Origin of the sequence: Vibrio splendidus 12E03, from assembly GCF_000272105.2 — a bacterium.
In the GTDB taxonomy this organism is placed as follows: Bacteria; Pseudomonadota; Gammaproteobacteria; order Enterobacterales; family Vibrionaceae; genus Vibrio; species Vibrio splendidus_I.
Genome location: NZ_AJZD02000300.1, coordinates 1 through 49585, shown reverse-complemented (window position 1 = coordinate 49585; position 49585 = coordinate 1). Strand labels below are relative to the sequence as shown.

Annotated in this window: 43 protein-coding genes and 1 pseudogene; 19 read left to right on the top strand and 25 right to left on the bottom strand. The window is 45.2% G+C overall.

The features are described from left to right. Window positions 1–333, bottom strand: a 333-nt coding sequence (locus A142_RS19005; protein WP_198928609.1) for a cation:proton antiporter, incomplete at its 3' end; no start/stop codon positions are given. Window positions 334–746: 413 nt separating this feature from the next. Here A142_RS19005 and A142_RS19000 point away from each other — a divergent pair. The 4 genes from A142_RS19000 (at window position 747) to A142_RS18985 (ending at window position 4723) form a co-directional block, all read left to right on the top strand. After that, entirely contained in the window at window positions 747–1013 is a 267-nt protein-coding gene (locus tag A142_RS19000; RefSeq protein WP_010435433.1) for a DUF4212 domain-containing protein, read from the top strand. Between the two features lie 10 nt (window positions 1014–1023). After that, window positions 1024–2727, top strand: a complete 1704-nt coding sequence (locus A142_RS18995) for a sodium:solute symporter family protein (protein ID WP_019820784.1) — start codon at window positions 1024–1026, stop codon at window positions 2725–2727. Window positions 2728–2938: 211 nt separating this feature from the next. Next, window positions 2939–3325: a hypothetical protein gene (locus A142_RS18990; RefSeq protein ID WP_019820783.1), complete on the top strand. Its 387-nt coding sequence runs from the start codon at window positions 2939–2941 to the stop codon at window positions 3323–3325. Window positions 3326–3337: 12 nt separating this feature from the next. Further along, complete coding sequence (locus A142_RS18985) at window positions 3338–4723, top strand: class II fumarate hydratase (RefSeq protein WP_019820782.1); 1386 nt, start codon at window positions 3338–3340, stop codon at window positions 4721–4723. An 83-nt stretch (window positions 4724–4806) separates the two neighbouring features. On the opposite strand, the gene A142_RS18980 is transcribed toward A142_RS18985, so the two are convergent. Then, on the bottom strand, window positions 4807–8238 hold the full coding sequence (locus tag A142_RS18980; RefSeq protein ID WP_032545340.1) for a hybrid sensor histidine kinase/response regulator: 3432 nt from the start codon (window positions 8236–8238) through the stop codon (window positions 4807–4809). Between the two features lie 118 nt (window positions 8239–8356). Beyond that, window positions 8357–9553, bottom strand: coding sequence for a 3-phenylpropionate MFS transporter (locus A142_RS18975; protein WP_019820780.1), 1197 nt, complete (start codon window positions 9551–9553; stop codon window positions 8357–8359). A 232-nt stretch (window positions 9554–9785) separates the two neighbouring features. On the opposite strand from A142_RS18975, the gene A142_RS18970 reads away from it, so the two are divergent. The 9 genes from A142_RS18970 to fis all read left to right on the top strand — a co-directional run bounded on the left by A142_RS18970 (window position 9786) and on the right by fis (window position 19574). Next, window positions 9786–11618, top strand: a complete 1833-nt coding sequence (locus A142_RS18970) for a DUF294 nucleotidyltransferase-like domain-containing protein (RefSeq protein ID WP_019820779.1) — start codon at window positions 9786–9788, stop codon at window positions 11616–11618. 10 nt (window positions 11619–11628) lie between these two features. After that, window positions 11629–12261 carry a 3'-5' exonuclease gene (locus A142_RS18965; RefSeq protein ID WP_017062708.1) on the top strand — a complete coding sequence of 211 codons (633 nt, stop codon included), beginning with the start codon at window positions 11629–11631 and terminating at the stop codon, window positions 12259–12261. Window positions 12262–12479: 218 nt separating this feature from the next. Continuing rightward, window positions 12480–14429 (top strand): acetate--CoA ligase, encoded by a 1950-nt coding sequence (gene acs, locus A142_RS18960; RefSeq protein WP_009844693.1) that lies wholly within the window; start codon window positions 12480–12482, stop codon window positions 14427–14429. 322 nt (window positions 14430–14751) lie between these two features. Continuing rightward, the gene (aroQ, locus tag A142_RS18955) at window positions 14752–15201 is read left to right on the top strand and encodes a type II 3-dehydroquinate dehydratase (protein ID WP_010435475.1); all 450 of its coding nucleotides are present in this window, start codon (window positions 14752–14754) and stop codon (window positions 15199–15201) included. 74 nt (window positions 15202–15275) lie between these two features. Beyond that, window positions 15276–15728, top strand: a complete 453-nt coding sequence (gene accB / locus A142_RS18950; protein ID WP_017062707.1) for an acetyl-CoA carboxylase biotin carboxyl carrier protein — start codon at window positions 15276–15278, stop codon at window positions 15726–15728. A 15-nt stretch (window positions 15729–15743) separates the two neighbouring features. Then, a complete protein-coding gene (gene accC, locus A142_RS18945) occupies window positions 15744–17087 on the top strand; it encodes an acetyl-CoA carboxylase biotin carboxylase subunit (protein WP_017062706.1) in 1344 nt (447 codons plus the stop codon). 170 nt (window positions 17088–17257) lie between these two features. Continuing rightward, window positions 17258–18145, top strand: a complete 888-nt coding sequence (gene prmA / locus A142_RS18940) for a 50S ribosomal protein L11 methyltransferase (protein ID WP_019820777.1) — start codon at window positions 17258–17260, stop codon at window positions 18143–18145. A 140-nt stretch (window positions 18146–18285) separates the two neighbouring features. After that, entirely contained in the window at window positions 18286–19254 is a 969-nt protein-coding gene (gene dusB, locus A142_RS18935) for a tRNA dihydrouridine synthase DusB (protein ID WP_032545339.1), read from the top strand. A 23-nt stretch (window positions 19255–19277) separates the two neighbouring features. Further along, window positions 19278–19574: a DNA-binding transcriptional regulator Fis gene (fis, locus tag A142_RS18930; protein WP_004729744.1), complete on the top strand. Its 297-nt coding sequence runs from the start codon at window positions 19278–19280 to the stop codon at window positions 19572–19574. 337 nt (window positions 19575–19911) lie between these two features. Here fis and A142_RS25005 read toward each other — a convergent pair whose 3' ends face one another. The 9 genes and pseudogenes from A142_RS25005 to zntR all read right to left on the bottom strand — a co-directional run bounded on the left by A142_RS25005 (window position 19912) and on the right by zntR (window position 25730). Further along, entirely contained in the window at window positions 19912–20049 is a 138-nt protein-coding gene (locus A142_RS25005; protein ID WP_019820775.1) for a hypothetical protein, read from the bottom strand. A 37-nt stretch (window positions 20050–20086) separates the two neighbouring features. Then, complete coding sequence (locus tag A142_RS18925) at window positions 20087–20347, bottom strand: hypothetical protein (protein WP_019820774.1); 261 nt, start codon at window positions 20345–20347, stop codon at window positions 20087–20089. Continuing rightward, window positions 20344–20664, bottom strand: coding sequence for a hypothetical protein (locus A142_RS18920; protein ID WP_019820773.1), 321 nt, complete (start codon window positions 20662–20664; stop codon window positions 20344–20346). Before A142_RS18920 ends, A142_RS18925 begins: the two co-directional genes overlap by 4 nt. 236 nt (window positions 20665–20900) lie before the next feature. Further along, window positions 20901–21188: a hypothetical protein gene (locus A142_RS18915; RefSeq protein WP_139137193.1), complete on the bottom strand. Its 288-nt coding sequence runs from the start codon at window positions 21186–21188 to the stop codon at window positions 20901–20903. An 84-nt stretch (window positions 21189–21272) separates the two neighbouring features. Continuing rightward, window positions 21273–23045 carry a DUF5906 domain-containing protein gene (locus tag A142_RS18910; protein ID WP_019820771.1) on the bottom strand — a complete coding sequence of 591 codons (1773 nt, stop codon included), beginning with the start codon at window positions 23043–23045 and terminating at the stop codon, window positions 21273–21275. A gap of 263 nt (window positions 23046–23308) precedes the next feature. Then, complete coding sequence (locus A142_RS18905; RefSeq protein WP_241813147.1) at window positions 23309–23449, bottom strand: helix-turn-helix transcriptional regulator; 141 nt, start codon at window positions 23447–23449, stop codon at window positions 23309–23311. A 235-nt stretch (window positions 23450–23684) separates the two neighbouring features. Then, window positions 23685–24599, bottom strand: a complete 915-nt coding sequence (locus tag A142_RS18900) for a tyrosine-type recombinase/integrase (RefSeq protein WP_241813145.1) — start codon at window positions 24597–24599, stop codon at window positions 23685–23687. A 30-nt stretch (window positions 24600–24629) separates the two neighbouring features. Then, window positions 24630–24887, bottom strand: a pseudogene (locus A142_RS25475) (Arm DNA-binding domain-containing protein); the annotation flags it as partial. Between the two features lie 402 nt (window positions 24888–25289). After that, on the bottom strand, window positions 25290–25730 hold the full coding sequence (gene zntR, locus A142_RS18895; RefSeq protein WP_029405324.1) for a Zn(2+)-responsive transcriptional regulator: 441 nt from the start codon (window positions 25728–25730) through the stop codon (window positions 25290–25292). A gap of 325 nt (window positions 25731–26055) precedes the next feature. Between zntR and purH the strand changes: the two genes are divergently transcribed. Both purH and purD read left to right on the top strand, forming a co-directional pair. After that, complete coding sequence (purH, locus tag A142_RS18890) at window positions 26056–27666, top strand: bifunctional phosphoribosylaminoimidazolecarboxamide formyltransferase/IMP cyclohydrolase (RefSeq protein ID WP_019820767.1); 1611 nt, start codon at window positions 26056–26058, stop codon at window positions 27664–27666. A 181-nt stretch (window positions 27667–27847) separates the two neighbouring features. Continuing rightward, on the top strand, window positions 27848–29137 hold the full coding sequence (gene purD / locus A142_RS18885) for a phosphoribosylamine--glycine ligase (RefSeq protein WP_019820766.1): 1290 nt from the start codon (window positions 27848–27850) through the stop codon (window positions 29135–29137). Between the two features lie 182 nt (window positions 29138–29319). On the opposite strand, the gene A142_RS18880 is transcribed toward purD, so the two are convergent. Both A142_RS18880 and hupA read right to left on the bottom strand, forming a co-directional pair. Next, complete coding sequence (locus A142_RS18880) at window positions 29320–30018, bottom strand: DUF1481 domain-containing protein (RefSeq protein WP_019820765.1); 699 nt, start codon at window positions 30016–30018, stop codon at window positions 29320–29322. Window positions 30019–30065: 47 nt separating this feature from the next. After that, a complete protein-coding gene (hupA, locus tag A142_RS18875; protein WP_004729753.1) occupies window positions 30066–30338 on the bottom strand; it encodes a nucleoid-associated protein HU-alpha in 273 nt (90 codons plus the stop codon). 270 nt (window positions 30339–30608) lie between these two features. Here hupA and A142_RS18870 point away from each other — a divergent pair, with 270 nt between their 5' ends. Continuing rightward, window positions 30609–31775, top strand: coding sequence for a CNNM domain-containing protein (locus A142_RS18870; RefSeq protein WP_019820764.1), 1167 nt, complete (start codon window positions 30609–30611; stop codon window positions 31773–31775). Between the two features lie 81 nt (window positions 31776–31856). On the opposite strand, the gene A142_RS18865 is transcribed toward A142_RS18870, so the two are convergent. After that, window positions 31857–32444, bottom strand: coding sequence for a YjaG family protein (locus A142_RS18865; RefSeq protein WP_017062699.1), 588 nt, complete (start codon window positions 32442–32444; stop codon window positions 31857–31859). 71 nt (window positions 32445–32515) lie between these two features. Between A142_RS18865 and A142_RS18860 the strand changes: the two genes are divergently transcribed. Together A142_RS18860 and A142_RS18855 are read left to right on the top strand one after the other, a co-directional pair. Then, window positions 32516–33442, top strand: a complete 927-nt coding sequence (locus A142_RS18860; RefSeq protein WP_019820762.1) for a D-2-hydroxyacid dehydrogenase — start codon at window positions 32516–32518, stop codon at window positions 33440–33442. Next, the gene (locus A142_RS18855; protein WP_019820761.1) at window positions 33442–34035 is read left to right on the top strand and encodes a uracil-DNA glycosylase family protein; all 594 of its coding nucleotides are present in this window, start codon (window positions 33442–33444) and stop codon (window positions 34033–34035) included. Before A142_RS18860 ends, A142_RS18855 begins: the two co-directional genes overlap by 1 nt. A gap of 102 nt (window positions 34036–34137) precedes the next feature. Here the strand turns inward: A142_RS18855 and hemE are convergent, their stop codons facing one another. Beyond that, the gene (gene hemE / locus A142_RS18850; RefSeq protein ID WP_017060530.1) at window positions 34138–35205 is read right to left on the bottom strand and encodes a uroporphyrinogen decarboxylase; all 1068 of its coding nucleotides are present in this window, start codon (window positions 35203–35205) and stop codon (window positions 34138–34140) included. A 298-nt stretch (window positions 35206–35503) separates the two neighbouring features. After that, window positions 35504–36313: an NAD(+) diphosphatase gene (gene nudC, locus A142_RS18845; protein WP_019820759.1), complete on the bottom strand. Its 810-nt coding sequence runs from the start codon at window positions 36311–36313 to the stop codon at window positions 35504–35506. 165 nt (window positions 36314–36478) lie between these two features. Between nudC and A142_RS18840 the strand changes: the two genes are divergently transcribed. Further along, window positions 36479–36976, top strand: a complete 498-nt coding sequence (locus A142_RS18840; RefSeq protein WP_017096512.1) for an Rsd/AlgQ family anti-sigma factor — start codon at window positions 36479–36481, stop codon at window positions 36974–36976. Between the two features lie 329 nt (window positions 36977–37305). Here the strand turns inward: A142_RS18840 and rpoC are convergent, their stop codons facing one another. The 8 genes from rpoC to secE all read right to left on the bottom strand — a co-directional run bounded on the left by rpoC (window position 37306) and on the right by secE (window position 49325). Then, window positions 37306–41508 carry a DNA-directed RNA polymerase subunit beta' gene (gene rpoC, locus A142_RS18835; RefSeq protein ID WP_029405323.1) on the bottom strand — a complete coding sequence of 1401 codons (4203 nt, stop codon included), beginning with the start codon at window positions 41506–41508 and terminating at the stop codon, window positions 37306–37308. Window positions 41509–41599: 91 nt separating this feature from the next. Next, entirely contained in the window at window positions 41600–45628 is a 4029-nt protein-coding gene (gene rpoB / locus A142_RS18830; protein WP_017060526.1) for a DNA-directed RNA polymerase subunit beta, read from the bottom strand. 235 nt (window positions 45629–45863) lie between these two features. Beyond that, a complete protein-coding gene (gene rplL, locus A142_RS18825; protein WP_017631516.1) occupies window positions 45864–46232 on the bottom strand; it encodes a 50S ribosomal protein L7/L12 in 369 nt (122 codons plus the stop codon). 57 nt (window positions 46233–46289) lie between these two features. After that, on the bottom strand, window positions 46290–46784 hold the full coding sequence (gene rplJ / locus A142_RS18820; protein ID WP_010435550.1) for a 50S ribosomal protein L10: 495 nt from the start codon (window positions 46782–46784) through the stop codon (window positions 46290–46292). A gap of 250 nt (window positions 46785–47034) precedes the next feature. Then, entirely contained in the window at window positions 47035–47739 is a 705-nt protein-coding gene (rplA, locus tag A142_RS18815) for a 50S ribosomal protein L1 (RefSeq protein WP_017060523.1), read from the bottom strand. A 4-nt stretch (window positions 47740–47743) separates the two neighbouring features. Next, window positions 47744–48172 (bottom strand): 50S ribosomal protein L11, encoded by a 429-nt coding sequence (gene rplK, locus A142_RS18810; RefSeq protein WP_010435555.1) that lies wholly within the window; start codon window positions 48170–48172, stop codon window positions 47744–47746. 213 nt (window positions 48173–48385) lie between these two features. Beyond that, the gene (nusG, locus tag A142_RS18805; protein ID WP_010435556.1) at window positions 48386–48934 is read right to left on the bottom strand and encodes a transcription termination/antitermination protein NusG; all 549 of its coding nucleotides are present in this window, start codon (window positions 48932–48934) and stop codon (window positions 48386–48388) included. Window positions 48935–48947: 13 nt separating this feature from the next. After that, window positions 48948–49325, bottom strand: coding sequence for a preprotein translocase subunit SecE (gene secE, locus A142_RS18800; RefSeq protein ID WP_010435558.1), 378 nt, complete (start codon window positions 49323–49325; stop codon window positions 48948–48950). Window positions 49326–49585: the final 260 nt, after the last annotated feature.

Below are 49585 nucleotides of genomic sequence, written 5' to 3'. Positions count from 1 at the left end.
CGCCATTAAACCGGTTAGAGTCGCGGTACAGGCTACGCCTATTGTCGCTAATGAGAGCGACGGCCAAAACGCGACCTTGAAGCTTGCGACCTTGGTTCGCATACCGCCATCAAGCAAGATCACGGCAAGCGCGAGGTTACTCACCAAATAAGTCAGTGAGTAGTCATCAAAATTAATACCACCCGGACCATCTTCACCCGCCAACATACCAACGAACAAAAAGATCAAAAGAATCGGAACGCCCAATCGTGAGGACACTTGTGAGAAAAGCACACTGATGGTGATGAGCACCGCACCAGTTAAAAATAAGTGGTTGATAGTTATTGCGTCCAATTCGTTCCCCCAAAGAATAAAACTCAAGATATAGGCATGTTGATCTTCTGCCGCTAAGCATGGCACGGTCGATGAAAGTGCTTTAGTTACTATAACAAACTTATGTTTCCCTTCGTGTCATACGCAGGACTAAATACCGTTTCTCGGTCATTTAGTTGTTAAATTTTATGACTCGCACTCTAATTCATCCACTTTTGTTAGACCTTTGGCTAATTTAACAACCTTGTAACATCACATTTTTCTATGGTTCTGTCTCCTAACTCCCATATTTCAGTACATTAGCGCCAATACCATCCCGACTAAAGTTGCACAGATCCCTTGACTCATCCTTGCTACATTCTAAATCGTAACATTACGTTAACACGCTATTTTACAAAAACGGTTTCTACGAAAACGGAATAAAGGAGAAGGCAATGGCGTTCGAATCTACGGAACATGCTCAAGCCTACTGGAAGGAAAACTTGGGAATTATGGGAACACTGCTCGCGGTCTGGTTTGCAGTGTCTTACGGCGCTGGCATCTTATTTGTGGATGCCCTCAATACCGTTCAGTTTGGCGGGTTCAAGCTAGGATTTTGGTTCGCTCAGCAAGGTTCGATATACACCTTCGTGGCGCTGATATTTATTTACGTTGTTCGCATGAATGCGCTCGACAAAAAATACAACGTACAGGAAGACTAGAGGCTAGAACATGGATATTCAAACTTGGACGTTTATTCTCGTCGGTATTACTTTCGCGGTATATATCGGCATCGCAATCTGGGCTCGTGCAGGGTCTACGAGTGAGTTCTACGTTGCTGGCGGTGGTGTACACCCAGTAGCAAACGGCATGGCGACTGCAGCTGACTGGATGTCGGCAGCATCATTCATCTCAATGGCAGGTATCATCTCATTCGTTGGTTACGACGGTGCGGTTTACCTAATGGGTTGGACAGGTGGTTACGTACTACTTGCGCTATGTTTAGCACCTTACCTACGTAAGTTCGGTCAGTTTACGGTTCCTGATTTCATCGGTGAGCGTTACTACTCGAAAACAGCACGTATGGTAGCGGTATTCTGTGCAATCTTCGTATCATTCACGTACGTTGCAGGTCAGATGCGTGGTGTAGGCGTTGTATTCTCTCGTTTCCTAGAAGTCGACATTAACCTAGGTATCATCATTGGTATGGGTATTGTGTTCTTCTACGCAGTACTTGGTGGCATGAAAGGCATCACTTATACGCAGGTAGCTCAATTCTGTGTCCTCATTTTCGCCTTCCTTGTTCCAGCAATCTTTACATCAATCATGATGACAGGTAACCCACTTCCACAAATTGGTATGGGCTCTACGCTATCAGGCACAGATGTTTACTTACTTGATAAACTGGATGGACTTACCGAAGAACTCGGATTTACCGCCTATACCGAAGGTAACAAGAGCATGGTGGATGTATTCTTCATCTGTGCGGCTCTAATGGTAGGTACTGCGGGTCTTCCACACGTAATCATTCGTTTCTTCACTGTACCAAAAGTACGTGATGCTCGTATCTCAGCGGGTTGGGCTCTACTGTTCATCTCATTGCTATACACAACAGCACCAGGCGTTGCAGCATTCGCTCGTGTAAACATGATCGAAACAATCAACGGCCCTGACATGCAAGGTGTCGCAGCAGCAGACGCACCAAGCTGGTACAAAAACTGGGAAAGCACTGGCCTAGTAGGTTGGGAAGATAAGAATGGCGATGGCAAAATGTTCTACTCGGGCGATGAGCGCAACGAGATGAAGATCAACCGTGACATCATCGTACTGGCTTCTCCAGAGCTGGCGAAACTACCAAACTGGGTTGTAGCACTGCTTGCAGCCGGTGGCCTAGCAGCCGCACTATCAACAGCCGCGGGTCTACTATTGGTAATCTCAACGTCGATTTCACATGACTTGTTGAAGAAAGGCTTCAGACCAAACATGACCGACAAGCAGGAGCTGTTAGCCGCTCGTTTGGCCGCCATGGTCGCGATTGTCGGTGCAGGTTACTTGGGGATTAATCCACCAGGCTTTGTAGCACAGGTAGTAGCGTTTGCCTTCGGCTTAGCCGCAGCATCCTTCTTCCCAGCGATCATCCTAGGTATCTTCTACAAGAAGATGAACAAGGAAGGCGCGATTGCAGGTATGTTGTCAGGTATTGCCTTCACAGCAAGCTACATCATCTACTTCAAGTTCATTAACCCAGCAGCAAGCACACCTGAAAACTGGTGGTTTGGTATCAGCCCAGAAGGCATCGGTACGCTAGGTATGTGTCTAAACTTCGTAGTATCGATTGCTGTAAACAAAGTAACTGCTGAAGTGCCACAAGATGTACAAGATATGGTTGAGAACATCCGTTACCCGAAAGGTGCTGGTGAAGCTCACGACCACTAAGAAGCTCGCTACTTAGTGACTAGGATAAGAAGCACTTAGAAAATGAATCAGTACTTACATTGTAGGGATTAGGTACTGACTCAAGAAAGCCGATACTTTATGTATCGGCTTTTTCTTTTTTCCTGCCATTTTATAAAAAGACTAAAGAAAGGGTTGTTTTTAAATTCTCATTTGATAATAATTATCATTAACATCCATTAAAGAGATGCAAATGATGATGAAAGAGCAGCAGGTTCTCTATTCGAAATTTTACAAAGCACAGGATCGCTTTGCTTCATTAGAGCAAGTTCAAGGTAACGAACCGTTTGTGATTCGAGACTATATCGAATGCGCACTCACGCTTTCGGCTTACTATGAAAAGCATGCCGCTCAAGAAAATATCCTGTTGTGTGAACTGTACCTACGCCAAGTTTTCTTTCATTTAATTGAAGCGATTGAGTCTCCTAAGCGCAGTTTCGCCTTTCGTCATATCTGCCTAGACTCTATTCACTCACCACTATTTTATTTGAAGCGCCACTACTGCCAGCAACCTCAAGGCCAAGCGCGTTTTTTGAATCTCAGCCAAACACTCCAACAAGTCCAAGCCCCACTTGGCTAACAAGGATAGAACATGACCCTACAATTTCGGATTGAAAAAGACAGCATGGGCGAAGTTAAAGTCCCTGCCGATGCGCTTTACCAAGCACAAACTCAACGTGCAGCAGATAACTTCGCGTTTAGCTCGCACAAGATGCCGACCAGTTTTATTCAAGCACTGGCGTTCATTAAGCAGGCGGCCGCTGACACCAATGCTCAGTTGGGTTTATTGGAAGGTGATATTGCCAACGCGATAGCCGAAGCCAGCCAAGAGATCATTGAGGGCAAACATCTCGATCAATTCCCGATCGATGTTTACCAAACCGGTTCAGGTACCAGTTCCAACATGAATACCAACGAAGTGATTGCTACGCTTGCTTCAAGAAGCTTGCAAGGCGACGTGAATCCCAATGATCACGTCAACATGGGGCAAAGCAGTAACGATGTCGTGCCAACGGCGATCCAAGTGAGCGTTGCTTTGATGGCTGAAAATAAGCTGTTACCTGCACTAACTCACCTTGCGGAAGCACTCACTATCAAACAGCAAGAGCTTGCTGAGGTAGTAAAAACAGGTCGTACTCACCTAATGGATGCGATGCCCATTACCTTTGCTCAAGAGCTTGGTGGTTGGAAGTTCCAGATTGAACACGCCAAGCAAGCCATTCAAAGCAGTTTGCCAGCAATCAAGGCGCTTGCTCAAGGTGGCACAGCGGTAGGTACGGGCATCAATGCTGACCCACGCTTTGCCGATAAATTTGCGAGTAACCTGTCTCAATCGACAAAGATCAGTTTTAGCTCGAGTGAAAACTTCTTTTTTAACCTCAGCAGTCAAGACGCGATCGTTGCGCTCTCTGGTCAGCTCAAAACTGCAGCAGTTGCGATCATGAAGATCTCAAACGATCTTCGCTGGATGAACTCTGGTCCGTTGGCTGGCTTAGGGGAAATTGAATTACAGGCGCTACAACCAGGCTCATCTATCATGCCTGGAAAAGTAAACCCTGTAATTCCAGAAGCAGCGGCTATGGCGGCGGCGCAAGTCATTGGCAACGACACCACCATTACCGTAGCTGGACAATCAGGTAACTTCCAACTCAATGTGATGCTGCCAGTGATTGCTCATAACGTTCTAGAAAGCATTGAGCTGTTGGCAAATAGCTCAGTCGCTTTAGCGGACAAAGCCATCGCGACCTTCACGGTACGCCAAGACAATCTTGATTTGGCACTGTCAAAGAACCCAATTCTAGTGACCGCACTTAACCCTGTGATTGGCTACTTAAAGGCGGCTGATATTGCCAAGAAAGCTTATAAAGAAGGCCTACCAATTCTGGATGTGGCAGAAAGAGAGACCGATCTTAGCCGAGAAGAGCTCAGCAAGTTGCTTGATCCAACCACACTCACTCAAGGCGGTATCGCGGGTTAAAGTAAATCGGTCATCCATAACCGAGCGAACAGATCGAAAAAGGCCTCACCTGAGGCCTTTTTAATATCTAAGAGTTAATTAAACTAACTCACGCGATTCAAGACCGCTCTTAACTTAAGTGGCTTCACTGGCTTGGCAATAAAACTAAAGCTGTTGGCCTTTATCGCTGCCAACATGTCATCGGTTCTATCGGCACTGATGATGACACCTTCAAAAGAATCACCAAGGCGCAAGCGACACTGCTGTAATACTTCGAGCCCCGTTCTGCCATTATCCAAACGGTAATCAGAGAAGATCACATCAGGTTGCCAACCCTCATCTAGGCACTGCAAGCTTTCGACCAGATCAACCGCCGTCTTAACCTCACAGCCCCAACGTCCAATCAGATTTTCCATGCCGACTAAAATTTCTCGTTCATTGTCGACACACAATATCTTGAGATGTTCGATGTCGCTGGTCGCTATTGGCGTCGAAGCTTGCACAACTGGAGCCACTTTTTCCGCTCGAGCTAAGGTGATAGAAAAGACACTGCCTTGACCCGGCCATGAGCGCATCGAAATTTGATGACCAAGCACATGAGCAATACCTTTCGAGATTGCCAGCCCTAACCCCAATCCTTGATCGGCTCGTACTTGGCTGCCACGGGTAAACTCTTCAAAGATCTCTTGTTGCTTGTCTTCATCGATACCGGTTCCGTTATCCCACACATCAATTCGAACCTGTCCATTCACTCTTCTCGCACCCAGTACCACTTTCCCTTCCGGGTTATAGCGGAACGCATTGGTCAAAAAGTTCTGAATCACACGCCTTAACAGCTTAGGGTCAGAGTGAATGAACAATGACGATGGAATCATCTTAAACTCAATTTTCTGTTGTCTCGCTAGGGCACTAAATTCCGCATTTAAGTTGGTTAGCACATCGTGCACGGCAATCGCGTGAATGTTGGTTTCTAACTTTCCGGACTCCAATCGAGAGATATCCAACAAGTCACCAATCAAATCTTCTGCGGCGCCAAGTGCACTCTCGATGTGAGATGATAATTGCTTCACCTCTTGCTCTTTTGCTACCTCAGAAAGTGACGAAGCAAATAGACGTGCGGCATTGAGTGGCTGCATCAAATCGTGGCTTACCGCGGCTAGAAAACGACTCTTAGATTGTGATTCTTGATCCGAAATCTGCGTGGCTTTTACCAAACGATGATTCAGTTTTTCGAGCTCTTGAGTTCGCTCATGCACTCTCGATTCCAAGCTTTCATTGGCATCTTTTAGGGCTTGCTCTGCTTGTCGGAATACCGTGATATCGGTAAAACTCATCACAAAGCCACCACTTGGCATCGGGTTACCTTGCACCTCAATCACTCGACCATCAGGGCGAATACGAGAAGAAGTATGTCGAGTGCCTTGCTCAAGGTGATAAACACGGCGACGAACGTGATCTTCTGGGTCACCCGGACCACACAAACCCTGTTCGGCATTATGGCGAATCACATCGGAAATGGGGCGCCCAACCTGAATCAAACCCGCAGGAAATTCAAACAGCTCTAAGTAACGTTGATTCCACGCCACCAGCCTCATTTGTTTATCTATTACTGCGATGCCTTGGCCAATATGTTCAATCGCGCCTTGCAGTAAACCACGGCTGAAATCGTACAGTTCCGAAGCTTCATCCACGATGGTCGCGACTTCTTCAAGCTGCATGTTTCTTCCCTGCAAAGCGGAAGTAAGTACTAACTTAGCAGACGAAGCACCAAATACACCTGCGAGAACGCGCTCTGCGTGTCGAATCAGACTTGCAGGCGCTTGTTGATTTGGAAGCAGCGGCTGACCGTGTTGTTGCCAGTAGCTGTGTAAGGCACTTTTGGCACGCTTACGGCCTACAAAACGCGACGCCAACATCTCTAATTCAGCGACTGTCACGCGATTCTGATAGAGGCTGATATTCTCGTTCTCAGGCAGTGGCGTGCCAACAAATGCCGCCGATTGTAAGCGCTCACTTAGGCTTGGTCTTGTCGACATCGAAACCACGGCATAGCACAAGGTATTAAGCACAATACTCAGCACAATTCCCCAGTTTGAACTGCTGATATCCCAGCTGCTGAGCAACTCTGGTGGCGTGATAATCCACAATAAAAGGTTACTTTCACTGTCGCCGGCCAACATGCTGGTTTGGCTCATTAGGGTAATCAGCCAAATCAATGAGCCAACCATTAGACCGACATACACGCCCTTGCGGTTACCCGGACGCCAGTACAAACCACCGATAAGTGCTGGAGCGAATTGAGCAATCGCCGCAAAGGAAAGAAAACCAATCGCTGACAGTGAATGAATAGTATCGAGCGCTTGATAAAACAGCCAAGCACCCAATAACAGCAGTAAAATTAGTCCGCGGCGAATCACCAATAGCAGACCAGAAAAGTGTCGATGGGTTCTTTGGGTTAGGCGCATACGGCGCAGTAACAATGGCATCACTAAATCGTTCGACACCATGATCGCCAAGGCGATGGTCGAGACTATTACCATACCACTTGCCGCAGACGTACCACCAAGGAAAGCCAGCAAAGCAATGTGATTAGCGCCTTCTGCCATTGGCACACTGATCACGTAGGTATCCGCAGGCATGCCAGTAAGTAGCCCTTGTCCTGCCCAAGCAATTGGCAGCACGAACAGTCCCATCAAAATCAGGTAAAGCGGAAACAACCAGCGAGCGGTGTGCAGGTCTTGAGGACGTTCGTTCTCAACCACCATGGTATGAAACTGACGCGGCAAACAGACAATCGCCAACATGGTTAAAACGGTATGAATGATTAGAGTCGGAATATTCGGTGATTCGTAGGTGGAAGCCGCCACATCAAGCAGGTCGATTTTGTCGCTGCTCATCGCCAGATACATGATGAACAGGCCAACGATCAGGAATGCCGCGAGCTTAACGATGGATTCAAACGCCACCGCCATCATCATGCCACGGTGATGTTCCGTGTTATCAATGTGCCTAGTACCAAACAACATGGTAAAGATGGCCAACGCACCGACCACAAACCAAGATACATGATAATCCTGATAGCCAAAATCTTGAGCTAGGCTCGGAGCAACAATATCCAACCCCATTGTGATACCACGCAATTGCAGTGCGATATAAGGAAGAATACCGACCACAGCAATCACGGTGACGGCTACCGCCAAGCCTTGAGATTTTCCGTAGCGAGCCGCGATAAAGTCGGCAATAGAGGTAATGTGTTCACGCTTCGCTATCAAGATCAGCCGCGCTAAGATCCGCCAGCCGAGAGTGAAGACCAAAATAGGTGCGAGATAAATGGGTAAGAAAGACCAAGGGTTATTGCTCGCCTGACCCACCGTCCCATAGAAGGTCCAAGAGGTACAATACACGGCAATCGAAAGGCTATAGATCCACGGGCGCCAACGCGATAGCCAACGAACCTGCCTGTCTCCATACCAAGCGATCAGAAATAACACGCCCAAGTAGGCTAAAGAGACTGGAATTACTATCCATCCTTGCATTGAAAACCCTTTCTTCATCCATAAAAAAACCTCTCCATAAGGGAGAGGTTTCATTTAACTAAGGATGGGTGATTAACTCAATCGCATCGCTTAAATTCTGTGCTTTAGACTCTAATTATCAGCATTTGCTGTGAGATTCTGACTGTTCCGAATCTGATTGATTAACCTCAACCACTGAACTTCTTTCATCCAACTTAATGAACAGAGCAAGTGCACCCATTGCAGCCATACCCCAGAAGATATTTGCACCCCAAAGCTCATAACCCCAACCACTTAAGGTGGTCATTAATGCAATAAAGGCACCTAATGGAATCGCGTTATACAGAGCTTGTAGCGCAACCATCTTGTTTTGTTCTTCAGATTGGATGTATTGAATCGCGGCGATGTGTGCCATCGCAAAGGTCACTCCGTGCAACAACTGCACCATAACCAATGCGAAAATCGCTGTCGTTGATGCGGTAATACCCCAACGCGCCATCACCCCAATAGCCGCGACGACAAACAAAGTACGCAGTGACCAACCTGAGAATAATCGCTTACTCAGAGCAAATACGGCCACTTCAGCAACAACACCTAAACTCCACAAGTAACCGATGATCGCTTCTGAGTGACCCGCTTCTTTCCAATAAATCGCACTAAAACTGTAGTAAGCCGCATGACTACCTTGCAGCAGCGCCATCAAGGCTAAAAATTTTACCACTGACGACTCACGCAGCAGTTCGCCTAGTTTTGGTCGCACCGCTTGTTGCTCAGATTGCGTTACTGGCATCACGTTGGGATTTCTCATCGCCAGAATCAATGACAACAACACACCGGCGAGTGCAGTATACAAAATCATGTCGGTGCCAAATTGTGCCACCAAATAACCAACCACCGTTGAACCTGCGATAAAGGCAATTGAGCCCCAAAGGCGAGTTCGGCCGTAGTCGAGCATTTTCAAACGACTGTAATGGTTAGCCATCGCATCAGAAAGAGGAATGATCGGCCCACAACAGAGGTTAAACAGTACCGTTGCCAACAACATCAATATAAAACTGCCACCAGTGAAGAAGTGGAAGCCGACAAACAGCAACGCAGCGAAACTCAAACAGCGCAAAGCTGGCATCAAGTGTTCAACTTTATGGATACGTGGCGTAATCACTAGGTTAGCCACACAACGCGTCGCAAAGCCGATACCAATCAATACACCAATATCACCAGCAGACACGCCTTGGTCTTCAAACCACAACGCCCAAAATGGCAAGTACACGCCATACGCAAAAAAGAAACCAAGAAAATACTGAGAGATCCAGCCATAGGGTGAAGGGCTAAACATAAATGACCTATAAAGTGTACGGAAAAAGGCAGCACCAATTATGCCTATCTCGCATACGATGAAAAAGGGAATTATTACTGGGATAGTATTCCCATATTCAATGGGTCTGAATATCGCATTTCAACAAGAGATTTCATGCTCATCAATACCCATACTCGCATTTAGACTAAAGTCGTCTGGAGCTTCGCTGGTATTTTGTCAGACTGATTAAAGACTCCCATTTCTTCTTGTGATGCTTATGCCTGAAAAATTTAATATGCAGCACCCACCCTTCGATAGCCTGTCTGACTCTGAGCAGTTGAAGCTTCGCTCTTCATTAGACGTGGTGTATTACCGCTCTCAAGAAGTGATACTGGAAGCTGAAAGGCCGAGCCGACACCTGCATATTTTGATCAAAGGGGCAGTTGAAGAGCGCGCGAGCAGTGATGGTGAGATTTACGCACACTATGCCAATGACGATATTTTTGATGTCCGAAGCCAGTTTGAACCTCACACCAAACACCAATACATCGCGCTCGAAGATACATTAAGTTATCTGCTGCCCACCGAGATTTTTCTCGAGCTTTACCACGCCAATGGCCAATTCGCCGCCTACTTTGATAGCAACTTATCAACACGTAAAGCACTGATCGAAGCCGCCCAACAACAGCAGAATCTAGCCGAGTTTATATTGACCAAAGTGGATGACTCTATCTATCACCCACCACTGATACTTGAACCAAACCAACCGATCAACCAAGTCACTCAAACCCTTAAAGAACAAGGGTTAGACTCGGCCCTAGTTCATTTGGAACATGATGATCAAAAAGCTTTTGGATCATCATATTCCTTGCCGTATGGAATCGTCACTCGAACCAATTTATTGCATGCTGTGATGCTCGATAATTTCCCACTGGATGCACCTGTCGGTGAGATCGCAACGTTTCCGGTGATGCACGTGAACCAAGGCGACTTCTTATTTAACGCCATGATTACCATGACCAGAAATCGAGTAAAAAGGTTGATGGTTTGTGATGGTAAAAATGCGGTCGGCATGGTGGATATGACACAGATCCTCAGCGCATTCTCCACACACTCCCACGTTCTTACTTTGCGTATTGCGCGTGCCACCAGCGTTGAAGAATTGGCAATGGCATCCAACAAACAACGTCAACTGGTCGAGAGCTTGCTCAGTAATGGGATTCGCACACGCTTTATCATGGAGCTGATTTCTGCGGTCAACGAACAGATCATAGAGAAGGCTTTTGAGTTGGTGATCCCACCTGCACTGCATAATCATTGCTGCCTAATCGTGTTGGGTTCCGAAGGCCGTGGGGAACAAATTCTCAAAACCGATCAAGACAACGCTCTAATAATTCAAGATGGTTTGGAGTGGCATCAATGCCAAAGTGCCATGAACGACCTCACTCATACCCTTCAACAATTGGGTTACCCACTGTGCCCGGGTAACGTGATGGTCAACAATCCGAAATGGGTGCATTCAGAACAAGAGTGGAAACAAACCCTTACCCATTGGGTAAAAAAAGCTACGCCAGACACCGTGATGGATATTGCGATCATGGCAGATGCACACGCAGTAGCGGGTAATAGAGAGTTATTAAAACCTGTAAAGCAGCACCTCAGTGATTTAATGCTCGGACAAGAATTGATTCTGACGGAGTTCTGCCGCCCTGCCCTTAACTTCTCAGTTCCCCTGACCCTGTTTGGTAATGTGAAGCAATCCAAGTCAGGGCTCGATATCAAACAAGGCGGTATTTTCCCTATCGTGCATGGTGTGAGAGCGCTTTGCCTAGAGCATGGTGTCACGGTAAACAACACCTTCGAACGCATTGAGCAGCTGGTCAGCAAGAAAGTATTAGAGCAAAGTACTGCCGATAATCTCAGTGAAGCACTCAAGCAATTCTTTAAGTGGCGTTTAGCCCAAAGGCTTTCTCAGCAGCACAGCAGCAACAAGATTAACGTCAAACTAATGGAACGAGCAGACAGGGATCTGCTTCGACATAGCCTGCACGTGGTGAAGAAGTTCAAGCAATGGCTCGGCTACCACTATCAGATACGGGATTAGGCATTGAACGATGAATAGGTTGGTTCGCTATTACTGGCATCACAAGCTCAAAGGTTCTCTCTATCAGCCTCTGTTTACTGCGCCTATTGATCATGAATATGTATCGCTCGATTGTGAAACCACCAGCCTAGACCCCAATCAGGCAGAATTAGTCACTATTGCCGCGACCAAGATCATCGGTAACCGAATCATTACCAGCCAACCTTTTGAAGTCCGGTTGCGCGCCCCGCAATCGCTCGATTGCAATTCAATAAAAATCCACCGCATTCGTCATCAAGATCTAAAACACGGCATCGAAGAAAAACAGGCTTTAATCGAGCTACTGAACTTCATTGGAAATCGTCCTTTAGTCGGCTATCACATCCGCTATGATAAAAAAATTCTCGACCGCGCCTGTTTAAAACAGCTTGGATTTCCACTGCCTAACCGATTAGTCGAAGTGAGCCAACTCTATCAAGACAAACTCGAAAGACAGCTGCCTAATGCCTATTTTGATCTCAGCATGGACGCCATCTGTCGCCAGCTCGATTTACCGATACCGGTCAATAAACATGATGCATTACAAGATGCTATCTCCGCTGCGCTGATCTTTGTACGCCTGAAACATGGTGACCTGCCCCGTTTCAACTCTTCTTATTCTTAATTCAACCACTGGCGCTTCACATAGAGAGCAACATCTCAAAAATGAACTTAACTCGCTATTTTGTAAGTGAAAAGCAGCGTCTCATCCTAAAGTCTAATTGTGGAAATCGCCGTCCTAGCCGAGAGTGATAACACAACGACGGTTCTGTAATAGACCTAGAAACTGAACACAAAGGAAGTTGCCAGTTCATTAGGAATGTAGGCACAAGGAGAGATGCAATGAGTGAAGCCCACGTTTATCCGGTAAAAGAAAATATTAAATCAACCACACACGCGGATAATGACACTTACCTAGCCATGTACCAACAATCTGTTTCTGACCCTGAAGGCTTTTGGGGTGAACACGGAAAAATCGTTGATTGGATCAAGCCTTTCACACAAGTAAAAAACACCTCTTTCGATCCTGGCCACATTGATATTCGCTGGTTTGAAGATGGCACGCTTAACGTTTCGGCTAACTGTATCGACCGCCACCTTGCTGAGCGCGGTGATGAAGTCGCTATCATCTGGGAAGGCGATGACCCGGCTGATGATAAAACGCTAACTTTTAATGAACTACACAAAGAAGTGTGCCTATTTTCAAATGCTCTAAAAGAGCAAGGCGTGCGCAAAGGTGATGTGGTTTGTTTATACATGCCAATGGTGCCAGAAGCGGCAGTAGCCATGCTGGCGTGTACCCGTATCGGTGCGGTTCACACAGTCGTATTTGGTGGTTTCTCACCAGAAGCACTGTCTGGTCGTATTATCGATTCAAATTCTAAAGTCGTTATCACTGCCGATGAAGGCGTGCGTGGCGGCCGTGCGGTTCCACTGAAGAAGAATGTCGATGAAGCACTGACTAACCCTGAAGTGAAGAACATCGAAAAGGTTGTGGTCTTCAAACGTACTGGCGGCGATGTTGCTTGGCACGAACACCGTGACGTGTGGTGGCATGATGCTATCGCAAACGTATCGGCAGATTGCCCACCAGAAGAGATGAATGCGGAAGATCCACTATTCATTCTTTACACATCAGGCTCAACAGGCAAACCTAAGGGTGTAATGCACACTACAGGTGGCTACCTTGTTTATGCAGCCATGACCTTCAAATACGTATTCGATTACCAAGAAGGCGAAACCTTCTGGTGTACTGCGGATGTGGGTTGGATTACCGGTCACACTTACCTTGTTTACGGACCGCTTGCCAATGGTGCGAAAACCATCCTGTTTGAAGGCGTGCCAAATTATCCGAACACCAGCCGCATGAGTGAAGTGGTCGATAAGCACCAAGTTAATATTCTTTATACTGCGCCAACGGCTATTCGTGCATTGATGGCGAAAGGCAATGAAGCCGTTGAAGGTACTTCTCGTGACAGCCTAAGAATCATGGGCTCAGTGGGTGAACCTATCAACCCAGAGGCTTGGGAGTGGTACTACAAAACAATCGGTAATGAGCAGTCTCCAATTGTTGATACATGGTGGCAAACAGAAACGGGCGGTATCTTGATTGCACCGCTACCAGGCGCAACAGACCTCAAACCAGGCTCTGCAACTCGTCCATTCTTCGGTGTGCAACCGGCGTTAGTTGATAACATGGGCAATATCATTGAGGGTGCAACAGACGGCAACCTAGTGATTCTAGATTCTTGGCCAGGCCAAATGCGTACCGTTCATGGCGATCATGACCGCTTCGAACAGACTTACTTCTCTACATTTAAAGGCATGTACTTCACCAGTGATGGCGCTCGTCGTGATGAAGACGGTTACTACTGGATTACAGGTCGTGTTGATGACGTACTTAACGTCTCTGGCCACCGTATGGGTACTGCTGAAATTGAATCGGCTTTAGTCGCGTTCGATAAGATTGCTGAGGCTGCGATTGTGGGTATCCCTCATGATATTAAAGGCCAAGCGATTTACGCTTACATCACGCTGAATGATGGTGAGTTCCCAACCGCAGAGCTTCATAAAGAAGTGAAAGACTGGGTACGTAAAGAGATTGGCCCAATTGCAACGCCCGATGTACTGCACTGGACCGACTCTCTACCAAAAACTCGTTCGGGTAAAATCATGCGTCGTATCCTACGTAAAATTGCGACTGGCGATACAGGTAACCTAGGTGATACCTCAACCCTAGCCGACCCAAGCGTGGTTGATAAGCTGATTGCCGAGAAAGCCGAACTGGCATAAGCAACTAGTCACAGCAGCTAATCACTGTTTAAAACAGCACTTTCTAAACCGTCACCTATGTGGCGGTTTTTTTATGGCTGATCTTGATCTCAAATATCCCGCCCCAAATTAAGGCTAAGACGCTTTTTTGTTAAGTTGGTAACAATTCCAAGCTGTATCAATAGGAGATTAGACCAGTAAATTGCTGCGATTTGCGCTGAATTAGCTATAATCTGGTTCTAATTTTTAAATTTGGGTTTTTCTCACTGGAAATTAACCGTAAATTTTCAATGAAATGGCAACATTCACGTTCGTAAACACGATAAAGGAAGATAGCCCCACGATGTCTACAAAGTTTCGCATTCTAGTTTTAAATGGCCCAAACCTTAACCTGTTAGGCCTTAGAGAGCCTGCACACTACGGTTCTCAAACACTTGACCAGATTATTAGCTCACTGACCGAGCAAGCGAAAGCACACGATGTTGAGCTATCTCACTTACAGTCAAATCGTGAGTATGAACTGATTGAAGCTATCCATAGTGCTTATCAAAATGTTGATTTTATTATTATCAACCCAGCAGCCTTTACACATACCAGTGTGGCACTGCGTGATGCCCTACTTGGCGTTGCCATCCCATTTATTGAGGTTCATCTATCGAATGTTCACGCGCGTGAACCATTCCGTCACCACTCTTACCTATCTGATAAAGCAGAAGGTGTGATTTGTGGCTTAGGTGCCCAAGGTTATCAATTTGCTTTGACCGCTGCGCTCAGCAAGCTCAACTCAAAGTAAACATAAACAACGAACTATTACTAACCTACTCAGTCATAGAGTAAGTTCAATTAACAGATAAAGAGAAAGAAACAATGGATATTCGCAAAATCAAAAAGCTAATCGAATTGGTTGAAGAGTCTGGTATTTCTGAGCTAGAAATCTCTGAAGGTGAAGAGTCAGTACGAATCAGTCGTAACAGCACTGCACCTGTAGCACCTGTTCAATATGCAGCTGCTCCAGCACCTGTAGCGGCAGCAGCTCCTGCGGCGGCACCTGTAGCAGCAGAAGCAGCGGCTCCTGCAGTTCCAGCTGGTCACCAAGTTCTTTCTCCAATGGTTGGTACTTTCTACGGCGCTCCAAGCCCAGATGCAAAACCATTCGTTAAAGTTGGTCAATCAGTAACAGCTGGCGAAACGCTATGTATCGTTGAAGCAATGAAGATGATGAACCAAATCGAAGCTGATAAATCTGGTGTTGTAACAGCTATCCTAGTTGAAGACGGTCAACCAGTAGAATTCGACCAAGCTCTAGTAATTATCGAATAATAGAGAGCACTCATTATGTTAGATAAATTAGTAATCGCGAACCGTGGTGAGATTGCACTACGTATTCTGCGTGCATGTAAAGAGCTTGGCATTAAAACGGTAGCGGTTCACTCAACTGCTGACCGTGACCTTAAGCACGTACTGCTTGCAGACGAAACCATTTGTATCGGTCCAGCTCGTGGTATCGATAGCTACCTAAACATCCCTCGTATCATCAGCGCAGCTGAAGTTACAGGTGCAGTAGCTGTTCACCCTGGCTACGGCTTCCTATCTGAAAATGCAGACTTTGCAGAACAGGTAGAGCGCAGTGGCTTTATCTTCGTTGGCCCTAAAGCTGAAACCATTCGCATGATGGGTGACAAAGTGTCAGCTATCACGTCAATGAAGAAAGCTGGCGTACCTTGTGTACCAGGTTCTGACGGCCCTCTTGACGACGACGAAGCAAAAAACAAAGCGCACGCTAAACGCATTGGCTTCCCAGTTATCATCAAGGCATCTGGCGGCGGCGGCGGTCGTGGTATGCGTGTTGTTCGTTCTGAAGCAGAATTAACAGAAGCTATCGCGATGACTCGTGCTGAAGCAAAAGCATGTTTCAACAACGACATGGTTTACATGGAGAAATTCCTAGAAAACCCACGTCACATTGAAGTACAAGTGCTTGCAGATGGCCAAGGTAATGCTATCCACCTAGGTGAGCGTGACTGTTCAATGCAACGTCGTCACCAGAAAGTTGTGGAAGAAGCGCCAGCTCCAGGTATCACTGAAGAGATGCGTAAGTACATTGGCGAACGTTGTACTCGTGCATGTATTGAGATCGGTTACCGCGGTGCAGGTACATTTGAATTCCTATACGAGAACGGTGAATTCTACTTCATCGAAATGAACACTCGTATCCAGGTTGAACACACGATTACTGAAATGGTAACGGGTATCGACCTAGTGAAAGAACAGCTACGTATTGCAGCTGGTCAGCCTCTATCATTCACTCAGGATGACATTAAGCTGCGCGGCCACTCAATCGAATGTCGTATCAATGCTGAAGATCCAGTTCGTTTCCTACCTTCACCAGGTAAGATTGAACGTTTCCACGCACCAGGCGGCATGGGTGTTCGTTGGGAATCTCATATCTACACTGGCTACACTGTACCACCGCATTACGATTCAATGATCGGCAAGCTGATCACTTACGGTGAGAACCGTGATGTTGCTATCGCTCGTATGAAGAACGCATTGGGTGAAATGATTGTTGAAGGTATTAACGTTAATACTGAGCTTCAACTGTCTATTATGAACGACGAAAACTTCCAACACGGTGGTGCAAACATCCACTACCTTGAGAAGAAACTTGGTTTGTCATAATCCGTTCGTTTAAGAACAGTCAAAATGCTCACTTCGGTGAGCATTTTTGTTTTTGAACCGCCGAAAAAATCAATCTTTAATCCCCATTATATTCCGTGGGGTTTTGGTGAATTTGCTCATATTTTCTGCTAGACTCGCCATCCAATTTTTCTCATATAGAAGATGCAGCCATGCCTTGGATTCAAATCAAGCTTAATGCTACCAATGAAAATGCCGAACAAATCGGCGACATGTTAATGGAAGAGACTGGTGCTCTTTCTGTAACTTTCCTGGATGCACAAGATACCCCTGTATTTGAGCCTCTGCCGGGCGAAACTCGCCTTTGGGGTGATACTGACATTCTCGCGCTTTACGACGCTGAGACTGATACTGGTGTCGTTCTAGCGCAGATTAAAGCAAGCAACATGTTCCCTGCAGACTTTGCTCATAAAGTAGAGCAAATTGAAGACAAGGATTGGGAACGTGAATGGATGGACAACTTCCACCCAATGAAGTTTGGTGAGCGTTTATGGATTTGCCCTAGCTGGCGCGATATCCCTGAACCTGACGCTGTAAACGTAATGCTAGACCCAGGTCTTGCATTTGGTACAGGTACTCACCCGACAACGGCATTGTGTCTTGAGTGGCTTGAAGGCTTAGACCTGGCAGGCAAAACCGTGATCGACTTCGGTTGTGGCTCCGGCATCCTAGCGATCGCTGCAATCAAACTAGGCGCAGCAAAAGTTATCGGGATCGACATTGACCCTCAAGCTCTGCTCGCATCAAAAGACAACGCACAGCGCAATGGCGTTGCTGAGCAACTAGAGGTGTTCTTGCCACAAGATCAACCGGAAGGTTTGCTAGCAGACGTTGTTGTTGCCAACATTCTTGCAGGTCCATTACGCGACCTTTCTGGCATCATCAAAGGCCTAGTTAAGCCAAATGGTGTACTTGCGATGTCGGGTGTTTTAGATACACAAGCAGAAGATGTTGCGACTTATTATCGTGATGAGCTTCACATTGATCCGATCGTTGAACAACAAGAATGGTGTCGAATCTCAGGTCGCAAGCAAGGCTAGACAAGACTTTGGGCGCTAATTGACTGAAATTTAAACAAATTACAAAAACAAATTGTAAATGCTCAAATATTAGTCTTTTCACGCAGCGAAAAAATGCGTAAAATGCGCGCCCTTGCTGGTACAGAACTGTGATGACATTTTTGAAAATCGGAAATTATCAACTTAAGAACAATCTAATCGTCGCTCCTATGGCTGGCGTAACGGATAGACCATTCCGTGAGTTGTGTCTTCGCTACGGTGCGGGGATGGCAGTCAGTGAAATGATGTCCTCCAATCCGAAAGTTTGGAAAACGTCAAAGTCTCAGCAGCGTATGGTACATGAAGGCGAATCGGGCATTCGTTCAGTACAAATCGCTGGTGCAGATCCACAGCTTATGGCCGAGGCTGCTCAATTTAATGTGGATAACGGTGCGCAAATCATCGATATCAACATGGGTTGTCCAGCCAAAAAAGTGAATAAGAAGCTTGCGGGCTCAGCCCTACTGCAGCATCCAGAACTCATTGAAGACATTCTGAAAGCGGTGGTAAATGCTGTCGACGTTCCAGTAACGTTGAAAACGCGCACAGGCTGGGATATAGACAATAGAAACTGTGTCCAAATCGCGAAAATAGCCGAAGACTGCGGCATACAAGCTCTTGCCCTCCATGGAAGAACTCGCGCTTGTATGTACAAAGGTGAGGCAGAATACAAACACATTAAAGCAGCGAAACAAGCAGTATCTATTCCGGTTATCGCTAACGGTGATATCGATAGTCCGGAAAAAGCGAAGTTTGTGCTGGAGTACACCGGCGCTGATGCTTTAATGATAGGTCGACCTGCCCAAGGGCGTCCTTGGATTTTTAACGAAATCCAACACTATTTGGAAAACGGCACCACGATGGACCCACTCCCGATTTCGGAAGTGAAAGACATCATGCTTGGTCATGTGCACGCTCTACATGAATTTTATGGAGAGTTTTTAGGCCCTCGCATCGCTCGTAAGCATGTGGGTTGGTATCTAAAAGAACATGAACAAGCGAGTGAGTTTCGCCGTACCTTCAACGCATTCGAAGCAGGTGATCTGCAGCTTGAAGCGCTAGAAGGTTTTTTTGATAACGTTGCACCATAATTACGAGAAGAGCTAGACCGAATATGTTCGAACAAAATCTGACTTCAGAAGCATTGACAGTAACTACAGTTACATCACAAGACCAAATCACGCAGAAGCCACTACGTGACTCAGTTAAAGCATCATTGAAAAATTACCTTGCTCAATTAAACGGTCAAGAAGTCAGCGAGTTATACGAATTAGTATTAGCTGAAGTTGAACAGCCACTACTAGACACTATCATGCAGTACACTCGCGGTAACCAAACTCGCGCAGCAACCATGATGGGTATTAACCGCGGTACTCTTCGCAAGAAACTTAAAAAATACGGCATGAATTAATAAAAAATTCATAAGTTATTGTTTTTAAAGGCCATTCATTTTACTGAGTGGCTTTTTTATTTTATAGCTACCACACAAACTACCAATTCCGTTTTTTTACACTAAAAACTGCGCATTAATTTTTATCATGCGACCTCCCAAACTCATCAGAAAAAATCCCCCGCGTTTTTTTCAAAAAATAATGTGGAAAAGGTGACTAATGTGACCAACCCTTATGTAGCAAGGGTTTCAAAAACACGCTCTTATGACGCCCGTCATATTAGAAACGTGACCAAAACATGACAGGCACAAAAAAAGCGCCGTTCCTAGCGCCTCTCTCAATTCAATAATTTGTATTTTAGCTCTTTTCTTCGGGTGGTACGGACTTCACCGATTTAGGGAAAAAGTTGGCTAAGTGGTCGTTCATTTTCTTATAGGCCGGATTGGTCATATCTTTTCCAGTGCTCGATTTTGGCGGATATGAATTACTCATCATGTGTTTTCCTTGTTTGGGGTTTCTGTGCTTGGGTCGGTTACTTTAGTCTACGTAAAACTCCAGTTAACCCGCCCGTGTTAATCGATGGGTCACGATAATTCATGATTAAGTTGAACTCTTCCTGCCCTGCGCGCTCGTATACGGCTTTTAGGTACTCATCGATACACTGCCGTAACTTTTTACCTTTAAGTTCCTTAGAAGAGAAATTGGGGTGCCTTGCGACCATAATCTGAATAATTGCATCGTCAGCGGCCTTTGACATATTAAGCAGCTCTAGTAATTTGTCCTTTTTGCTCATTTCAAACCCTCCACTTCCTCGATTAGCTTCTGTAATTCCATTTCGTGATTCTTGTTTGCCTCCCTTAGCGAACCCTCTAATTCTGCAATTCGAGCTTGGTAGTTACTGTGAACGTGATCAGTCAGCAAGTCGCGAGCGTTAATCTCAATCAGTTTTTCTACTCCTGCAATTAATGCAGCCTTTGCGCGACTTGAGTCCTTTTCCTGCATATGAGAAGGCGCGTCTAAATCCACATTGTGAGCAACAGCAAAGCCCAGTTTAGCTGCCAGTTCTGAGATTGCTTTTGCTCGCGCTTGTTCAATGGTTAATAGCTTCAAAATGGTAATCCTGTGTTTTTTTTGCCAGTAGATCTAACCAATGCCTTGTAGTTAGTTAGTGGGCAATAATTCATGTGAAAATCAATATTCTGTGTTTGTTTAGCGATATTTGCCGTTTTTGCTAATTTCGTTATCTGAAAATCAATATTCTTGTTATTCGAATGGGAATTAAGACACTAAAAATCAGCCTTTTACATTCCCAACTTCGTAGGGTTGATATTCCCAATCAGCTATTTTTAAACTATTTTTCGCCATCCATGATCGCAAAACGGGTCAAATCCAACATCAATCATAATCAGGCTTACATCATATGATTTACCCATATCCTTTAATGCCTGAGCAATATCCGCAGTTGCGTAAATTGTGGCGCGCTCATAGGGTGCTGAGTTAATGCCGGTCCCAAACACAGTTATTAGTTTTTCCATCATTTCATCGTTCTGAGAATCACCCGCAACGTAATCCTTAATAACCGCTTTTGTGTCGCAATACTCGCAACCACTAAATAGCCCGCTTTGCTTTGCCATCTTCACTGCCTTTCGTGCGTTTCGCTCAGCCAGTAACGACTTTAAACTTCCCTTATCACTCATAATCAATTTACCCGCTCTCAATTATTGGTACTCATAAGCTTTATCAAATGCGCTTTTCATTTCTTCTAGCAATGGCACTTTGTAACAAGTGGTGCGCTTGCCGTTGATTGTGGGCCTTCCTCCATCGATCAAATTCACTGTCCCAATCAAGTACCGCCCTAGCTTTTTCTCGTTTATTATTCGATGGCCTGGAACACTCAATTTCTGGCAATACCCTGTATAAGATTCAAAAAAGCTACCTTTAGGAACGATTGACCCACACTCAAGATCGTATGACTGGTTCCCGTCAATTATTTCGCCATTTTCTATGATTCCAGACAGCCATTCCTCATGTGGTTCTAGCGACTCCATAACTTGTTGTTGTGTCGCCTCAGTCCTTGGTGCTTTTCTTAAATCGAAGCTCGATAAATTGTAATCTTGTAGGAAGTTCAAAAACTGCCCTATGGTTTGCTCATCTTCAATGTCAGCATTAAGCGGCTTGAAATAATCGCGGTTATTGGCCTTTTCGTCCGAAACCTCCAACACAAAAAAGCGTCTTTCATTAGCAGTTTGAGGTACTACCCAATCATTGTTAGTAATCATTAAAAAGCGATGAAAGCTGTCAACCTCAATAGCGTCCTTTCCTTTTGCCTCAATAGATATCGTGCTCTCAGTGATTAATGTTCTTATCTTGCCGGCATCCTTAGGTGATCCACTCCAAAATGCCTCCTCAATCGTCACTAACAGCTTGTTAGCTAAATGGCTATTAAACGCCCCCAGTAAATGCTTAGAATCCTGCACAGTGATTGCGTGCTGCCCCAATAATCGACTTAACAGCCTAGACACGGTACTTTTACCCGTTCCCCTTGCGTCCGATTTTAGAGCGACACAAATGCCACTTTTTTCCTCAGGTTTTTGGATCAGGTGAGCCATCCACGCCAGTAAAAATCTAAAATGCTCATCATTACCACAACAAATAATATGCTTTAAATGCCACATAATCCGGTCTAGGAGATCGTCACCACTGACAGGTTTAACCGCAAAACCTTGCCATATATTTAAAAAACGATTGCTAGCGCGTCCGGACGGGTCGAACACTACACCGTGATAAGTATTTCGTAACAAACTCCCCATCCAGACGACATGACAATTTGCCTTTTTAGTTTGTTCGCCCTGTTGGTATGAAAAGTTGAGATTTACGTAGAGCTGCTTTTTTTCCTCTGGTCTTGAAAAAGTGTAAGTCACCTCCCCTTTATGATCGGTGACTCTTTCACAAATCAGCGTTTTACCTCCATGCGAAACAACAGAATGCGTAGAATTGATAATAGCGATAATTTCGATGGTAATTTCACTTAAAACCGTTGCCCCTGTAGATTCCCTACAAAGGGTAAGCAACTCGTCATAGACCGCTGGGTCTGTGTTTTTGCTAATTTCATGTAGATATGTTGGTGCTGTAGTGTCCGTTCTTAGCTCCTTTAAAGCCCGCGTAATTAAAGTCGTGTTTGGCGTTATTCCGTGAAAATCTTCAACCCTGTCAGCTACACGTGCTGCGTGCTCTTTTGCTGCACCGCTTTTGGTTAGTTGGAGTTCTATCTCTTTTGCTACATCCTGCCCTGTTGGGCGAGCGTGTGGGTACTCAAATAAATCTACATAGGTTGATGTCACTAGCTTATAGTGCTCATCCTGTATTAAGCCTAAGTCGATTTGTTTAGCGTCACCAAATGCAATATTCATGTCTAGGCAAATGGCGTCATGTATAGCCTTTTCAAACTTTCGCTGCTCGCAACTTATGGAAGTCCGTGCGTTTTTAGCCATAATTTTCTATACTCTTAGCGTTGGCTAATGGTTCGAATCTTGCTGGAATCTACCGTTAGCCAATGATTTTTTAAGGACGCTCAGCATTTATTTGTTGGGCGTTTTTTCTTTCTGCCGCTTTATTGACTTCGTTCATTCAATAAATTCAAAGCTTTTGGTATTTAACATGGTAGCCGCTCCCTTTTTAAATTCCCAAATCCAACAATTTCAATTAATAATCAACAACTTAAAAATAAAGATTAATTCATTAGTGATTATCTAACCTAAGATTCACTACTTTCTTTAATCCAGTTTTCAACATCCAATCGCCTCCAACCAATTGTACGGCCAAGGTGCTTTACTGGTTGTGGAAACGTGCCATTTTGTACCCATCGCCAAATACTTTTGTAGTTTCGGTTTAGCATTGGACAAAGGTCTGCATATGTAAGTAGCTTTTCTGTATTCATATCGTTATCCCAGTAAGTTCCGGTTAGTCTTCAAGTATCCGATTATGCGCACCTTTAAAGCATTTTCAATCGCACCCAAAATCACAAGCCATTGAAAAAATTAACTTAAATGAAGTTTTTCTTTTCATTGAAAATTTAAGCAACTGAAAATATTAACGTTTATTTTTTTGTTTTTTTTCATAGAAAACCGCGATCATTTAAATCCAACCACGTTTGACCCTTGTTCTGTGTCAGTTAGTTTTGATAACCAAAGCTCTAAAGCTGCTCTTTTTTTCTCTATATGCTGCGATCTGTTGTAGATAGCCATCACCCCACCTAAGGCGTGCCCTAGCATCTGCTCAACCACATAAGGCTCTATCTCCATATCATTTAGGTGGGTAGCAAAACTTCTGCGTAAATCATGTAAATTCCACTTTTCATGACCTAGTTTTTTGCTAATTCCTGCACCATAAGCAGATACGGCCTCTGGTCGTTTTTCTTCACCCAACAGAAATTCATTTTTTGAGTTTTCAACTAGCGTCCGAATAACACTTTCTAGCTCTATCGGGATTGGGCGCTTAATTTCAGAACCCGTTTTGCTGTTAGATTTCGGAACAGTCCAAAGCATCGAATCTAAATCCCATTCTTTGATTTTTGATAAACGCAGCTCTTGGGTTCTACAGCCAAAAACAACCAATAAACGAACTAGATTTCTGTAGTACCAATGGTTTTTCCCGTTATCACACCATTTCCAAGCCTCCATAAGCTCAGGCCACGACAAAACGCGATCTTTTTTATTTTGGTGTTCGCCAATATCAGCAATGTTTAAGTCTTCCAGTGCTGTCGAATAAGCAAACTGGCGGTTTCGGCAAAATCTAAGGGCTTGTTTCGCATTTTGAAGAATATACCCGCTTGCTTTTGGGGCGGGGCGAGAGTGCGCTCCGTTAGTAATATCGTCAAAGACTTGAACCCAATGCCGCGTTTCACACAGCTCTAAAGGCAAACGACCAATGAACGGATATATGTGCTTTTTGAATTGAGCTCGGTGCTTTTCAAAGTTTGCACGTTTTTTAACTGCATCATTATCTATCCAGTGCTCGAGAGCATCCCTGACCGTTACCGCTTCCAATGTCTTCTCTCGTTGGAGTTGTGCCTGCACCTTTGGATCTAAACCTTTATCTAAATGCTTTTGATGCTCGGTAGCTGCCGTTCTCGCTTCTAGCAGCGATGTTGCGGGATAGGAGCCTAGTTTTAATTCGTATTGCTTTTTGTTGTATCTATAGCGAAGTACAAACGAAACTTTCCCTGTTTTGTAGTGGAACGCGTAAAGCCCGTCTCGGTCTGCAATCTTTATAGGGTTAGCGTTGTAGTGTTTCTTTCCACTGAGTGCTTTTAGCTTGCTGTCACTGATTGCCATGTCATAAGCCTTTCATTATCCGTCATAAGAAAAACAAGTCTTATGACGCCTCTCAGCCCTTATATATAAAGGTCTGGTCATAAGAGTCATAAGAGTCATATTAAATATTAGAATTGTTTTGAAACTTGCCAGTGATAGGAATTAGCTACCACAGCAAATACCACACAATTGCTGATACATCTGAGAATATTACGGGAGAAGGTGAGACACAATAGGATAGTAAACCGTTGCTGCAATGGGCATTAGGTGAACTAAAGTGAGATATGATGAGTTTGAGAGTAATGGCTTATTTGATAATACGGCATGAACTAATCGTTCTTTCGTAATTTATTGAATTGAAAGCCAAGCTCATTTTTGAGTTTGGCTTTTTTTTTGGCTTGTCGAACCGTGATAGATGGCTGACTACTCCCCAGTGCGACAACAGCGTCCTTTGTTGACGTTTGCTGAGTCCAAGGCTGCCAGAATCGAACAATGGCTTGCATCGTCGTCTACGTGTCCACAACACGCATCATTAATCTTTTTAAGTGCGGTGCGAATCTTAGTTAACTCAGTAATCTTCTCATCGATCATCTCTAATTTTGCTGAGGTAATCGACTTCACTTCAGCGCAACTGTGCTGTGTGGCCTCAAGTCGAATCTCAAGCAATTCTTTAATCTCGTCCAAACTCAGCCCCAACGCTTTAGATTTGAGAATAAAGGTCACCTGTTTCTGGTTATTTTCATCATATAGGCGATAACCCGACTCACTGCGACTGGCTGGCGCGATCAGGTTATTCTTCTCATAAAATCGCAAGGTATCGGCTGTCACACCGCATCGCTTCGCTAATTCACCGATCTGAAACATGTTTTTTCCTACTGTTTCGTCCATTCCACAATTAACCTTATCGTTACTTTTCAGGCTGAAATGGCACTTTTCATAATTAATTTTGAGATGCCAAACGATTGCGCGAGCTTTTTTGTAATAAATTAGTTAGAATCTGCGCCATCAAATTTGGAGTTGGTTATCTTATAGCTAGATCATAAGACAAACCCAAAAGGTCTTTACCAAAACTGGCCAATATTTTATCTCTTACTGGTATCTAAGATAATCCACGCTAAGAAGATAGAAACAAGTTCTTTTTTGGCAAATATCTTTATTTTAACCCCATGAATTTGAGGAAGATGGAAGCATGAATAACGCTCGTCCAATTCGCCGCGCTCTAATCAGCGTATCAGACAAAACTGGTATCGTTGAATTTGCACAAGCTCTTGCTAACCGTGGTGTAGATATTCTATCTACCGGTGGCACTGCTCGCCTGCTTGCTGAAAAAGGCATCTCTGTTACAGAAGTATCTGACTACACTGGTTTCCCAGAAATGATGGATGGCCGTGTTAAGACTCTGCACCCAAAAGTTCATGGTGGTGTTCTAGGCCGTCGTGGTCAAGATGATGACGTGATGGAAACTCACGGTATCAACCCTATCGATATGGTTGTTGTAAACCTATACCCATTCGCAGAAACCGTTGCTAAAGAAGGTTGTACCCTTGCTGACGCTGTTGAGAACATCGACATCGGTGGTCCAACAATGGTTCGCTCTGCAGCGAAAAACCACAAAGACGTAACGATCGTTGTTAACGCACACGACTACGAGCGCGTTGTCGCTGAAATGGACGCGAACGAGCAATCTCTAACACTAGAGACTCGCTTCGACCTCGCTATCGCAGCATTCGAGCACACCGCTTCTTACGACGGCATGATCGCTAACTACTTCGGCACTATGGTTCCATCATACGGTGCCTCTCTACTTGATGAAGAAGGAAAGAAGGCTGACGAAGAGAGCAAATTCCCTCGCACTTTCAACCAACAGTTCGAGAAAAAGCAAGACATGCGCTACGGTGAGAACAGCCACCAAGCAGCCGCATTCTACGTTGAAGCAAACCCTGAAGAAGCATCTGTTTCTACTGCTCGCCAAATTCAAGGTAAAGCCCTTTCTTACAACAACATCGCTGACACTGACGCAGCACTTGAGTGTGTGAAAGAGTTCGACCAGCCAGCATGTGTGATCGTTAAGCACGCTAACCCATGTGGTGTTGCACTAGGTGAAGACATCCTAGAAGCTTACGACCGTGCATTCAAAACAGACCCAACGTCTGCATTTGGCGGCATCATTGCTTTCAACCGTGAGCTAGACGCTGCAACAGCAACGGCTATCACTGAGCGTCAATTCGTTGAAGTTATCATTGCACCATCAGTTTCTGCTGACGCAGTAGAAGTCGTAGCGGCTAAGAAAAACCTTCGCCTACTTGAGTGTGGCGAGTGGACAACTAAGACAACTGGCTTTGACGTGAAACGCGTTAACGGTGGTTTGCTAGTTCAAGACCGCGACCAAGGCATGGTGTCTGAAGATGACCTTAAAGTGGTTTCTAAGCGCCAGCCTACAGCTGAAGAGCTAAAAGATGCCCTATTCTGCTGGAAAGTAGCGAAATACGTTAAATCTAACGCTATCGTTTACTCGAAAGGCGACATGACTATTGGTGTGGGCGCAGGCCAAATGAGCCGCGTTTACTCTGCGAAAATCGCAGGCATCAAAGCTGCAGACGAAGGTCTACAGGTTGAAGGTTGTGTAATGGCATCGGATGCATTCTTCCCATTCCGTGACGGCATCGACGCGGCAGCAGAAGCTGGCATCAAGTGTGTTATCCAACCGGGCGGCTCTATGCGTGATGACGAAGTTATCGCAGCAGCAGACGAACACGGCATGGCGATGATCTTTACGGGCATGCGTCACTTCCGCCACTAATTTCCTCTTCGTATTTGGCACTGTGGCGTCGTTAGCTGCTTTCGCCCACCCCGGTCACATAGCGGACTATGATCCCGGGGATGGGCTCAATTGCTGCCTAGCCACATCACCAACTACTTTGAGCAAGACTTATAACTTTGTTTTTTTAAATATTTAGATATTTGAGATTAAGGATTTTACAATGCGAGTTTTAATCATCGGTGCTGGCGGTAGAGAACATGCTTTAGGTTGGAAAGCAGCACAAAACCCAAACGTTGAAACAGTATTCATCGCTCCAGGTAACGCAGGCACTGCACTTGAGCCTAAACTTGAGAACGTAAACATCGGCGTTGAAGACATCGCTGGTTTAGTGGCGTTTGCTCAAGAGAAAAAAATCGAACTGACTATCGTTGGACCTGAAGCGCCACTAGTTATTGGTGTGGTTGACGCATTCCGTGAAGTGGGTCTTCCTATCTTTGGTCCAACTCAAGCGGCAGCACAGCTTGAAGGTTCGAAAGCATTCACTAAAGATTTTCTAGCTCGTCATGACATTCCAACGGGTTACTACGCAAACTTCACTGAGATTGAGCCAGCTATCGCTTACGTACGTGAGCAAGGCGCTCCAATCGTAGTAAAAGCTGACGGTCTTGCGGCGGGTAAAGGCGTTATCGTTGCGATGACCCTTGAAGAAGCTGAAGACGCAATCAAAGATATGCTAGCGGGCAACGCATTTGGCGAAGCTGGCAGCCGCGTGGTTATCGAAGAGTTCCTTGAAGGCGAAGAAGCAAGCTTCATCGTAATGGTTGACGGTTCTAGCGTTCTTCCTATGGCCACCAGCCAAGATCACAAACGTGTTGGCGACAAAGACACGGGTCCTAATACTGGCGGTATGGGTGCTTACTCCCCAGCTCCAGTTGTGACGCCTGAAATCCACAATCGTATCCTTGAGGAAGTTATCTACCCAACGGTACGTGGTATGGACGCAGAAGGCGCACCTTACACGGGTTTCCTTTACGCTGGCCTAATGATCGATGCTGACGGCACACCTAAGGTTATCGAATACAACTGCCGCTTCGGTGATCCAGAAACGCAGCCTATCATGATGCGTATGGAGTCAGACCTTGTTGAGCTTTGCCTAATGGCTATCGACGAGAAACTAGACGAAGCAGAATCAAAGTGGGATCCACGCGCTTCTATCGGTGTTGTTCTTGCGGCTGGCGGTTACCCTTCTGACTACGCAAAAGGTGACGTAATTTCACTACCAACAAGCGAAGTTGAAGGCCAAAAGGTTTTCCACGCGGGTACGACTAATAACGAAGCTGGCGATGTGGTGACAAACGGTGGTCGTGTACTTTGTGCAACGGCACTGGGTAACACGGTTTCTGAAGCTCAAGAGCGCGCTTACGCGTTGACGAAGCAGGTTAGCTGGAATGGTATGTTCCACCGCAATGACATTGGTTACCGTGCGATTGCGCGCGAGCAAGAGCAGTAATCAATCTTGTTACTCGCTTACTTCCCAATAACAGTAAGCAAATGATAGTAAACGAATAACAGCAAAAGGCGTCTCGATAGGCGCCTTTTTATTACTCAATCTTTCTAGAGGTCTGCACTTGTACAGATAAATAAGTACTTGACCTATGGTAGGCCAAATACTCTCAATCCTTTGATTACTCGCTATTCTTTCAACAATGATGGCCTAACGACACAATCATGGTTGTCTTCAGCCAGCATCAGTAACTCTTCCACACTCATCTTACCCAGTGAATCACTGCCAAGAAACGCCGCATAGCTTTCCACTGATGCCAATCGGTCGATCACGAAGCTTGGTAAGGCCTGGTTAAATTCAATGCGATCAAATTCACCACCAGCGCACGTCTTAAAAAAGCTGCCATCCCAGTAACCCTGAACCAGCCTGAGCCCTTCGTCATTCTGCTTCATCGTAGTCTCTAGAACCGACTTAGCTTCTTTCTGGTAGTTTTCGAGTTGCTTAGCTTGGATAGGTAAGATTTTGCTATCAATACGATACTGTTGATACACAGCTTCGCCTGACTTATTGAAACGCACATGGACACGATAAGGAACCAGCTCATTCGAAGAGTTACGCTGCTCGCCTTCACGAATGAATTCGCGAAGCACGCCTTCTGACCAAGCATAATCAGTTTGGTACCAGCCGTAATCGCCGACAGTGACGTAGTCAGCTGAAGTATGAGGTTGTGTTAGCTTGTTTGTAACCCAGTAGAAACTTGTCGCGTCGCCCATGACTTGGCCGCCGGTATGAGTTTCAAATTGCTCTAGGTTTTTGCGAGGGCTTGTTGAAGAACAGCCAATAAGAAATGTAGATAATAGTGAAACGAGAAGAAATGCTTTTTTCATAAAAACCTGTACCGAGGTGGAATACGACTACCTCGGTACAGTTTAGATTATTTCACTGAATCTTTCAGCGCTTTACCAGCAACAAATGCTGGAACATTTGCAGCAGCGATTTGGATCTCATCACCAGTTTTTGGGTTACGACCAGTGCGAGCTGCACGGTGGTTTACTTTAAAAGTACCAAAACCAATTAGCTGAACTTGATCGCCATCTTTAAGAGCATCTGTAACACCGCCAAGAGTCGCTTCTAGAGCAGCTTTAGCTTGTGCTTTAGAAAGGTCCGCTTTTTCAGCAATAAAGTCGATTAATTGAGTCTTGTTCATTTTAGGTTTCCCTTCTTTGTATTTTTGAATTCAATTCACTCTAAAACATAAATGCCCCATCTGGCAAAGGTTTGTCGTCGATCTTTAGCTCTAATGCCGTAGTTTTAGCCATAATATGAGTAATAACTCACAATTTGTTACTGATTTTATTAAGCAAGCCCTTGTTTAAAAGGGGCTGAGAGCAAAATTAATGATGACCTAGCCACTACTTTTTCACTATAATCCACGCTGAATCGCTGCTAAAGCGTACAATTTAATTTAAGGGCAAACATGCTGCTGCTATCTATTTACGTCTCCATTGCTATTGGAGTTTCTTTCATTTGTTCTGTTTTGGAAGCTGTACTTTTGAGTATTAGTCCGAGCTACATTGCTCAACTAAAACAAAATGGGCACCCTGCAGCAGAGTCTTTAGACAAACTGAAAACAGATATTGACCGCCCGCTTGCGTCAATTTTAACGCTCAACACCATCGCGCATACTATCGGTGCTGCGACAGCAGGTGCACAAGCGGCTGTCGTTTTTGGTAGCCAATGGTTAGGTGTCTTCTCTGCCGTACTAACGCTGGGTATCTTGGTATTGTCTGAGATTGTTCCAAAGACCATTGGTGCAACCTACTGGCGTCAACTTGCTCCTGCTTCGGCAAGCGTGCTGCGCTGGATGGTGTTCTTCCTAACACCGTTTGTCTGGTTCTCAGAACAGATCACCAAACGTCTTGCTCGTGGCCACCAAGCACCAAAAATGCGTGATGAGCTATCTGCAATGGCGATTTTGGCAAAAGAGAGCGGCGAGTTTGCAGAAGGCGAATCAAAAATCCTGAGCAACCTACTGGGTATTCAAGATGTACCCGTAACTCAAGTAATGACGCCGCGCCCAGTGGTATTCCGTGTTGATGCGGAAATGAGTGTCAATACGTTCCTAGAACAACATAAAGACACGCCATTCTCACGCCCGCTGGTTTACAGCGAGCAGAGTGACAACATCATCGGTTTTGTTCACCGCTTAGAGCTGTTTAGATTGCAGCAAGCCGGTTGTGGTGAGAAAGCTTTGGGTGAAGTAATGCGCCCTATCCACGTGTTGCTGAACAACATGGGCTTGGCTAAGGCCTTTGACCAGATGATGGCAAACCGCCTGCAACTGTCTTTAGTTGTGGACGAATACGGCACTATTCAGGGCATCATCACCCTAGAAGACATCTTTGAGCACCTAGTGGGCGAAGAGATTGTCGATGAAGCGGATAAGACGACTGACATGCAAGAACTGGCGTTCCAACGCTGGGAAAAGTGGAAAGAGACACACGGCGTTATCGAAAACCGCGATGACGAGGACGAGCTAGAGGAAGAAACTCCAGCAGACAACGACTCTTCAGACGCAAAATCAACGGATGACGACGACGCATCAAAAGACAAAGCGCAGAACGAAGACAAAAAAGACGCTTAATCTAAATTTGATACCGTCAGATACAACAAAGGCTCCCTAGGGAGCCTTTGTTTTTTATTCGTACCTTGGTGCAATTGCGAATTATAACGCAACACCAATGTTACTGACTGGGTCTTCACGCAGTTCGTGGCGTAGGTCTTTGATCAGCTCTAAGTCACGCTCAGTCGTTTCACGTAGAGGTCGGAAAATGGCCCACTGAACGTCCCACTCTTCACACACCGCTTCGTTTTCTTTCTGGTTTTCGTTCGTCACTTCTTCAGCGCCTTGAGCAAACTCAAGCTCAGCAACCGTCTTCACCGATTGTTGACTCACTTTAATTACCGCTTCCAACATATGTTCACGGTCAAGCAGACCATGAATTAGCGTTGCTAGGCCTTGGCATGCGTCCATTGCTGGGTAAACACCATAAAAATCAAAATCATCACCGCTAGGGAATAGCTCTTCAACCTTCTCAAGTTGACGCTCAAAGTTCACCTTTGCTGTTTTAACCGTCAGGATTTCCCAAATGCTATCCAAAACATCACGATAGATTCGAGCTTCCGCAAATTCTGTATTCTCACAAAACATGGCATAGTTAGGATACATACGCTCACATAGACACGCCATAAAGGTAATTTGTTGCCAAGGTTCTAACTTTTCAAGACGAACCTGCAGTGGATTCTGAAGCATAGTCACTCAATAATTGCAGAAAAAGACAGCGAAAGTGTACTTGATAAACCCTGGGGGGAAAAGGTAAGCCGATGAACAATTTTACGAATAAGCTCTATATTCTTACTGAGCATGACGATACCTATACGCAACTGATTCTAAACCAGGATTTACCCGACCTAGAAATCACTCAAAACCCCAAATCAGCACAGATTGTCTTGGCGTCACCACCTCTAATCGCAGAGCGCCTCGGCGAGTTTAAAGAGCTAGACTGGGTACAGAGTACCTATGCTGGAATCAATAAACTCACTCAGCCGGATCTTCGTCAAGATTATACGCTAACCAACGTCAAGGGCATCTTCGGCCCTGCGATTGCTGAATACGTATTGGGTTACACAATCAGTCACTGTAGACACTTCCCTCATTACCACCAGCATCAACAACAACGAAACTGGCAGCCACAGCTTTATACTAGCCTAACTGACAAAACTATCGTGATTTTAGGAACAGGTTCAATCGGCAGTCATTTAGCAAAAACCGCGACCGCTTTTGGTATTCATACCATAGGTGTCAACCGTACGGGCATCCCATCCAAACAAGAAACCTTTAAAGAGACGTTCCACATCAATGAGATAGAGGCTGCCCTTAAGCAGGCTGATATTGTGGTCAACACCTTGCCATCAACAGCTGAAACCTATCAGCTGCTAAACCAAACCACATTAGGTTACTGCTCTAACGTGCTGCTGTTTAATGTCGGTCGAGGGGAAAGTGTAGACAACAAAGCCTTGTTGCTCGCCATAAAAAATAGATGGGTAGAACACGCATTTTTAGATGTATTTGAAAGCGAGCCCCTTTCGCAAGATCACCCTTTCTGGAAACTACCGCAAGTCACCATCACGCCACACATCGCAGCACTCAGTGAACCAAGACAAGTGGTCGAGATCTTCGCAGAGAATTACAAACAGTGGCGAGATGGCTTTACACTTAATCATGTCATCGATTTTGATAAAGGTTACTGATGTCCTCTTTGTTACTTAAAGAGATTCGACAATGCCGAGCTTGTGAACCTTACCTATCACATGGTGCCAACCCGGTGATTCAAGCACACCCAAACGCGCGCTTGCTGATCATAGGTCAAGCGCCAGGTATCAAGGTGCATGAGTCGTCGATCCCTTGGAACGACGCCAGTGGCAAACGATTAAGAGAGTGGTTAGGGATAGATAGCGATACTTTTTACGACGAGCAAAAAGTCGCGATTGTGCCCATGGGGTTTTGTTATCCGGGAAAAGGGAAAAGTGGTGATCTTCCACCACGCAAAGAGTGCGCGGAGCTTTGGCATAACAAAGTGCTGCAATCTCTACCCGATATTCAAATGACACTGCTGATTGGCCAGTACGCACAAAACCATTACCTAACAAACAAAACCACTAGCACATTGACCGAAACCGTGCGTGATTGGCAAAGGTGGGCGCCTGAGTTTTTGCCATTACCCCACCCTTCGCCACGCAATAATATCTGGCTCAAGAAGAACCCTTGGTTTGAAAGTGAGGTTATTCCTTACATCCGAAAGCACATCTCGGAGCATTTGGCCTACCATGATCCAAATGCCTAATAAACTGCACGCTACAAGATTAAACCGCTATCCAATACTCATCGCAGATAATAAAAAGCGCCGTTAGTTTCCTAACAGCGCTTTCAATAATCTTACTCAGAATTACTTGTGGTAAGGCTTAGACAATTCGTGAACAGCGTCAACGAATACACCAGCGTTCTCTGGCGGTACATCTAAGTGGATACCGTGGCCTAGGTTAAATACATGACCTGTACCACCGTCGCCGAAGCCTTCAAGGATGCTGCCCACTTCTTCACGAATACGTTCAGGCTGAGCGTAAAGCATTGAAGGATCCATGTTACCTTGCAGAGCAACTTTGTCGCCGATGCGAGCTTTTGCATCTGCGATGTTGATTGTCCAGTCTAGACCAACCGCATCACAACCTGTTGCTGCGATAGACTCAAGCCACATGCCACCGTTCTTAGTGAACAGAGTAACCGGTACTCGACGACCTTCGTTTTCACGGATTAGGCCATCAACGATTTTGTGCATGTATTGCAGTGAGAATAGGTTGTAGTCACGAGGGGTCAGTACACCACCCCATGTATCAAATACCATTACCGATTGAGCACCCGCTTTAATTTGCGCGTTCAGGTATTCGATAACACTGTCAGCCAGCTTGTCTAGAAGCAGGTGCAGCGTTTGTGGTTCTGCGTACATCATCTTCTTGATCTTAGTGAATGCTTTAGAGCTTCCACCTTCAACCATGTATGTCGCTAGAGTCCATGGGCTACCAGAGAAACCAATCAGTGGCACTTCGCCTTTCAGGTCTTTACGGATCTGACGAACGGCATTCATTACGTATTGAAGCTCACCTTCTGGATCAGGTAGGCCAATCTTCTCTACGTCAGCTTTACACGTGATAGGACGCTCAAACTTAGGACCTTCACCTGTTTCAAAGTACAAACCTAAGCCCATTGCATCAGGGATAGTTAGGATGTCTGAGAACAAGATTGCCGCATCAAGCGGGAAACGACGTAAAGGTTGAAGTGTTACTTCTGATGCCAGTTCCGCGTTTTTGCACAAAGACATGAAATCGCCCGCTTCAGCGCGCGTTGCTTTGTACTCAGGAAGATAGCGGCCAGCTTGGCGCATCATCCATACCGGTGTGTAATCAACAGGCTGTTTTAAAAGTGCGCGTAAATAGCGATCGTTTTTTAATTCGGTCATTCCGTTAAATTCCAATTCAATCTTGTCTAATTTTGATGGCAAGTATTCTAACACTGATTGAAGGGTAAAAGCTGTGTGCTTTGCAACCTAGATCAAGTTATTAACTTTTAAATCAATGCTTAATTTGCACCCAATTACGAGAGCATGTTAAAAATTTGTCGCTAGCGAAAATTACAATTATAACATCTGAGTAGTCACTACTCAGCATCTCATAACGACATCTTACTTACCCCCTCCACTTGTGGAGGGTTTTTTTTAGCTTTTGACCACCCATAGGCCAAATACTATCACAGGCAGATTAGTGCTCTAGCATCTGCTCCGTCACACCATCTTTCATCACGTCATCAACGGTTTTCTCAATCAACTGTCTCGCAATGGTTCCAACAGGAGCAACATCAGGCAGGCTTGTTACGTCAAACCATTGAGCATCCGATAGCTCGCTGTAGTCAGGCTTAAGCGTACCACCAGCATAATCTGCGAGAAAGCCCATCATCATACTCGATGGAAACGCCCATGGCTGGCTGCCAAAGTAACGAATATTATCGACATCGATACCCGTTTCTTCTTTGACTTCTCTTGCCACACACTGCTCTAAGGTCTCTCCGACCTCTAGGAAGCCCGCTATCACGGTATACATGCCTGTTTTATGTCTTGGGTGCTGCGCAAGCAATATCTTGTTGTCGTTTCGCACAGCGACAATGATGCACGGGAAGATACGAGGATAATGAAGTGTTCGGCAATCTCCACACTGCATCGCCACCTGGTTATGGTTGAGATGATTTCGACCACCACACTGAGGGCAAAAACGCATACTTTGAGTCATATGCCCATATTGGATGGCTTTGCTTGCAGTCAAGAAACTCACTTCAGGCCAGTGCAGTAACTCTCTTAGGCTGACCATGCTCAGCTCATTCTCCACATCACAATCGTTGAGCCAATACACCTTGCGACCTTGATGCTGACCAATACAGATTGCATGCTCCACACTCAGCCCAAGCTCTTCAGCACAGCCAAACGGAAACTGATCATTATTAACCCAAATATCACTACCAGAAACGACGCACCAATAAGCTTGCTCTGTCATTTTGTTATCACTTTTTTTTAACATCCCTATGCCTCATTGCTTGCAGTTCGTTCATTTTACTGGCAATCTAATTTCATACTAGAGTTGTAGCAGAGAATATTTCAAGCTATTACTTTTAGTAGCTACCAATAAAACGGACCCTGCTTAGGCAATTACTTGATCACAAGGTTGTGATCAGATCATGAGGACATGGTCATGCTAAATAAATTCAAACAAATACAAGAACAATGGGGTGGCTCTAATGAGGTCATCGATCATTGGCTCGAAACTCGACAGTCTCTAATCGTTGAGTATTGTAAGCTAGGTGCCTTGCAGCCAGCTAGCAACGGGCAATCAAACGTTGTTGAACTCCCTTCTCCTAAAGAAATAAGCTCATTCTGCGATCATGTTGTCGATTATATCTCAGAGGGTCATTTTAAGATCTATGATATGGTCATGAAAAAATGGCAAGCAACAGGCTTTAAAACCAATGACGAGATTGATACAACTTACGCGAAGATCGTACTTACAACCGAGCCGCTTCTAGAGTTCAATGATAAGTACGTTAAAGTAAATGCAGACGATGAGTTGCCTAACTTCGAAGGAGATATGTCAAAAGTAGGTGAACTACTCGAAGTACGTTTTGAAGTAGAAGATAATCTTATCCAGCTTATTGCAGACAGTTTAGCGATTCCACCAGGCGCTTAGTTAGCTGAATCCTTAATAAGCTTGCCTCTGTGCAAGCTTTTTGTTTTGTCTGTAAGCTTATCCAAACTACCCAGAACCTTTCAGACAGAGCTTACTCGCTCGCCCTGACCTTTAGCCATAAGCATATGGTTACAACCCTAATCAGCCTAACCATATCTACCCTTTATCTTACTGGCTCAAAGAGCACTCTTCAGGACATAAATCCAACCCCACCAGCTAGATAAGCACACCTATCACTTTATAAGTCATATCTAAATACCAATACGCCAGATACAAAAAAGGCACCCGAAGGTGCCTTTTTCTTATCTCTTAGAGACTACTCGTAGAGCTTACTCTTCTGAAGAGAAACCAGCGTTTAGAAGTGCTGCTAGATTGTCAGTAGCTTGTTCAGCTGAAGGACCTTCTTGCTCTTCTTCACGTTGCTTTTGACGCTCTTGGTGGTATGCGAAACCAGTACCAGCTGGGATTAGGCGACCAACAATTACGTTCTCTTTCAGACCGCGAAGGTCATCACGCTTACCAGAAACCGCAGCTTCTGTTAGTACGCGAGTCGTTTCTTGGAACGATGCAGCTGAGATGAATGACTCAGTTGCAAGAGATGCTTTAGTAATACCTAGTAGATCACGTTCGAAACGTACTAGTTCTTTACCTTCAGCTTCTAGCTTACGGTTAGCAATCTTAACATTGTGGTACTCAACTTGTTCGCCAGGTAGGAACGGAGAGTCACCAGAATGAGTGATTGTACACTTACGTAGCATTTGACGAACGATAGTCTCAATGTGCTTATCGTTAATCTTTACGCCTTGTAAGCGGTAAACTTCTTGAACTTCGTTCGCGATGTACTGAGTTACTGCGTGGATACCACGTAGACGCAGGATATCGTGTGGAGTTTCAGGACCGTCGGCGATTACATCACCACGTTCAATCTTCTCACCTTCGAACACGTTCAATTGACGATGCTTAGGAATCATCTCTTCGTAAGCGTCACCGCCTTCACGAGTGATTACTAGACGACGCTTACCTTTCGTTTCTTTACCGAAAGACACAGTACCTGTGTGCTCAGCAAGGATCGCAGGCTCTTTAGGCTTACGAGCTTCGAATAGGTCAGCTACGCGTGGTAGACCACCAGTGATATCTTTGTTTCCGCTCGATTTTTGAGGGATACGAGATAGTGTGTCACCGATGCCAACTTCAGCGCCATCTTCGATGTTTACAATCGCTTTGCCAGGTAGGAAGTAGTGAGCTGGCATATCAGTACCAGGGATCATTACGTCGTTACCTTGCTCATCAACAAGTTTGATAGCTGGACGCATATCTTTACCTGCTGCTGGGCGAGCTGCTGCGTCTGTAACTTCACTTGAAGAAAGACCCGTTAGATCGTCAGTTTGACGAGAAACTGTAATACCATCGATCATATCTACGAATTGGATACGACCTGCCACTTCAGTGATGATTGGCATGGTATGCGCTTCCCAGTTAGCTACAACTTCACCAGCAGTAACTGCTGCGTTGTCGCCTTTGGTTAGCATCGAACCGTAAGGAAGTTTGTGCTTCTCTTTAGTACGGCCGAATTCATCAATAATCGTCATCTCAGATGCACGAGAAGTGATAACCAGTTTCTTATCTTTGTTCACTACGAACTTAGCATTGTGAAGTTTCACAGTACCAGTTGTCTTAGCTTGGATGCTGTTCTCTGCTGCTGCAGTAGATGCCGCACCACCGATGTGGAACGTACGCATCGTTAGCTGTGTACCCGGTTCACCGATAGATTGTGCAGCGATAACACCAACTGCTTCACCTTGGTTCACTAGGTGACCACGTGCTAGGTCACGACCGTAACACTGTGCACAACAACCGAAGTCTGCATCACAAGTAACTACAGAGCGCACTTTCATGCTATCTACTGAGTTATCTTCCATGATTTGACACCACTTCTCATCAATCAGAGTATTACGTGGAATCAGTACATCTTCAGTACCAGGCTTAAGAACGTCTTCAGCTACTACACGACCAAGAGCAAGCTCAGAAAGTGCAACTTTAACGTCACCACCTTCGATGTGAGGCATCATGTCGATACCTTCATGCGTGCCACAGTCATGTTCGTGTACTACAACGTCTTGAGCAACGTCTACTAGACGACGAGTTAGGTAACCCGAGTTTGCTGTTTTCAGTGCTGTATCCGCAAGACCCTTACGAGCACCGTGCGTTGAGATAAAGTACTGAAGGACGTTTAGACCTTCTTTAAAGTTCGCTGTGATCGGCGTTTCGATGATTGAACCATCTGGACGCGCCATCAGACCACGCATACCTGCTAGCTGACGAATCTGAGCTGCAGAACCACGTGCGCCTGAGTCGGCCATCATGTAGATGCTGTTGAACGATTCTTGCTGTTCTTCTTCGCCGTCACGGTTGATAACTGTTTCAGAAGATAGGTTATCCATCATTGCTTTCGCAACGCGGTCATTCGTAGATGCCCAGATATCGATAACTTTGTTGTAACGCTCACCCGCAGTAACAAGACCAGATTGGAATTGCTCTTGGATTTCGCGAACTTCTTCTTCAGCAGATTCAATTTCATCGTATTTCGCTTGAGGTACAACCATATCGTCGATACCTACAGAAACACCAGAAAGTGCAGCGTATGCAAAACCTGCGTACATGATTTGGTCAGCAAATACTACTGTATCTTTTAGACCAAGCTTACGGTAACACTCGTTAAGAAGAGTAGAGATCTGCTTCTTACCTAACTTTTGGTTAACGATGCTGAACGGTAGGCCAGCTGGAACGATTTGCCATAGCATTGCACGGCCGACAGTTGTATCAACCATCTTCGTTTCAGTAGTGCTGTTACCATCTTCGTCTACTACAGTCTCGGTGATACGTACTTTAACGCGAGCGTGTAGCTCAGCAGTCTTAGTACGGTATGCCTTTTCAGCCTCAGCAGGGCCAGCAAGGTACATACCTTCGCCTTTCACGTTGATCTTGTCACGTGTCATGTAGTAAAGACCCAATACAACGTCCTGAGAAGGTACGATGATCGGATCACCTGACGCTGGCGACAGAATGTTATTCGTCGACATCATCAGTGTACGTGCTTCAAGCTGTGCTTCTAGAGTTAGAGGCACGTGTACCGCCATTTGGTCACCATCGAAGTCGGCGTTGTATGCCGCACACACTAGTGGGTGAAGCTGAATCGCTTTACCTTCGATTAGTACTGGTTCAAACGCTTGGATACCTAGACGGTGAAGTGTAGGTGCACGGTTAAGTAGTACTGGGTGTTCGCGGATTACTTCATCTAGGATATCCCAAACGATAGCTTCTTCGCGCTCTACCATCTTCTTAGCAGCTTTGATTGTCGTAGCCATGCCACGAGTTTCTAGCTTGCTGTAGATGAACGGCTTAAATAGCTCAAGTGCCATCTTCTTAGGAAGACCACACTGATGTAGACGAAGGTATGGACCTACTGTGATTACAGAACGGCCAGAGTAGTCTACACGTTTACCTAGAAGGTTCTGACGGAAACGACCTTGTTTACCCTTGATCATATCAGCAAGAGATTTCAGAGGACGCTTGTTAGAACCAGTGATAGCACGACCACGACGACCGTTATCTAGAAGTGCATCAACAGACTCTTGCAGCATACGCTTTTCGTTACGTACGATGATGTCCGGAGCAGCTAGCTCTAGAAGACGCTTCAAACGGTTGTTACGGTTGATCACACGACGGTAAAGGTCGTTCAGATCTGAAGTCGCAAAACGACCGCCATCTAGTGGTACTAGAGGACGTAGATCTGGCGGCAGAACCGGAAGTACAGTCAGAATCATCCATTGCGGATCGTTACCCGATGCAATGAACGCTTCAACTAGCTTCAGGCGCTTAGTAACTTTTTTACGCTTAGTTTCTGAGTTAGTCGTTTCTAACTCTTCGCGCATTTCTTCCACTTCTTGATGAAGGTCCATTGTTGCAAGCAGATCTTTGATCGCTTCAGCACCCATCTTAGCAGTGAATTCGTCACCCCACTCTTCTAGACGATCAAGATACTCTTCTTCAGTAAGCATCTGAGATTTTTCTAGATCAGTCATACCTGGTTCAGTTACTACGTACATCTCGAAGTAAAGAACACGTTCGATATCACGTAGAGGGATATCCATTAGTAGACCGATACGAGACGGCAGTGATTTTAGGAACCAGATGTGAGCAACTGGTGAAGCTAGCTCGATGTGGCCCATGCGGTCACGACGAACTTTAGTTTGTGTAACTTCAACGCCACACTTCTCACAGATAACACCACGGTGCTTCAGGCGCTTGTATTTGCCACAAAGACATTCGTAGTCTTTAACTGGACCAAAAATACGTGCACAGAACAGACCATCACGTTCAGGTTTGAACGTACGATAGTTAATTGTTTCCGGCTTTTTAACTTCACCAAAAGACCATGAACGGATCATGTCTGGTGAAGATAGACCGATTTTGATTGCATCAAATTCTTCGGTCTTATGCTGTGCTTTTAGAAAGTTTAATAAGTCTTTCACATTCAGCTCCTGTAAGGAGTTAAAGGAGCTCACTGCTGTAGCAAGCTCCCTTTTACCAAATAATCCTATCTTCTTTTAAAAAGAGGAGGGATTACTCTTCGTCTTCTAGCTCGATGTTGATACCTAGCGAGCGAATCTCTTTCAACAGTACGTTGAACGACTCAGGCATACCAGGTTCCATGCTATGGTTACCGTCTACGATGTTCTTATACATCTTAGTACGGCCGTTAACGTCATCTGACTTAACTGTTAGCATTTCTTGTAGAGTATATGCTGCACCGTATGCTTCTAGTGCCCATACTTCCATCTCACCGAAACGCTGACCACCGAACTGAGCTTTACCACCAAGTGGTTGCTGAGTTACTAGGCTGTAAGAACCAGTTGAACGAGCATGCATCTTGTCATCAACCAAGTGGTTCAGTTTCAGCATGTACATGTAACCAACAGTTACAGGACGCTCAAACGAATCACCAGTGCGACCATCAAACAGTTTAAGCTGACCAGATTCTGGCAGATCACCCAGTTTAAGTAGTTCCTTGATTAGAGACTCAGAAGCACCGTCGAACACAGGAGTAGCAATCGGTAGACCGCCACGTAGGTTCTTGATCAGTGTACGAACTTGATCATCAGACAGTTCAGCAATATCAACTTTCTGACGAGTATCACCAAGATCGTAAACCTTCTGTAGGAACTCACGGAACTTATGCAGTTCTTGTTGTTCCTTAACCATTTGGTTGATCTTGTCACCGATACCTTTCGCAGCCAAACCTAAGTGAACTTCTAGGATCTGACCGATGTTCATACGCGATGGTACACCCAGCGGGTTAAGTACGATGTCTACAGGCTGACCTTTCTCATCGTATGGCATGTCTTCAACAGGGTTAATCTTAGAGATTACACCTTTGTTACCGTGACGACCGGCCATCTTATCACCAGGCTGGATACGACGTTTAACCGCTAGGTAAACTTTAACAATCTTAAGAACGCCAGGCGCTAGATCATCACCTTGAGTGATTTTACGACGCTTAGTTTCAAACTTCTTATCGAAGTCTGCTTTTAGCTCATCCCACTGCTCAGCAAGTTGCTCAAGCTGTGTTTGTAGCGCATCGTCTTCTAGAACTTGCTCTAGCCATTGCTTACGACCGATAGTATCAAGCTTAGCTTCAGAGTAACCACCAGACAGAAGTACAGCTTTAACACGGTTAAGAAGGCCACCCTCAAGAATTTGGAACTCTTCAGTTAGGTCTTTCTTAGCTTCTTTAAGCTGCATCTGTTCGATTTCAAGTGCACGCTTGTCTTTCTCTACGCCATCGCGAGTGAAGACTTGTACATCGATGATAGTACCCGAAACAGAGTTTGGTACACGTAGAGAAGTATCTTTAACATCAGATGCTTTCTCACCGAAGATAGCACGTAGTAGCTTCTCTTCAGGAGTCAGTTGAGTTTCACCTTTAGGGGTTACTTTACCAACTAGGATGTCGCCACCCTTAACTTCAGCACCAATGTAAACGATACCTGACTCGTCTAGTTTAGACAGAGCAGACTCACCTACGTTTGGAATATCAGCTGTGATCTCTTCAGAACCCAGCTTAGTATCACGAGCCACACAAGATAGTTCTTGGATGTGGATTGTCGTGAAACGGTCTTCTTGAACTACGCGCTCAGATACTAAGATCGAGTCTTCGAAGTTGTAACCGTTCCAAGGCATGAATGCGATACGCATGTTTTGGCCAAGAGCAAGTTCACCAAGGTCTGTTGAAGGACCATCAGCAAGAACATCACCGCGTGCAACTGGTTCACCTGGAAGTACAGTTGGACGTTGGTTAATACATGTGTTTTGGTTCGAACGCGTGTACTTAGTTAGGTTGTAGATATCGATACCAGCTTCGCCAGGTACCAATTCATCTTCGTTAACCTTAACTACGATACGAGAAGCGTCTACAGACTGAACTTGACCACCACGTTTAGCAACCGCTGTAACACCAGAGTCAACTGCGATGTTACGTTCGATACCAGTACCTACAAGAGGCTTATCAGCCTTAAGTGTTGGTACAGCTTGACGTTGCATGTTGGCACCCATCAATGCACGGTTCGCATCATCGTGTTCTAGGAACGGGATAAGCGAAGCAGCGATAGATACAACCTGGTTTGTCGCAACGTCCATGTAGTCAACGTGATCGCGTGGGTGAAGACCAGATTCACCTTTTTGACGAGCTGTGATTAGCTCATCTGCAAACGTACCTTCTTCAGTAAGAATGGTGTTTGCTTGCGCGATTACGAATTGACCTTCCTGGATTGCAGACAGGTAATCAACTTCTTCTGTTACTACACCATCTACTACACGACGGTACGGAGTTTCTAGGAAACCGTAATCGTTACAACGTGCAAACGCAGATAGTGAGTTAATTAGACCGATGTTTGGACCTTCAGGCGTTTCGATCGGACATAGACGACCGTAGTGAGTTACGTGAACGTCACGTACTTCGAAGCCTGCGCGCTCACGAGTAAGACCACCAGGACCTAAAGCAGAGATACGACGTTTGTGCGTAACTTCTGACAATGGGTTGTTTTGGTCCATGAACTGTGAAAGCTGTGAAGAGCCAAAGAATTCTTTAACTGCAGCAGAGATCGGCTTAGCGTTGATAAGATCTTGAGGCATGATTGCATCAAGGTCACCAAGGCTTAGGCGCTCTTTAACGGCACGTTCTACACGAACTAGACCAACACGGAATTGGTTTTCTGCCATTTCACCTACAGAACGGATACGACGGTTGCCAAGGTGGTCGATATCGTCCACTTCACCAATACCGTTACGGATACCAATCAGTTTCTTCATCACTTCGATGATGTCTGATTCATCCAGAGTACCGCGCTCTTCTTCTTCTTCACGCTCGATAGAGCTGTTGAACTTCATACGGCCTACAGTTGATAGGTCGTAACGTTCTTCAGAGAAGAATAGGCTTTCGAATAGAGACTCTGCAGCTTCTTTCGTTGGTGGCTCGCCAGGACGCATCATGCGGTAGATTTCTACCAATGCAGAGATGCGATCTACTGTGCTATCTGCACGTAGAGTGTCTGACATGAATGGACCGTGATCTAGATCATTCGTGAACAGAGTTTGTAGAGCCTTGTGACCTGCTTGAGACAGGTTAGCAAGTGCTTCTAGGCTAATCTCTTGGTTCGCGCCAACGATGATCTCGCCAGTTGCTTCATTGATGTAATCTTTAGATGCAACTTTACCAACGATGTACTCTACTGGTACTTCGATGTGCTCAACGCCATCTTTTTCAAGTTGACGGATATGACGAGCAGTAACACGACGACCAGTCTCAACGTAAGTTTTGCCGTTTGCTTCGATGTCGAATGACGCAGTTTCACCACGTAGACGATCAGGAACCAACTCCATAAGAAGAGTTTGGTCTTTAACTTCGAAGTTCACTTTGTCGAAGAATAGATCTAGGATCTCTTCAGTCGATTTACCAAGCGCACGAAGAATAATCGATGCTGGTAGCTTACGACGACGGTCGATACGTACGAATAAGTTATCCTTAGGATCGAACTCAAAGTCTAACCATGAGCCACGGTAAGGAATTACACGTGCGTTATAAAGAACTTTACCTGATGAGTGGGTCTTACCCTTATCACTGTCGAAGAACACGCCTGGGCTTCGGTGCAGCTGGGATACGATAACCCTCTCGGTACCATTAATTACGAAAGTACCATTGTCTGTCATAAGCGGAATTTCGCCCATGTAGACTTCTTGTTCTTTAATGTCTTTTACAGTACCTGCTGGTGCATCTCGATCAAAGATAACTAGACGTAGTTTTACGCGTAGTGGCTTTGAGTAAGTAACACCGCGGATTTGACATTCTTTAACGTCAAAAACTGGCTCACCAAGACGGTAGCTAACGTATTGCAGCTCAGAATTGCCGTTGTAGCTCTGAATTGGAAATACAGAACGGAAAGCAGCTTCAAGACCGTATTGACCTTCTGGATCCTGTTCGATGAATTTGTCGAAAGAATCAAGCTGGATCGATAACAGGTATGGAATGTCCAAAACTTGTGGACGAGTACCAAAATCCTTACGGATGCGCTTTTTCTCGGTATAAGAGTAAACCATGGGGTTCCTCAGCTCGCTGATAAGTGACCCAAACCACCCAAAACACTCTTCAAGAGGGGGCGGTGACAAACAGCTGTTTACTGTAGTGAACAATCATTTCGAAAAAATGACTGTTTTTTTGCTCGGATTATGACGGTTAAACAGCGGAAAATTCGTCATAGCCCTACAGCGCAAAAAGGCCGGTGGTTAATAAACCACCAGCCATTAGCCTTGCGGCTAAGAAATTAAGTAATAATTACTTGATTTCAACAGAAGCGCCAGCTTCTTCTAGCTGTGCTTTAAGAGCTTCAGCTTCAGCTTTGTCAACGCCTTCTTTAAGCGCTGCAGGAGCTGAGTCTACAAGACCTTTAGCTTCTTTAAGACCTAGGCCAGTTGCGCCACGTACAGCTTTGATAACTTGTACTTTGTTAGCGCCAGCAGCAGTTAGGATAACGTCGAATTCAGTTTGCTCAGCAGCAGCGTCGCCGCCAGCTGCGCCGCCAGCTACAACAGCAGCAGCTGCAGTAACGCCGAATTTCTCTTCCATAGCTTCGATAAGCTCAACAACTTGCATTACAGACATTTCTGCAACTGCGTCTAGGATTTGCTCGTTAGTAATAGACATAACAATTCTCTTTTAAGTCAACAATAAGTTTAAATAGCAACCAGTGAAAAGCAAGGCTTATGCCGCAGCTTCTTCTTTTTGGTCGCGAACAGCAGCGATAGTACGAACCAGCTTGCCAGCAGAAGCTTCTTTCATGCACATCATTAGGCGTGCGATAGCTTCGTCGTAAGTTGGTAGTGTCGCTAGTACTTCAGCATCAGTAACTGCGCCTTCAAATGCAGCAGCTTTGATCTCGAAATCTTTATTCTCTTTAGCGAAGTCTTTGAAAAGACGCGCTGCAGCACCTGGGTGCTCATTAGAGAATGCGATCAGAGTTGGACCAGTGAAAGTGTCTACTAGACACTCGTAGTCTGTACCCTGAACCGCACGGCGTGCTAGTGTGTTACGAACAACTTTCATGTAAACACCCGCTTCGCGAGCTTGTTTACGTAGAGAAGTCATTGCGCCAACTTCAACGCCACGAGAATCAGCTACAACTGCAGAAAGTGCACCACTGGCAGCTTCGTTGACTTCAGCAACAATTGCTTTTTTGTCTTGAAGATTTAAAGCCATTTGGATTAACCTCTGGTTGTGATTACAGCACTCAATACAAAATGTAATGAGCGTTTACGATGTTATTTAAAAATGAATAAATTCATTTCAAACCACAACATCGCCTACGTAGGTTTTATTAAGCTATCAATAATCTAATGAAAATCGACAGCGCCTACGGTCTTGGGATAGATGATTTCAAATTGCTTTAAAACCACCCAACCACAAATATTAGGCGCAGAAGTATACACTAAATCTGCGCCTAAGCAAATTAGTTTGCTTGAGTGTCAAGACTAGCTTGATCAACAGCAACACCAGCACCCATCGTAGTAGAGATGCTTACTTTCTTCAGGTAAGAACCCTTAGCTGAAGAAGGCTTAGCTTTCTTAAGAGCAACTAGAAGAGCTTCTAGGTTCTCTTGAAGCTGGCTAGCTTCGAAAGATGCTTTACCGATAGTAGTGTGGATGATGCCGTTCTTGTCGTTACGGTAACGAACCTGACCAGCTTTAGCGTTCTTAACCGCTTCAGCAACGTTAGGAGTTACAGTACCAACTTTAGGGTTTGGCATAAGGCCGCGTGGACCTAGGATAGTACCTAGTTGACCAACAACACGCATTGCATCTGGAGAAGCAACAACTACGTCGAAGTTCATTTCGCCTTTTTTCACTTGCTCAGCAAGATCTTCCATACCAACGATATCTGCGCCAGCAGCTTTAGCAGCTTCTGCGTTTGCACCTTGAGTGAAAACAGCAACGCGGATGTCACGGCCAGTACCGTGAGGTAGCACTGTTGCGCCACGAACGTTTTGGTCAGATTTACGAGCATCGATGCCTAGGTTAACAGCAACATCTACAGACTCAACAAATTTAGCAGTCGCTAGTTCTTTAAGAAGAGCAACAGCTTCGCTGATTTCGTATTCTTTAGTTGAGTCAACTTTGTCGCGGATTACGCGCATACGCTTAGTAAGTTTAGCCATGATCTTATCCCTCTACCACTAGGCCCATTGAACGAGCAGTACCAGCAATAGAACGTTTCATTGCTTCGATGTCAGCACCAGTCATATCAGCAGCTTTAGTTTCTGCGATTTCCTGAACTTGAGCGTCAGTAACAGTACCAACTTTCTCAGTGTTTGGACGACCTGAACCAGACTTAACGCCAGCAGCTTTCTTAAGAAGAACAGCGGCAGGTGGAGTCTTAGTTACGAACGTGAAAGAACGGTCGTTGTAAACAGTAATAACTACTGGAGTAGGTAGACCTTTCTCAACAGATTCTGTTTTTGCGTTGAACGCTTTACAGAATTCCATGATGTTCACGCCGTGTTGACCTAGAGCAGGACCAACCGGTGGACTTGGGTTTGCCATACCAGCTGCAACTTGCAGTTTGATATAAGCTTCAACTTTCTTAGCCATGATATTTCCTAATATTTTGGGTACATACGCTAGCCGCAAGGCGAGCTCCCCATAAATTCAATTAACTCTTTTTCGCTTCAACAGAAGCAAAAAGGCGCGAAATTATAATCATAATTCGCGCCTTTAACAACCCTAAAAAGGTGATTTTTTATACTCTTTTATTTTGAACAACTTATGAAGTATTTATCCACAGCTTGCTCAAAGGTCAGAGTTTTAGTCCAGTTTTTCAACCTGACCAAATTCAAGCTCAACCGGTGTTGCACGACCAAAGATCGATACAGATACCTTAATGCGGCTTTTCTCGTAATCTACTTCTTCAACAGTACCGTTAAAGTCAGCAAATGGACCATCGTTCACACGAACCACTTCACCCGCTTCGAACATTGTCTTAGGACGTGGAGACTCGCTCGCTTTCTCTAGACGGTTCAAGATAGCATCAGCTTCTTTATCAGTGATTGGTGCAGGACGATCAGAGGTACCACCAATGAAGCCCATAACACGCGGAATGCTGCGTACTAAGTGCCATGATTCATCATTCATGATCATTTGAACTAATACGTAGCCAGGGAAGAATTTACGTTCACTTTTACGACGTTGCCCAGCACGCATTTCCACTACTTCTTCAGTAGGTACTAGCACATCGCCAAATAGTTCTTCCATGTTGTGCATTTTAATATGCTCGCGTAGCGACTGTGCAACACGACCTTCAAAGCCAGAAAAGGCTTGAACTACATACCAACGTTTTTTTGGAGCTTCACTCATGAATCAGAACCCTCTACACTCCAGTTGCTAGAGAAACTAGACGGACCATGATGCCGTCAATTCCCCAAAGCACTAGAGACATAACAATACATACAGCTAAAACGATCAATGTAGTTTGCATAGTTTCTTGGCGAGTAGGCCAAACAACTTTACGAATCTCCATACGAGATTCTTTTGCAAAATCGATCGCAGCTTTACCTTTAGTTGTTGTTGCTGCAACGCCTAGTGCGGCAGCAATCAGCACAACTACACCTGCAGCGCGAATTACAACAGACAATTCACCATACAGGTAATTACCCACAACAGCAGCAGCCAACAGAACAAAAGCGACAATCCACTTCATTGTATCTGCTGCACCTGAGCTATCAGGAGTTTCAGCGTTTGCTTTCATAAAACCAACCTGTGATAAGTCTTAAATATAGACGACAATAACCCCGCTGTTGCAGGGCACATTCCTTTGCGTTGCAAAACAACACATCTAACAGTCATTTTAGTCAAAAAGACCGTTTAATTCTTTGCTAAGAGCGAAAATCGATGTCAAAACATCCAACTCTTTTTTTAGCGCAGAAAAAGGGCATCAAATGATGCCCTTTTTACTAGTGGTTCGTCAAATCTTATGCAAAGATTTTAGCTACAACACCAGCACCAACT

Excerpts from the sequence above, each read along its gene's own strand:
- fis (WP_004729744.1), top strand. The coding sequence starts at position 19,278 with ATGTTCGAACAAAATCTGACTTCAGAAGCATTGACAGTAACTACAGTT.
- purD (WP_019820766.1), top strand. The coding sequence starts at position 27,848 with ATGCGAGTTTTAATCATCGGTGCTGGCGGTAGAGAACATGCTTTAGGT.
- A142_RS18975 (WP_019820780.1), bottom strand. The coding sequence starts at position 9,553 with ATGTTTAGCCCTTCACCCTATGGCTGGATCTCTCAGTATTTTCTTGGT.
- A142_RS18870 (WP_019820764.1), top strand. The coding sequence starts at position 30,609 with ATGCTGCTGCTATCTATTTACGTCTCCATTGCTATTGGAGTTTCTTTC.
- A142_RS18995 (WP_019820784.1), top strand. The coding sequence starts at position 1,024 with ATGGATATTCAAACTTGGACGTTTATTCTCGTCGGTATTACTTTCGCG.
- secE (WP_010435558.1), bottom strand. The coding sequence starts at position 49,325 with ATGAAAGCAAACGCTGAAACTCCTGATAGCTCAGGTGCAGCAGATACA.
- A142_RS19000 (WP_010435433.1), top strand. The coding sequence starts at position 747 with ATGGCGTTCGAATCTACGGAACATGCTCAAGCCTACTGGAAGGAAAAC.
- A142_RS18860 (WP_019820762.1), top strand. The coding sequence starts at position 32,516 with ATGAACAATTTTACGAATAAGCTCTATATTCTTACTGAGCATGACGAT.
- A142_RS18970 (WP_019820779.1), top strand. The coding sequence starts at position 9,786 with ATGCTTATGCCTGAAAAATTTAATATGCAGCACCCACCCTTCGATAGC.
- nusG (WP_010435556.1), bottom strand. The coding sequence starts at position 48,934 with ATGAGTGAAGCTCCAAAAAAACGTTGGTATGTAGTTCAAGCCTTTTCT.
- A142_RS18865 (WP_017062699.1), bottom strand. The coding sequence starts at position 32,444 with ATGCTTCAGAATCCACTGCAGGTTCGTCTTGAAAAGTTAGAACCTTGG.
- A142_RS18965 (WP_017062708.1), top strand. The coding sequence starts at position 11,629 with ATGAATAGGTTGGTTCGCTATTACTGGCATCACAAGCTCAAAGGTTCT.
- A142_RS25005 (WP_019820775.1), bottom strand. The coding sequence starts at position 20,049 with ATGATGAGTAATTCATATCCGCCAAAATCGAGCACTGGAAAAGATATG.
- rpoB (WP_017060526.1), bottom strand. The coding sequence starts at position 45,628 with ATGGTTTACTCTTATACCGAGAAAAAGCGCATCCGTAAGGATTTTGGT.
- rplL (WP_017631516.1), bottom strand. The coding sequence starts at position 46,232 with ATGTCTATTACTAACGAGCAAATCCTAGACGCAGTTGCAGAAATGTCT.
- prmA (WP_019820777.1), top strand. The coding sequence starts at position 17,258 with ATGCCTTGGATTCAAATCAAGCTTAATGCTACCAATGAAAATGCCGAA.
- acs (WP_009844693.1), top strand. The coding sequence starts at position 12,480 with ATGAGTGAAGCCCACGTTTATCCGGTAAAAGAAAATATTAAATCAACC.
- A142_RS18855 (WP_019820761.1), top strand. The coding sequence starts at position 33,442 with ATGTCCTCTTTGTTACTTAAAGAGATTCGACAATGCCGAGCTTGTGAA.
- zntR (WP_029405324.1), bottom strand. The coding sequence starts at position 25,730 with ATGTTTCAGATCGGTGAATTAGCGAAGCGATGCGGTGTGACAGCCGAT.
- accC (WP_017062706.1), top strand. The coding sequence starts at position 15,744 with ATGTTAGATAAATTAGTAATCGCGAACCGTGGTGAGATTGCACTACGT.
- A142_RS18910 (WP_019820771.1), bottom strand. The coding sequence starts at position 23,045 with ATGGCTAAAAACGCACGGACTTCCATAAGTTGCGAGCAGCGAAAGTTT.
- rplA (WP_017060523.1), bottom strand. The coding sequence starts at position 47,739 with ATGGCTAAACTTACTAAGCGTATGCGCGTAATCCGCGACAAAGTTGAC.
- accB (WP_017062707.1), top strand. The coding sequence starts at position 15,276 with ATGGATATTCGCAAAATCAAAAAGCTAATCGAATTGGTTGAAGAGTCT.
- A142_RS18925 (WP_019820774.1), bottom strand. The coding sequence starts at position 20,347 with ATGAGCAAAAAGGACAAATTACTAGAGCTGCTTAATATGTCAAAGGCC.
- purH (WP_019820767.1), top strand. The coding sequence starts at position 26,056 with ATGAATAACGCTCGTCCAATTCGCCGCGCTCTAATCAGCGTATCAGAC.
- nudC (WP_019820759.1), bottom strand. The coding sequence starts at position 36,313 with ATGTTAAAAAAAAGTGATAACAAAATGACAGAGCAAGCTTATTGGTGC.
- A142_RS18985 (WP_019820782.1), top strand. The coding sequence starts at position 3,338 with ATGACCCTACAATTTCGGATTGAAAAAGACAGCATGGGCGAAGTTAAA.
- A142_RS18840 (WP_017096512.1), top strand. The coding sequence starts at position 36,479 with ATGGTCATGCTAAATAAATTCAAACAAATACAAGAACAATGGGGTGGC.
- rplJ (WP_010435550.1), bottom strand. The coding sequence starts at position 46,784 with ATGGCTTTAAATCTTCAAGACAAAAAAGCAATTGTTGCTGAAGTCAAC.
- A142_RS18990 (WP_019820783.1), top strand. The coding sequence starts at position 2,939 with ATGATGATGAAAGAGCAGCAGGTTCTCTATTCGAAATTTTACAAAGCA.
- A142_RS18980 (WP_032545340.1), bottom strand. The coding sequence starts at position 8,238 with ATGCAAGGATGGATAGTAATTCCAGTCTCTTTAGCCTACTTGGGCGTG.
- hemE (WP_017060530.1), bottom strand. The coding sequence starts at position 35,205 with ATGACCGAATTAAAAAACGATCGCTATTTACGCGCACTTTTAAAACAG.
- hupA (WP_004729753.1), bottom strand. The coding sequence starts at position 30,338 with ATGAACAAGACTCAATTAATCGACTTTATTGCTGAAAAAGCGGACCTT.
- rplK (WP_010435555.1), bottom strand. The coding sequence starts at position 48,172 with ATGGCTAAGAAAGTTGAAGCTTATATCAAACTGCAAGTTGCAGCTGGT.
- aroQ (WP_010435475.1), top strand. The coding sequence starts at position 14,752 with ATGTCTACAAAGTTTCGCATTCTAGTTTTAAATGGCCCAAACCTTAAC.
- A142_RS18880 (WP_019820765.1), bottom strand. The coding sequence starts at position 30,018 with ATGAAAAAAGCATTTCTTCTCGTTTCACTATTATCTACATTTCTTATT.
- A142_RS18915 (WP_139137193.1), bottom strand. The coding sequence starts at position 21,188 with ATGGCAAAGCAAAGCGGGCTATTTAGTGGTTGCGAGTATTGCGACACA.
- A142_RS18905 (WP_241813147.1), bottom strand. The coding sequence starts at position 23,449 with ATGCTAAACCGAAACTACAAAAGTATTTGGCGATGGGTACAAAATGGC.